Raw genomic sequence first — 57,671 nt, forward strand, 5'->3', positions numbered from 1 at the left:
ACTCAAATCCAGCGCGGCCGACTTCCACCCGATCATCGACTCTTCGGATCAGCCACTTCCCGGACCCGCTGACCCGACGCTACGCCGCCCCAGCTCACCCAACGAGCCCCAACACGAACGGGACCTGACGAACGCCGGTTGACAACAGAGGGGAGCCGAAGTGACGTGGATGACCCAGCCCGGCTGTTGTGCGATCTGCGATCTTGACACATGTGTTCGATAGGGCGTATGATCGAGTATGGGTGGTGGGGAAGTCTTCACGAGGGCAGCGCGGGAGGCGTTGGATGCCAGGGTGTGCCCGATCGATCTGTCGGAGTATCGGTCCTCGGCGGATGCGGGAGTGTTGGCCGGCCCGGGGTGCAGTGGCACCGGCGAGGGGGACGCCGTGCCTCCGGGGGTCGGCCCGGAGGCGGCCGAACAGGTGACGCACCTTGCCCCCGCGGTGATGAGAGTCGCAGGAGCGGCCTACCAGTTGGGTGATGGGCAGCTGACCGGCACGATGGGTGACCTGTTGCAGGTCGCCGAGTCCGCGGAGCGGGCGCAGGTGTTCGTCCTCGCGGATGCGATCACCCGCGGGGTGATCGACGCGTCGGATGCGGGGTCTCCGGTGCAGTGGTTGACGGATATGGCGCCCTGTCTGGAGCCGGGTCAGGCGTCCCGGGTGGTGCAGGTCGCGCGGATCATCACGGATCCGGCCAACGCGTGCCTGCGGGGGATCCTGGTGGCGGGTCGGGTCACGGTGCGTGGCGTGCACGCCAGCGTGCGGGAGGCCAGGCGGGTGCGTGCCGTGTTGCCGGACGCGTCGTGGGAACAGCTGCTCGGGTATTACCTGGCGTTGGCGGACCACTGCCCGACGGGCGTGTTGCGGGACTTGTCGAAGGAGATCATCGCCGCCTACGGCGGGGACCAGGCCCCCACCGATGAGGTGGCGGCCCGCAAACACGAGTCGCTGTCCTGGGTCGAGCTGCCCGGGGGATGACCCGGGTGAGAGCGGACTTGTCACCCGGTGATGCGGCGGTCTTCGCGCACGCGATCGAAGCGCTGGCGAAACCACGACCGGGCACCACCAGTGACGGAGATGTGGTGCCGGAGGACGCCACGACGGTGGATGGGAAGCCGGCTCGCACGCACGGGGTGGATCAGCGGTCGCCGGGTAAGCGCCGCGCGGACGCCCTGGGTGGGGGTACCGCCCGCACGCAGCGAAGCGAGGCGGGGGAGATCGGCGACACCAACGTCGTGTGGGACCTGGTGCCCGGGCGGATGCTCACCCGACCGCTGCCCCCGGATGACCTACGGGCCCGGGTCCCCACCGGACCACGCACAAAGCGCCTGATCCTCCCAAGGGGGAGGTGCGCCTATCACCAGGTCGACGAGCCATGATTCGTTGTGTGTCACCGGGTTTCGACGCGCTTCGCGCTTCGCGCTCGCCGGCTCAACCAGCGGCCAGCGGGATGGTCGTCCGCTGGACCGCCCAGCCCTTGGATTGAGTAGGGCGAGCTTGGGAGCCTGTACCGAAATCACTGGCGGGTGGCCGTTTGCGCGTCGAGCCTGCGAGCCCGTATCGAATCAGCGTTAGTCAGGTGACTGTAATCACGGCTCACATTGCGTCGTGGACGACCTGGCCGCCGACCAGGGTGGCACGCACCTTGAGCGACCCGAGCTGTGCCGATGGCACGGCATACGGATCCTGGTCCAGCAGCACGAGATCGGCCAGGCTCCCGGGCCGCAGGGTGCCCGTGCAGTCATCCAGCCGGTTCGCGTAGGCAGCGCCCTGCGTGTAGCCGTGCAGTGCAGTGGCGAGGTCGATCGACTCGGAGGCAAGCAGCGGCACGTGCTGGGCATGGTCGTCGTGAGCATGCGGGTCGCCCGCGGGCGCCGTCCGATTGACTGCCGTGTGAATGCCCCACAGCGGATCGGGACTCGACACGGGCCAGTCCGATCCGAGGGCGATGCGCACCCCGGCGCCGTGCAGGCTGCGGAAAGCGAAATGGCGACCCTGCTGGTCCTCGCTGAGATAGGGCAGCTTGGTCTCGACCAGGACCCTGTCCTCCCTGGCCCACAGCGGCTGCAGGTTCGCGATGACACCGAGCTCGCGCATCCGCATGACGTCGTCACGGCGGATCAGGTCGATGTGCGCGATCTGGTGGCGTGGGTCCCACGCAGCCGGGCCCCCGGCTGCACCGTCGCGCGACGCGGTCGCGTCGAGGCACTCGTGCACCGCGCGGTCGCCGACCGCGTGCAGATGCAGGTCGAACCGCTCGGCGTCCAGTCGCCGCACGATCGTGGCGAGCTCATCGGGCTCGATGAAGCTGAGCCCGTGCTCGTGCTCATGCCCTTGGTAGGCCTGGAAGACCGCGGCCGTGAGGTTTTCACAGACCCCGTCCTGCATGATCTTGACCGCCGTCGCCCGGAAGTTCCCGGTGCACGCCGCGGCACGTCGCTCGCGCAGGAAGTCGACCTGATCCATGCCGGCCACACGATCCCACCACAGCGCGCCGGTCACTCGGGCAGTCAGCCGGCCGGTCGCGGCGGCCGTCCGGTAGGTCTCAAAGGTGTCCGGGATGGCGAGCGCCGCGCCGACGGCGGCATCCTGCCACGCGGTGATCCCCAGCCCGTGCAGGTAGCGCTGTGCCTCCAAGAGCGCGGCGGTCAGCTGCGCCTCGTCCGGCTCGGGGAGGAACTCGGTGACCAGATCGGCGGCACTCTCGATCAGCATTCCGGTCGGTTCACCGGCTGCGTCGCGCACAATGCGGCCACCGTCGGGGTCGGGAGTATGCCGGTTGATGCCGGCACGCCGCAACGCCTCCGAGCTCGCCCATGCACCGTGGGCGTCGTGGCTGACGATCACCATCGCGCGCCCAGGGGCGATCTGATCGAGCTCCTTCCGGTGCGGGTAGCCACCCTCGAACACATCGCCGTACCAACCGGCTCCCGCGAGCCACTCGTCGTCGGGATGCTGCTGCGCATGGGCTGCGATCAGGGAGCGGTAGTCGTCCAGGGAATGGACGTCCTCCAGGTTGCAGCCGAGTCGCTGGAGGCCACCGGCCACGGCGTGGATGTGCGCATCCTGGAAGCCGGGCAGCAACGCGCCACCAGCCAGATCGATCAGCTCGGTGTGCGCTCCCTTGAGGGCAACCGCGTCGTCACCAAGTGCCACGATCCGGTCATCTCGCACCGCGAGGGCATCGGTGGCCGACAGCGCCGGATCGATCGGATGGACCACTCCATTATGAAAGACCAGATCGGCGGTGGTCATCGCTGGACCTCCTGCACACGAGTGTCCTTCGGGGTGGGCGTCGGCTCAGGGTGCAGCCGGACCAGTGCCGGACGCAGCCGGGCGATCGCGAGATAGGCGAGCGCGCTGAAGGCAAGACCGACGAGCCACGCGAGGTCGACGCCGCCCATCGCCGAGGCGATCGGGCCCACATACAAGCTGGTGTCCATGAACGGCAGCTGCACGAGCACCCCGACCACGAAGACGATGAGGGCACCCGGGTTGTAGCGCCCGTAGCGCCCGCCATCGGCAGCGAAGAAGTCGTCTACGGCGTAGTCCGCGTGACGGACCAGGTAGTAGTCGACCAGATTGATCGCGGACCACGGAATGAGCACGTAGAGAAGGATGCTGAGGAAGTTGAAGTAGGACGTCGCAAAGCTGCTGGCCGCGATGAGCGCGATGCCCAAGCCGAGCACGTGCATGATCACGGTGGCCACCAGCCGTGCCCGGGTGCGCGGCTGCCATCCCTTGTGGAACGTCTCAAGCAGGGTCAGCACGCACAGCACGCTGCAGTAGGCGTTCACCGAGTTGCCGGTTGCCGCGGCGATCGCGAACCCGGCCAGCACGATGATGCCGAGGACCGTGCCCAGCAGTCCCCGCAGCCCGCCCATGGTGTCGGAGTCCGTGCTCGCGAGCCCGACCACCGCACCCAGGATCATCAGCAGACCGCTGCTGACGACACAGCCGAGGTACGAGCCCCAGAACGCGCCGGACGTGCCCGAGTTCGCGGGGAGATATCGCGAGTAGTCCGACACGTAGGGCGCATAGGTCAGCTGCCACACCACCCCGATGGCGACCATGGCGGCGAAGCCGGACAGCGTGAAGCCGCCCCTGCTCAGCTGGGAGAAGACGTCCCCCTTGAGGAGAAGCGTGACGAAGGAGACGATGACGAGCCCGCCCACGACATACGTGCTCCACGCCGTGAAGGCGCGGATCAGCCGATACCCGAACGCGGCCACGACCAGGCTGAAGACGGTGGCCAGGACGAGCACGACGTCGCCGTTGGCCCCCTTGGCGATGCCGTGCACCGACTGTTGCGCGACGAGCAGGTTGGACGAGAAGTAGCCGACGAACATCACGGCCGCCACGACCACGATGATGGCCGCACCATAGCTGCCGAACTGACCTCGCGCCTGCAGCATCTGGGGCACACCGAGCTGCGGGCCCTGCGCGGAGTGCAGCGCCATGCCGATGCCGCCGACAGCACGGCCGATCACGACGGCGACGAGCGACCACCAGAGGGACAGGCCCAGTGACGTGGTGGCAAGAGCACCAGTGACCCCGTGAGCGGCGTCATGTTCATGCCGAACCAGATCGCGAACAGCTCCTTCGGTCTCCCATGCCGCTGGTCTTGCGGGATGGCGCCGATGGTCTCGCGTTCGATGGCGAAGAGGGGGGGCGCAGAGTGTGGCATGGGGACCTCCAGGTATGCGGTGTAGATCACACTGTGGGGTACGGCACCGCCAGGCGGAAGGGCCTGGTGCGTGCGATAAACCGAAGGGGGTCATCGATTGAGCAGATCCCGGACCGTCGGACCGCGGGCGCGAATTCGGTCATCAACTAAATAGATGCAACCCTTCGCAAACCTCTGTTAGCCAGATGGTCGCGGCGACGGCATAGTGGTCTGGGTGGCACGTGCCACCGGCAGAACCATCGGCTGCGAGCGACAGGCAGGGTCACAGTATGACGATCACGGACACCCCGGTCGACTGGCACACTCGGGCGAAGCAACTGGTGTTTCGCACGCATGCTTTCATCGACGGACAGGCCACGCCATCGGCGGATGGACAGACACGGGCGACCGTCAATCCGGCCACCGGGCAGGAGCTGGCGCAGATCGCCGATTGCGATGAGCGCGACGTCGACCGTGCAGTCGCGGCCGCACGGCGCGCCTTTGAGGACGGCCGGTGGTCCAGGCGATCCCCGGCGGAGCGCAAGGTGGTGCTGCAGCGGTGGGCCGCCCTGATCCTCGAGCATGCGGACGAGCTTGCGCTGCTGGACAGCCTCGACGCCGGCAAGCTGATCACCGACACCACGACCGGGGACGTGCCCGGCAGCGCGGCGATCGTGCGGTGGTATGCCGAGGCGATCGACAAGGTCTACGGCGAGATCGCCCCAACCGGCCCGGATGCCCTGGCGCTGGTCACCCGCGTGCCGCTCGGCGTCGTCGGCGCGGTCGTGCCGTGGAACTTCCCCCTGGAGATGGCGATCTGGAAGCTCGCGCCGGCGCTCGCGACCGGCAACAGCGTCGTCCTCAAGCCGGCCGAGGAGTCACCGCTGTCCGCGCTGCGGGTCGCCGAGCTGGCCGTGGAGGCGGGTCTGCCGGATGGGGTGCTGAACGTCGTACCAGGCGACGGACCGGTGGCCGGACGGGCGCTCGGTCTGCACCAGGACGTGGACGTGCTGACGTTCACCGGCTCGACCGCCGTCGGCAAGCTCTTTCTCGGCTACGCCGCGGAGTCGAACATGAAGCAGGTCTGGCTCGAGTGCGGCGGAAAGAGCGCGAATCTCGTCTTTGCCGACACCGCCGACCTCGACGCCGCGGCCGAGGGGGTCTGCGCGGGGATCTTCAGCAATCAGGGGCAGGTCTGCTCGGCGAACTCCCGCCTGGTCGTCCAGCGGTCCATCAAGGACGAGCTGTTGGACAAGGTGGTCGAGCGTGCTCGCGGGATCGTCCTCGGTGATCCGCTCGACCCGGCGTCAACGATGGGGCCGCTGGTCAGCGACCAGCAGGCGTCCCGGGTGCTCGAGCTCTTGGCGGACGGCGCGCGCACGTCGCGCACCCTGATCGGAGGCGGCCGCGCACCCGGCACACCCTCGCCCTGCTTCCTGCAGCCGACCATCTTCGACGACGTCCCACGTGATGCGCGGATCGCGCAGGAGGAGATCTTCGGACCGGTGCTGGCCGTCTTCGGCTTCGACGACGAGCGGGAGGCGCTCGCGATCGCCGACGACACGGCATACGGTCTGGCGGCATCGGTGTGGTCGGACAGCGTCGCTCGCACGCACCGCGTGGCTGACCGGTTGCACGCGGGCACGGTATCGATCAACACCGTCGACATGCTCGACGTGCTGACGCCCTTCGGCGGCTTCGGGCAGTCCGGCTTCGGGCGCGACCTGTCCCTGCACGCGCTCGACAAATTCACCGGACTGAAGACCACCTGGTACCACCACGGCTGACAGTCGGCCAGAACCCGGTATCGCAAGACCTCTGCTGGACCCGAGAAAGGAAGGTCGACAAGATGAAGACCTGGATCGGAAGTGAATCATGAGTGACTCCATCGTCGTCGGCGGGCACACCCGCATCCGACCGTTCAACACCGCGGACACCTATCCGGAGCAGGACCTGTCCAACGACCTGTGCCAGGCGGTCGTCGCCGGCAACACGGTCTACGTGCGTGGCCAGGTGGCCCAGGACCTGGACAGCCGCGAGAACGCCGCCGTCGGTGACATCGACGGGCAGGCGCGCAAGGTCGCGGACAATATCCTGCTCCTGTTGCAGGAGTCCGGGGCGGCGCCCGAGCACCTGGTCAGCGCCACGATCTACCTGACCGACATTCGTTACCGCGAGGCCGTATACCGCGAGCTCGGCGAACGCTTCAAGGGCGTGTACTACGTATCCACGGGGCTGGTCGTGACAGCTCTCGCCCGGCCGGAGTGGCTGGTGGAGGTCGCGGTCACGGCGGTGATCCCGTGACCTTCTCCGTCGCCGCCCGATGCGCGCACACCGGCATGCTCGGCGTCGTCGTCTCCTCGTCCAGCCCGGCCGTCGCGGCGCGGTGCGCGTATGTGCGGGCGGGTGTCGGGGCGGCGTGCAGTCAGAACATCACCGACCCGACCCTCGGCCCGGCCCTGCTCGACGCCCTCGATGACGGGCTTGACGCACCAGCCGCGCTGGACCGAGTGGTGGCCGGCGCGGCGCACGCGGACTTTCGGCAGCTCACCGTCATCGGCGCCGACGGCGACGGGGCTGCCTACTCCGGTCGACAGGTGCTCGGCCGGCACTCCAGCGCTCGAGGCGAGGGGATCGTGGCCGCCGGCAACCTACTCGCATCCGATCGGGTGCCAGCAGCGATGGTGGAGGCCTTCACCGCGGTGCCGGACCAGCACCTGGGGGACCGGTTGCTCGCTGCGTTGCACGCCGCGGTGGACGCCGGCGGCGAGGAAGGGCCGGTCCGCTCCTGCGGCATGCTGATCGTCGACACGGTGTCCTGGCCGGTCACCGACCTGCGAGTCGACTGGAGTGATGACCCGATCGGTGACCTCGCGCGGGTCTGGCAGGTGTGGAAGCCGCAGGCGGACGACTACGTGACCCGCGCGCTGCACCCGGATGGCGCGCCGTCCTACGGGGTGCCCGGTGACAACTGACCTGAAGGCGGAAGCGGGCTCGGTGGTGCAGGACCGGTCGACCGACCTGATCGGGCTGGCCGCGGCGCTGCACGCCGACCCCGAGACGGCCTGGCAGGAGCACCGCTCGTGCGCGCTGGTGTCGGGCTTCCTGCGTGATTCCGGATTCGCCGTGATCGAGCGCTATCTCGGCCTTGACACGGCCTTCCACGCGACCTTCGGCACCGGCGCGGTCCGGGTCGGGCTGTGCGCCGAGTATGACGCCCTGCCGGGGCTCGGGCACGCGTGCGGACACAACCTGATCTCGGCGATGTCGGTCGGCGCAGCCATCGCGTTGGCGCGGGTCGCAGCACGGCTCGACCTGACCGTCGAGGTCTACGGTACCCCGGCCGAGGAGGGCGGTGGCGGCAAGATCGAGCTGCTGGACCGAGGCGCGTTCACCGGGCTGGACCTGGCGATGATGGCGCATCCCGCACCGGTCGACATCGCCGAGGCACGCCCCTTTGCGGTCTCCCACTCGCGAGTGACCTTCCAGGGCAAGGCCGCTCATGCCGCCGCCTACCCGGAGCACGGCGTCAATGCCGCCGATGCCTTCACGATCGCGGAGGTCGCGATCGGCCTGCTGCGCCAGCAGCTGCCGCCGTCGGTGCGGGTGCACGGCGTGGTGACCCGGGCAGGCGAGGCTCCCAACGCCATACCGGAGCGCACCGAGGGCCGGTGGTATGTGCGAGCGGAGACCATGGCGCAGCTTGAGGAGACCGAGCAGCGCGTGTGGCGCTGCTTCGAGGCCGGTGCGCAGGCCACCGGTTGCACCCTGAGCATCGAGCCGGAGAGCAAGCCCTACTGCGACTTCCGCACCGACGAGGGGACGCTGGACCTCTACCGAAAGAATGCGAAGGCGCTCGGTAGGACTTTTGCCACGGGGGATGACGCGGCCAGGATGAACCGCTCGTCGACGGACATGGCGAACGTGTCGCAGGTCGTGCCCGCCATCCATCCCTTCATCGGCATCGGCTCGCTGCCCGCGCTCAACCACCAGCGTGAGTTCGCCGACCACTGCGTGGGCCCGGACGCGGACCGTGCGGTCCTCGATGGGTCGACCGCACTGGCATGGACGGCAATCGACCGATTCGCACACCAGGTTCCCCCCGCCCTCCCGAAGGAGACACCATGACCACGCGTGAGCCGCGCTACGACATTCTCTTCGAACCGGTCAAGATCGGGCCGCTCACCACGAAGAACCGGTTCTATCAGGTGCCGCACTGCAACGGCATGGGATACCGCGATCCGAGCGCCCAGGCGGCAATGCGCAAGGTCAAGGCTGAAGGCGGCTGGTCGGTCGTCTGCACCGAGCAGGTCGAGATCCACCCGACCTCCGACATCACCCCGTTCATCGAGCTGCGGATCTGGGACGACCAGGATCTGCCCGCGCTGGCACGCATCGCCGATGCCATCCACGAGGGTGGTGCGATCGCCGGGATCGAGCTGGCACACAACGGGATGAACGCCCCGAACCTCTACAGTCGCGAGATCCCCATGGGGCCGTCGCACCTGCCGGTGGCCCCCGACTCCATCGACCCGGTCCAGGCGCGCGCGATGACCAAGCAGGACATCGTCGACCTGCGGCGCTGGCACCGCAACGCCGTTCGCCGGTCGTTGCAGGCCGGCTACGACCTGGTCTATGTGTATGCGGCGCACGGCTACAGCGTGATCAACCACTTCCTGTCGCCGAAGTACAACACCCGCACCGACGAATACGGCGGCTCGGTGCAGAACCGGATGCGGCTGCTGCGGGAGATCCTCGAGGACACCGTCGACGAAGTGGGCGGGCGGGGCGCGGTCGCGTGCCGCATCGCTGTCGACGAGGACTACGGTCCCGCCGGCATCGGCCGGGACGACATCCAGGAGGTGCTCGGGTCACTGGGCGAGCTCCCCGACCTGTGGGACTTTGCCATGGGCTCGTGGGAGAGTGACTCGCTCACCTCGCGATTCGGCCCGGAGGGGAGCCAGGAGGAGCACGTCGCCGGGTTGAAGGCGCTGACCAGCAAGCCGGTGGTGGGTGTCGGCCGATTCACCTCGCCGGACGCCATGGTGCGTCAGATCAAGAGCGGCGTCCTCGACCTGATCGGCGCGGCCCGGCCGTCCATTGCGGATCCATTCTTGCCCAACAAGATCCGCGACGGGCAGCTGGAGAAGATCCGCGAGTGCATCGGCTGCAACATCTGCGTGTCCGGCGACCAGACGATGTCGATCATCCGCTGCACCCAGAACCCGAGCATGGGCGAGGAGTTCCGCAGAGGCTGGCACCCGGAGGACATCCGAAAGCGGGAGTCCGACGCGAAGATTCTCGTCGTGGGCGCGGGCCCTGCCGGCCTGGAGGCGACCCGCGCGCTCGGCGTGCGCGGATATGAGGTCTCGCTGATCGAGGCCACTCGGAACCTGGGTGGGCGAGTCACCTCCGAGTCGGCACTGCCCGGGCTGTCCGCCTGGAACCGGGTGCGGGACTACCGCGAGCTGGCGATCGAGTCCATGCCGAACGTCGAGGTGTTCCGGGAGAGCCCGATGACTGCCGAGGACATTCTGGAGTTCGGCTTCGAGCACGTGCTGGTGGCCACCGGGTCCCAGTGGCGAAATGACGGGGTCGGCCGGTGGCACACCACACCGATCCCGATCGCGGCGGACGCGCAGGTGCTGACCCCGGAGGACCTCTTCGCGGGGCGCCGCCCGACCGGTCGGAAGGTCGTGGTCTACGACGACGACCACTACTATCTGGGCGGTGTCGTGGCCGAGCAGCTGGCCGCCGACGGGTATGACGTGTCGATCGTGACCCCGGCCGCGCAGGTCTCGTCGTGGACCTCGCACACCTTCGAGGTGACCAAGATCCAGCGGCGACTCATCGAGAAGGGCATCACCCGCCGCACCGAGACGGTCCTCATGTCGGCCGGCGCCGGCAGTGTCGAGCTCGCCAGCGCCTACACGGGTGAGACGTCCAGCGTTGACGCCGATGCACTGGTGCTCGTGACGGCACGGCTGCCGAAGGACTCGTTGCTGCAGGAGCTCACCGGGGCGCAGCAGGCTGGTCGGCTGACGAGCGTGCGCGGCATCGGCGACTGCTGGGCTCCCGGCGCGATTGCGGCCGCGGTCTGGTCCGGCCGCCGGGCCGCCGAGGAGTTCGATCAGGTGCTCCCGCCGAATGATGAGGTGCCATTCCCTCGTGAGACAACGCAATTGATCGATCTGGAGGTTCTTCGAGGCTGACCGGATCGGACACACGGCCCGGCGCCACGGCATACGCCTGCCGCGGTGTCGGGCCGTTGTCGTCTCGTTCTCTCTGCATCGGCAAAGTGGATGTAGCAGTCCAATAACGTGCGCTTTACCGGTGACGTGACCTGCGGCACAGTGTGACTGCTACTACTCCATCGAGGAGAGATCCCATGACCTCAGATATCGAACAAGCCTCGCCTGCAAGGATTCCGGACACTCCGACCGGGCCGGAAGGCGCCTCCGACGGAGTGGGGGATCGACTGCACCGGAGCCTCGGCCGAGTTGACATCATCCTGCTCACCGTCGCAGCCACTATCTCGATCGACACCATCGGTCAGATCGCCTCGTCCGGTGGGGCTCAGGCCTTCACCTGGACTGCGGTGATCGTGCTGACGTTCATGATCCCGTACGGCCTGATCATGTCCGAGCTCGGCAGCTCGTTCCCCCAGGAGGGTGGTCCTTATGTGTGGGTTCGCCTGGCGTTCGGGCGGTTCTGGGCCTCGCTGTCGACGATGTTCTACTGGGTGACGAACCCGATCTGGCTGGGCGGGTCGCTGACCTTCCTCGCGGCCGCCACGTGGAGCACCTTCATCGTGCACATGCCCGGTGGCGGGGTCGGCGACTATGCGTTCAAGCTGACCTTCATCTGGCTCGCGATCCTGTCGGCTGTGTCCAGCCTGCGCTATGGCAAGTGGTTGCTCAATGTCGGCGCCGTCCTGAAGGTCCTGATGGTGCTCGTCTTCGTGGTGACGGTCGTCATCTATGCGGCGCAGCACGGCATACACGGGTATGGGGCCGGCGACTTCTCGCCGACGACCGCCGGATTCTTGTCGGCGGCACCGATCATCCTGTTCGCAGTCGTCGGCTTTGAGGCACAGAACGGCGCCGCCGAGGAGATGCGCAACCCCGCCAAGGACGTGCCGATCTCGGTCCTCACGTCGGGCACGATCTCCGCCTTCTGCTACCTGGTGCCGGTCTTCGGGATCCTGGCCGTGCTGCCGACCTCGAAGATCTCCGGCGCGGCCGGATTCATGGACGCGATCCGGACCGTCTTCGGGGTCTACGGGTCGGCTGCCGGGCCCATGGTCAAGATCGCCGCGGCGCTGTTCATCTTCGTGCTGCTCAACCAGGGCAGCGCCTGGATGATCGCCTCCGACCGGGTGCAGGCCATCGCCGGCGCCGACGGGACCTTCCCTCGATACTTCGGCGTCTTCCACCCGACGCTCGGGACGCCGGTGCGCGTCAACATGCTGTCCGGCATCGTCGCCACGGCATTCACGGTCGCCGCGACGGTCCTGGTCAAGGGCACCACGGCCGCAATCTTCAGCGTCGTGCTGTCGATGGCGGTGAGCACGTTGCTGCTCAGCTATCTCGTCATCTTTCCCGCCGTGCTGCGGCTGCGCTCCCGCTTCCCGGGGACGCCGCGCCCGTATCGTGTGCCCGGTGGCCAGAAGACCTTGTGGGGCTGCACCGTGCTCATCTACGCCTGGGTGCTGGTCGGGTCCTGGACCACGGTCTTTCCCGGCACCATCGAGTCCGCCCTGGGGTTCCACTACGACTTCCGCAGCCAGTGGTCGGTGAGTCGCGAGACCTTCGAGACCTTCACCCTGGGCACCCTGGGGATCATCACTCTGTGCTGCGTGGCCGGCTATGTGTGGGCGCGGCGGCGGGACGACGCCGGGCAGGATTTTACGGCGACGATCGAGCGAGACCTGCTGCGCCACCAAGCCGCCGTGGCGCCGTCAGGGGTTGCTGACTGACCCTGAACGCAGCAGCGCTATCGGCTGAAGCCCGGCCAGGAGTCCCTCCGGCCGGGCTTCGGCACGTCGAGATCCGGAAATTCCTGAACCCTTGACATCAACAATTTATACGGCCATTATCAACTCAGTTGGCCGTACAATTGAGATCAACCTCACGTTAGGAGCGCGATGAAGCGCCCACTCATGACTCCCGACCACGAGACGTTCCGGACCTCATTCGACCGGTTTCTGGACGCCAAGGTGCTCCCTCGGTGGGACGAGTTCGAGCGCGACGGGATCGTCGACCGGTCGGTCTGGAAAGAGGCAGGCAGCGCAGGCTTTCTGGCCCTGGAGGTGCCCGAGGAGTTCGGCGGCGCCGAGTCCACGGATTTCTGCTTCAATGCCGTGCTCGGCGAGCAGATCAACGCGCGCGTCATGCGTGGGTTCGGTCTCACGCTGCACAACGACATCGTCGTGCCCTACCTGATGCGGCTGGGCACGCGCGAGCAGCAGCGACGTTGGCTGCCCGGCATGGTGACCGGCGACATCATCGCGGCGATCGCGATGACCGAGCCCGGTGCCGGGTCGGACCTGTCGGGAATCTCGACCCGCGCGCGACGCACAACGACTGGCTACGTGGTGAACGGTCAGAAGACGTTTATCACGAACGGCCAGAACGCCGACATCATCGTGACCGCGGTGCGGACCGATGACGACCCGTACGGCGGACTCTCGCTGCTCGTCATCGAACGTGGCATGCCCGGTTTCGACCGCGGACGCAACCTCGACAAGCTGGGCATGCACGCCCAGGACACCAGTGAGCTCTTCTTCGACAACGTCGAGGTCCCCGCCGAGAACCTCCTGGGGCAGGAGAACAAGGCGTTTGGGCACCTCGTGGACAATCTTCCGCGCGAGCGGCTATCGATCGCCGTCGGCGCCGTGGCGGCGGCCGAGCGGGCGATCGCCCTGACGATCGAGTATGTCCGTGACCGTGCTGCGTTCCGCAAGCACTTGTCCGATCTGCAGAACACCAGATTCGTTCTTGCGGACCTGGCAACGCAGACCCGGATGGCTCGAGTGTTCGTCGATGACTGCATCACCCGGCACAACGCGGGTGAGCTGGGCGTGGACGAGGCGGCGATGGTCAAGCTGGCCTGCACGGAGAACCAGGTCCATGTGGTCGATCGATGCCTGCAGCTTCATGGCGGATTCGGATACATGGCCGAGACGCAGATCGGTCAGCTGTGGCGCGACAGTCGCCCGCAGACGATCTACGGCGGTGCCAGTGAAGTGATGAAGCACATCATCGGCAAGTCACTCGTCAGCACAACTCCCGCGGAAGGTAAGTCGTGACGTCATTCCCCGACCTGATCCCCTTGGTGGATCCGCGATCCGTTGCCATCATCGGCGCTTCTCCCAACCATGCCAAGAGTCCCGGACGCATCGCTTCGCATCTACTGGATGGGAAGTTCGACGGTGAGCTGTACCTGGTCAACCCCAAGTACGACGAGATCGACGGACGTCGCTGCTACGCGAGCGTGGCCGACCTACCGCAGAGTGTGGACCTTGCCGTCGTCATGATCCCTGCCGACTCGGTGCTTGCGGCGGCCCGCGCCTGCGCCGCGCAAGGCGTCAAGTATCTGATCATCATGTCCTCCGGATTCAGTGAGATGGGGGACGCCGGGGAGGCCGCCCAGCAGGAGCTGACTGCCATCGCACGGGAATCCGGCATGCGGATCTACGGCCCGAACTGTCCGGGTTATCTGGTCATGCACCAGCGACGTGCCATCTCGTTCTCCCCCCGGCTGGACATCGAGTCGTGGTCGCCCGATGGTCGAACGGCGCTGATCACCCAAGGCGGCGCCATGGGTCGCGCCGTCATCGACGCGATGGAGTCGCACGGCTCCCCGGGTCTCAACTACTGGTTCTCCACCGGCAACGAGGCGGACCTGCAGGCGGCTGACTTCCTCGGCTGGTTGGCCGACGAGCCGTCGACCGACACGATCGTCATGGTGCTGGAAAGTATCCGGGACGGTCGACGCTTCATGGAGGCCGCGGCCCTTGCCCGCGACCACGGCAAGCAGATCATCGTCCTCAAGGTCGGTCGCTCGGCCGCCGGCCGGCAGGCGACCGCTACGCACACCGCAGCGCTGGCAGGGCGGGACGCCGTGGTCGATGCGGCCCTGCGCCAGTGCGGGATCATCCGTGTCGACGACATCGACGAACTGGTTGACCTGGCCCGAATCCTGGACAGGTACCCCGTTCGGGAGGTGGCCAATGTCGGCGTCTGCAGTCTCTCCGGAGGCTCTGCCGCCCACCTGGCGGACCTGTGCGGCACCTACGGGTTCAATGTCGAGTCGCCCACCACTGCGACCCTGCAGAAGCTGCAGGACCTGCTGCCGCCGCTGGCCGCGGTGGGCAACCCGGTCGACCTGACCACCGGAATCTTCAGCTCGCCCGAACTGGTGGGTGAGGCCCTCAAGGTGTTCATCTCGGATGAGCGGATCGACGCTCTCGTGATGCCCTTTCCCTATCAGCTCGGGCACATCAATCACGTCATGGCCGAAAAGCTGGCCGAGGTCTCGCGGCTCTTCGACAAGCCGATCATCGCGGTTGCCATCTCGGAGAGCATGTTTGAAGACCCAGCCGCCGACACTCTACGCGCCGTGCGCGTCCCGTATATCCCGTCGGCAACCAAGGCGGTGCTCGCGCTCAAGCGCTACGCCTCGATCCCATCACTGCGGCGGACCGGGACCTGGCGGCCGACGCCGACACCCACGAACGTGGCTCCGCTCGCCGGCACCGGGACACTGTCCGAGGAGTCGTCCGAGGCGGCGTTGACGGAGTACGGTATCTCCTTCCCCCCGAGCAAGGTGGCGAGCAGCGTCGCCCACGCGGTCGCAACCGCCGAACGGCTCGGCTACCCCGTTGTCCTCAAGGCTGCCGGTGACGGCCTGGCCCACAAGAGCGACGCCGGGCTGGTGCGCGTGGGCATCGCCGATCGAGCGGCCCTCGAGGTCGCCTACCACGAGGTATGCGCCGCGCACGGCTCGCTGGTGGGCGGCACGCGCACGACGGTCAAGGTGGTCCGAATGGTGACCGATGGCCTGGAGACGCTGTGCGGCATCGCTGTTGACCCATCCTTCGGCGCCATCGTCAGCTTCGGGCTCGGCGGGATCTACGCCGAAGTGCTGGGAGACATCGCGCTTCGCGTGTGCCCGCTCACCGACGACGAGGCCCGCGAACTCATCGCGGAGACGAAGGCCTTCCCGCTTCTCGAGGGTGCCCGAGGTGGTGCGAGGCTCGACGTGGATGCTGCGGCTGAGGCAGTCGCCGCGCTCAGCCGCTTCGGCTACGAGCACGCCGATCAACTCGCCGGAGTCGACGTCAACCCACTCAAGGTCCAGACATCGGGGGCGCTCGGCCTCGACGCGCTGGTGGTTCTCGCCGAGCAGGAGGAACTCTGATGGGCAAGTACTACGAGGATTTCGAGCTCGGGCAGGAGTTCGTCACTCCCGCGCGCACGATCGGAGAGTATGACGTCGCGGCGTTTGCCGGGCTTTCCGGTGACTTCAACCCCGTGCACACCGACCGCGAGTTCGCGGCCGGCACTCCGTTCGGGCAGCCGCTTGCCCACGGCGCGCTGGGGCTCTCGGTGGCCACCGGGCTGATCGCCCGGACCGGACTCTTTGACGGAACTGCCATCGCCTTCCTCGGCATCGATGGATGGCGGTTCAGCAAGCCGATTTTTCTGGGAGACACGATCCACGTCGAGTTCACCGTCTCGACGATGCGAGAGACCAAGAATCCGGCGGCGGGCATCCTGACGCGCACAGTGCGCATCGTCAATCAGCACGGCGACACGGTCCAGTCCGGCGACATGACACTAATGGTCCAACGCCGGGTCGACAGTTGAGTCGCCGGTCGACCCGGCAGCCAGAGCAATCCCAGCATCACTTCAACGTTCAGCGAAAGGCATCAAACGACATGGTCAACATGGACGGCAGGGTCTGTCTCATCACCGGCGCCGGCAACGGCCTCGGGTTCGAGTACGCGAAGAGCATGGCCGCGCTCGGCGCCCACGTCATCATCAACGACCTGGGCGGTGCCAGCGACGGCACCGGGTCCGACACCTCGGCCGCTCACCAGGCCGCCAAGAAGCTCCAGGCAGAAGGCTGGAAGGCATCCGCAAACACGGCGGACGTCGCCGATGAGACGCAGGCCGAGGCCATGATCGCCGAGGCCTTCGAGCTCACCGGGCATCTGGACGTCCTCGTGTGCAACGCGGGGATCCTGCGCGACCGAATGGTCTTCAACATGTCTCCGCAGGACTGGGACCTGGTCCAGCGGGTGCACCTGCGCGGTCACTTCCTGCCGCTGCACTTTGCCGCCAAACGGTGGCGGGCGACGTTCAAGAGCACCGGTGAGGCCAAGCCGGCAAGTGTGGTCCTGACCAGCTCGCGCTCCGGGCTCTACTCCAGCGCAGGGCAGATCAACTATGCCGCTGCCAAGGCGGGCATCGCGTCCATGGCCACGGTGGCCTCCAGAGAGCTTGAGCGGTATGGCGTACGCGTCAATGCCATCGCACCAATGGCCAAGACGCGCATGACCGAGGGATCGTTCGGCGAGATCAAGGCGACCCGCTGGGGGCCGTCCAACGTGGCGCCGATCGTCACCTACCTCGCCAGCGACGAGTCCGCGGATGTCAGCGGCCAGACCTTCATCGCCGGCGGCGGGCGCATCGAGTGGATGCGGACCTGGACACCTCAGGGTGCGATCGAGGCTCCGTCGGAAGCCGCGCTCACTCTCGAGGACGTCATCGCCGGTCGCGACCAGCTCTTCGGCGGCCGGCCGACCACACCCGCTGCGTTCCCCACGGCGACCTGGGACTGACCTCCTCCTCCGTCAATCCGCTTCAACGAAAGGACACACCCATGGCACGCCCGCGCAATCCCATCACCTCCCAGATGGGCTGGAGCACCAAAGATCGCATCGTGGTGCGAGGACATGACCTGCCCAGTGAGCTACTGGGGCACGTCGGCTTCGGCGACATGGCATACCTGGAGGTGATGGGCAGACTCCCCGACGAGCACGAGTCGGTGGTGTTCAACTCGCTCCTCGTCACTCTGGTCGAGCACGGGATGACTCCGAGTGCAATCGCCGCTCGGCTGACCTATCTCGGGGCACCTGAGTCGCTCCAGAGTGCCGTTGCCGCCGGAATTCTCGGCGTGGGAAGCGTTTTCGTCGGCACGACGGAAGGCGCCGCGAACTTCCTCTCCGTCGCAATCACACCCGACACGAATAGTGCCGACGTGCCGGCACTTGCGAAGAGCATCGTCACCGAGGCGCGGGAGTCGAAGAAGCCGATCGCGGGCATCGGCCATCCGGTGCACAAGCCGGTCGATCCGAGAGTGCCGCGTCTCTTCGAGATCGCCGAGGCCCATGGATTCCGCGGCCTTTATGTCGCGCTCTTGGAGGCCGTGGCTGAGGAGGCGTCCGCGCAGTACGACCGAGTCCTGCCGATCAACGCCACTGGAGCGATCGGCGCGCTGCTGTGCGAGCTCGGCTTCGACACGCGAGTGGCGCGGGGCCTCGGCACGATGGCACGCGCCGTCGGTCTGGTCGGTCACCTTGCTGAGGAGATGGACAATCCGATGGCACGCGAGCTGTGGTTCCGCGTGGAGGACGAAGTTGTCGAGGCATCAGGCGGGGCCTCATGATCTTTCGTTCCGGCGAGCTGGTCCTGATCAAGTGACCGAGGCGACGACGATGAACGAGGCGCCGGAGAGCGCGGCGGTCGGCACCGGATACAGCACGGTCGCCATCAAGGATGTCGGACCCGTTCGGCTCGTCCTCCTCGACCGGCTGCAGGTGCGCAACTGCCTCGACCTGGTGCTGCGCCGCGAGCTCGCAGCGGCAATCCGTGAAGCCGATGCCGATCCCGGTTGTCGAGCCATCCTGTTGGCCGGAAACGGCGCGGTCTTCTGCGCTGGCGGCGACATCAAAACGCTCAATGCCGACCCGGTTGCCGGACGGCACCGACTGGCACTTGCCGGGGACATCACCCGGGCCATCCTCGGCTGCGAGACCCCGCTGGTCGCCGCTGTAGAGGGCGGCGCCTGGGGAGCCGGCCTGGCACTGGCTGCGGCCTGCGATGTCGTCGTGGTCGGACGGCGCGCGCGTCTGGCCGCTTCCTTCGGCCGCTTCGGACTGGTTGGTGACACCGGCGCGTTCTACGTGCTACGACAGCGCGTCGGAGCGGCGCGCGCAAAGGAGATGCTGTTGCTCAACACGACACTGAATGGGGATCAGGCGGTCGCCGAGGGTCTGGCGACGTACGTGGCCGATGACGGCGACGCGCGTCGTGTCGCGCGAGACCTCGCCTTAAGGCTCGCCGGGGCGGGGGAGGGGGCCAACACGTGGACCAAGCGAATCATCCACCAGGATCAGCAGGACTTCGAGTCGGTGCTCGAGGCAGAGATCGGGGCACAGCTCGACCTGCTCGGCGGATCGTCGTTCGCGGAGGGGCAACGCGCTTTCATCGAGAAGCGAGACCCCTGCTGGTGGGACGACCTCGGCGCAGAACCGGTCACAGCACAACTGGAGCGCACGATCGGCGGTGACGTGCAGTGAGCGGCATGGGGCCATTGGCCGGGATCCGAGTGCTCGAGCTGGGCGGCAAGGGGCCCGTGCCGATGTGCGGAATGCTCCTGGGAGATCTCGGAGCCGACGTCATCCGGATCGACCGACCCGAGGAGGTGCCGAACCCGGTCCTCAATCGTAACCGCCGGTCGATCAGTCTCAACCTCAAGTCGCCCGAAGACATTCAGGCCGCCCTCGACGTGGCAGCAACTTGCGATGCGGTTCTGGAAGGCTTCCGGCCCGGCGTCACCGAACGGCTCGGGCTCGGGCCGCAGCGCCTGCTGGAAGCTCAACCGCGGATCGTCGTGGGGCGCATGACCGGCTGGGGCCAGGACGGTCCATGGGCTCAGTCTCCTGGACACGACATCAACTACATCTCCTCCTCGGGAGTTCTGCACGCGATCGGCACGGATCAAGACCCGGTGGTCCCGCTGAACCTCGTGGCCGACATGGGCGGTGGAGGAATGCTGCTGGCCGTGGGCGTCCTGGCCGCGATCCTCGAGGCACGCTCGAGTGGTCAGGGACAGGTGATCGACGCCGCCATGGTTGACGGCTCGGCTTCCCTCATGGCGATGATGTATGGGGTTCTGGCTGCGGGGAACTGGTCCGATCAGCGGGCCGCCAACAGACTCGATGGGGCCGCTCCCTATTACGGCGTCTATCGCTGCGCCGATGGCCATGTGGCCGTGGGTTGCGTCGAGCCGAAGTTCTGGGCCGACTTCATCGAGCGGATGGGTGTCGCCTCCGAGGACCTCTTCGCCGACCAGGACGACCGCTCTCGCTGGCCGCAGATGAAGTCGCGCCTCGCGGAAGTCTTCGCCGCGCACAGCCGCGAACACTGGGTGGACACGTTCCCCGAGGGCCGCGCCTGTGTGACTCCGGTGCTGTCGATGACAGAGTCGATCAACGCTCCGGAGAACGTCGCACGCGCTACCTTCGCACCGATGCCCGGAGGTGGCCACTGGCCCGCCCCCGCCCCACGGTTCTCCCGAACACCACTGGGGTCGCCGTCTCCGGCGCCCACCCCTGGAGAGCACACGGCCAACGTGCTCGCAGAGATCGCCGGGTCGAACTCCACGCCGACGAGGCGGCTGTCATGACGGCTTCTGCGACGAGTGGGTGGTCGAACGGCAGGAGATAAGTACGATCAGATGCATGTCGCCTCATTCCCCGACCGGGTCCAACGGAAGCAAGACTGACGGGATGCGGGAGCCTCGTGCCGGTGAAAGTCGTTACCGTGTGCTGACGCAGCTGTTGCGTGAGCGGATTTTTCGCGGGGAGTTCGAGAATCGGGCACTGCCCACGGAGATCTCGTTGGCAGGGGACTACGGCCTCAGTCGGCAGACCGTGCGGCGCGCGTATCAGGAGCTCGTGAGCGAGGGTCTGGTCTACCGGATCCGGGGAAGCGGCACCTACGTGCGGCCCAGAGAGACCCGCTACAACCGCTCATTCGGATCGGTCGACGACCTGCTGCAGCTCCAGCTCGACACCACCTTCGAGCTCACCGAGCCGATGCACCGAGTTACGGACGCGGAGATCGCGAGCCGGCTACGACAGGATTTCGCCGAGCTCTGGGCCCTCATCTTCCGGCGGCGCCACCAGGACAAGGCGTTCTGCCTCACCCGGGTGTACCTGCCACTTCGCATTGGCGCGGCGCTGGCCGAAGTGCCCGAGTTGAACGACCCCGCGCTGGTCACCGGCATCACCGTGATCAGCCTGATCCAGAGCCATGGCTTCGATATCGCCGAGGCCGAGCAGGTCATCACCGCTACCGCTGCCGGCGTCGACGAATCTCGACTGTTGAGCGTGCCGACGGCGTCACCGTTGCTGCACGTCGAGCGCAACTATCTCGACCGCCAGGGTCGCGCCCTCGAGCTCGCGGTGAGCGACTTCCTGCCCGACGAATACCAGCACCGGACGCAACTTGGGCGGCAGCTGGCGCCCATGGACTTCACGTCCGACCACGCTTGGCGCAAGGACTCCGGATCGCCCTCCCAGCATTGATGATCGCCGTCCCGTAACGGGATTGGCCGATCTTGCGCGCGTCATCGCGGCAGACCATCAACGAATATGGCTGAACGAGAACGAATCCGGGTCTTCTAGCAGGATCTGAGCGCTCCGGGCAGCCTTGTCGCGGAGCGCGGCCACCCCAGTGTCAGTTCGACCCTGGAAACTCTTGACACCTCATAATTTGGCCTGCCATTATGAACGAGTTGACCGTACATATTTTACTGGCCGCAGAAGGGAGAATGCAGTGGATCAGTCGCTGACGACCTGTGGTCAGTTCGTGCGGATTGGGGGGTCGGCCCGCAATCGGACTCGCGGGCAGTGCTGTGCGCGAGTCCGATTGGTCGTGAAGTAGCAGGTTTCTTGGTTCACATTCGGCTGTATTCGCCAGACCCCTTGAGGAGTGCCATGGTAATGCCCGACGAGTTGTCCCCAACTCAAACCACACTGGAATGCGGAGATCGTCCTGTGTCGGCGTCTACCGTAACCGGCCGACCACTGATCATTCTGACCGCAATTGTGCTCCTGGCCTACACCTTCGTGAGCCTGGACAACGCCATGCTGGGCCTGGCGCTGCCCACGATCTTGAAGGACACCGGTTGGAGCGTCGCCGCGATCGGCTACGTCACCACCGGTGGCTTCGCCGCGGCCGTCGTCGCCGGCCTGGTCGTCGGACCGCTGGCCGACAGATACGGGCGCCGTCGGGCGATCCAAGGTGTCATGCTCTTCACGGGCGTGTTCTCCGGCCTCACCGCGGTAGTGCAGTCGTTTACGCAGTTCGCGGCCGTTCGCGTCCTGGCCGGCACTGCACTGGCAGAAGGTCCGCTCGGTGACGCGCTGCTGTCCGAGGAGGCTCCACCTCGACGTCGCGGACTGCTGGTCGGCATTGCCCAGGCCGGCAACCCGCTCGGCAACGCGCTGGCAGGAGTCATCGCGGCCTTCATGTTGCCCTCAGGCTGGCGAGCCCTGTTCCTGATCGCCTTCCTGCCGGCGGTGTTCGGTGTCATCGCATTTCAGTATGTTCGAGACTCTGCCCGGTTCCGCGAGCAGGCACCGGCTACGCGCGTTGGCTCCTTCGGTTCGTACCGCCAGCTGTTGACACGGGTGAACGGTCCTCGCTTCGGGTGGATGTGCCTGTTCATGTTCCTCGCGATCGGCACGTACGGCATCCTGCTGATCTTCGGCCCGCTCTACATGACCGAGAACGGCGGCTTCACGGCATCTCGTGCGGCTGCGGTGTTTGCGGCGGCGCAGTGGGCCGCGCTGATCTCGCAGGTGGGTTTCGGCTGGCTTTCGGACCACGTCTCACCGAAGTGGACCATGGTCTTCTGCGTGGGAATGGGCGCACTGTGCATGGTCGTCATCGCGACCAGCGCCGGAAGCTCTGCGGCGCTCGTCACGGGTGTTATCGCGGCAACCTTCTTTGTCCAAGGAACCTACGGCGTCGTTCCGAGGTATTTGGCCGAAAGCTTCCCGACGGCGATCCGGGCGACGGTGATATCCGTGGGATTCGGGCTGGCGAATCTTGCGCTCGTGCTCATTCCAACTCTCGGCGGGCTGCTTTTCGCGGCGGGCCACTCGGTGTCACTGATGTACATCGGTGCGGCATTCGTTGGACTGGCCGCTGTCATCATGGCCTTCGCGCGCAACGTGACACCAGGTGGAATTCTCACGTGAACCGGTGAGACGCGAGTCCGGAAGAGCGCACCATGGAACTGTCGGCATTAGGCGAATGGCCCGCGGGCCGAGAAGGAGAAACTGTGCTTCCCCTGGAGGGCATCACCGTTGTCAGCGTCGAGCAGGCCGTCGCGGCGCCGTTCGCGACCCGTCAGCTCGCCGACCTGGGCGCCCGCGTCATCAAGGTGGAGCGGCCGGGTGCGGGCGACTTTGCCCGCGGGTACGACGAGACGGTGCATGGACAGTCCAGCCATTTCGTCTGGCTGAACCGTTCCAAGGAGTCGATCGCCCTTGATCTCAAGGACGCCGACGACCTGGCAGTGCTGCACCAGCTGCTGGACGGCGCGGATGTCTTCGTGCAGAACCTCGCACCGGGTGCGGCCGACCGGCTGGGCCTGTCGGCGACACAGCTGCGCGCCGACAACCCGCGGCTCATCCACGCCAGCATCTCCGGATACGGCGACGGCGGACCCTTCACCACCAAGAAGGCCTACGACCTGCTGATCCAGTGCGAGTCCGGCCTGGTCTCGATCACCGGCACCCCCGATAACCCCTCCAAGGTCGGCATCTCAGCGGCCGACATCGCCGCCGGGATGTATTGCTACAGCGGCATTCTCACGGCACTACTCCACCGCGAACGCACCGGCGAGGGCGCCGAGCTGACGATCTCCATGCTGGAGTCGCTGGGCGAGTGGATGGGGTTCCCGATGAACTACGCGATGTATGGCGGGACCCCACCACCGCGCACCGGTGCCTCGCACGCGGCAATCGCCCCCTACGGGCCGTTCCACTGCGCGCAAGGGCCTTCCCCCGCAGGCGGGAGGTGCCCCCAGGTCTTCCTCGGCATTCAAAACGAGCGAGAGTGGGCGACGTTCTGTCACAAGGTTCTTGACAATCCGCAGCTGGCAACCGACGAGCGGTTCTCGTCCAACAGCCGGCGCGTGGAGAACCGAGCCGAACTCACTGCCGCCATCGAGCGAGGATTCGCGGACCGGAGCGTCGAGCAGGTCGTGCAGCGACTGGAGGAGGCCGGCATCGCCAATGCGCAGCTGCGTGACGTGCAGGAGTTCGCCGAGCACCCACAGCTGGCCGCGCGGGACCGGTGGCGTCAGGTGCAGACGCCGGCCGGCCAGATCCGTGCGCTGGTGCCGCCCGCGACGGTCGCCGGGCAGGAGCCGGTGATGGGCCCGGTGCCCGCTCTCGGAGAGCACACCGAGTCGATCCTGGCTGAGCTCGCGACCCGAGCGGATCAGGCCGCGACAGCTGCCGGGAGCCGGCGATGATCGCCGTCGACCTCGCCCACTGGGCCGTCGACCTGGGGGCACCTCCCGCTCGCGGGGGAACGCCGACCGCGGCCGACTTGGCGCTGGCGGACCGGTCGTTGCAGGACACTCTCGCCTGCGCGATTGCCGCCCGACAAGAGCCGATCATCGCCAGGTCCCGGTCACTCGGAGAGGCCGGACGCTGGGCCGTCGCCAGTCACATCGTGGACTTCGACGACCTGCACATGCCGTCGACCACCCACATCAGCACCGTCTGCGTGCCCGCAACGCTGGCGACTGGCGGCGGACCACGGGATTACCTCGCCGGCGCGGGCGTCATGGCCCGGATCGGAACGGCCCTCGGCTGGTCGCACTACTCCGCCGGCTGGCACGCGACCACGACCTCGGGAGCCATGGGCGCCGCGGCCTGTGCGGCGAGCGCTCTCGGCCTGGATGCTGCACAGACCGCGACGGCGCTCGCTCTCGCTGTGCCGGCCTCCGGCGGGGTGCGGCGAGCGTTCGGCACGGATGCCAAGTCGCTGCAGGTGGGCTTCGCCGTGGATGCCGGTCTGCGCGCGGCCGCGCTGGCGGCCGACGGCGCCAGCGCCGATCCGCGAGCGGTGGACGAGTGGCTGCGACTGGTCGGTGGCGAGACCGATGTCGCCGCCGACCTGGAGACGGGCGCTCCCGCGGTGCCGGACGGACTCGCGATCAAGGTCTACCCCTGCTGCTACGCCCTGCAACGACCGATCGCTGCAATCGGTGAGATTCGCTCGCAGATCGACGTAGCCGATGTGCAACGTATCGTGGTGCGGACGCCGGACTGCACTGTCACGCCGCTGGTCCACCATCGCCCACAGACCGGGCTAGAGGGCAAGTTCAGCCTGGAGTATGCCGTGGCCGCCGCCCTGCTCGACGACTACTGCGGCTTCGCCACCTTCACCGACGACGCCGTGCAGCGACCCGAGGCGAGGCGGCTGATCCCGATGGTTGAGATCGAGCTCGGATCGGGCTCCGGTGGTCTGCTCGCCGGCCACGTCGAGCTCGACGTGCACGTCGACGGAGGGGTGCTGCACTCCACCCGACTCGAGTTGCCGCCCGGTGCGCCGACGCGGCCGCCCACTTCGGCGCAGCTGGACCGCAAGATCGAGGACTGCCTGGCCGGATCGGGCGTATCGGCACGTGAACTCAGCTGGCCGCTCGCGGCCGACGTCCTACGTCACACGCTCGCCGATGCCACGGCATTCCAGACCACTGTCGGCGCGAACGCGCGCTGACCACACTCGAAGGAGACAGACGTGGAAGGCCTTACCGCCGCCGAGGTGTCGATCGTCAAGCTGGTGCGCGACTGGGTCACGCACGAGGTGAAGCCGGTCGTCCAGGAGCTCGAGCACGCCAACACCTATCCCGAGAAGCTCATCGACCAGATGAAGGAGATGGGCATCTTCGGGCTCGGAATTGGCGAACCATGGGGCGAGACGAAGGTCAGCCTGCCGTGCTACGTGCTCGTGACCGAGGAGCTGGCCCGGGGCTGGATGAGCCTGGCCGGCGCCATGGGCGGCCACACCGTTGTCGCCAAGCTGATCCAGGACTACGGCACGCAGGAGCAGAAGGACCGCTATCTGCCGCGCATGGCGACCGGCGAGCTGCGCGCGACCATGGCCCTGACCGAGCCCGGCGGCGGCTCGGACCTGCAGGCGATGCGCACGACCGCCACCAAGAGCGGCGACCACTACGCGGTCAACGGGTCCAAGATGTGGATCACCAACGCGCGTCGTTCCGGCCTCGTCGCAGTGCTGTGCAAGACCGACCCGCAGGCCAGCCCCGCACACAAAGGCATCAGCATCCTGTTGTGCGAGAAGGGACCCGGATTCGAGGTGTCCCGTGATCTCTCGAAGCTCGGCTACAAGGGGGTCGAGACGTGTGAGCTGTCCTTCGACGGATTCCAGGTGCCCGCCGAGCAGCTGCTCGGTGGCGAGGAGGGCCGCGGGTTCGCCCAGATGATGCGAGGGCTCGAGGTCGGCCGGCTCCAGGTAGCGGCCCGCGCACTCGGTGTCGGACGGGCCGCGCTGGAGGACGCGCTGGCCTACGCCCAGGAGCGCGAGACCTTCGGCAAGCCGATCTGGAAGCACCAGTCGATCGGCAACTATCTCGCCGACATGGGCACCAAGCTCGAGGCCGCCCGCCAGCTAACGCAGCACGCCGCGCGGCGGGCCGAGTCGGCGGAGCGCGCTGACATGGAGGCGGGCATGGCCAAGCTCTTCGCGTCCGAGACCGCAATGGAGATCGCCCTCAACGCGATCCGCATCCACGGGGGTTACGGCTACTCCACCGAGTTCGACGTCGAGCGCTACTTCCGGGACGCCCCGCTGATGATCGTCGGCGAAGGCACCAACGAGATCCAGCGCAACGTGATCGCCGCACAAATGGTCAAGCGCGGCACGGTGGCCCCCGAGTGAATAACACGCACGGCGACCTGGCGACTGCGTGCACGCTGCTGTTCGTCCCCGGTGACCGGCCAGAGCGGTTCGACAAGGCAGTCGCGGCCGGGCCCGACGTGGTCGTCATCGACCTCGAGGATGCGGTGGCGCCCGGGCACAAGCTGGTTGCGCGCGAGCACGTCACGCGGTGGCTGACCGATGGCGGCCGGGCAGCAGTCCGCGTGAACTCCGCCGGTTCCCAGTGGTATGCCGATGATGTCGCTGCGCTCGCGACCTTGGGTCAGAGGACGGGTCTGGTGGGGGTCGTGCTGCCGATGGCCGATGATCCCCAGGCTGCGACGCGGCTGCACCAGGGCACGAACGTGCCGGTGCTTGCCCTGATCGAGACCGCTCGCGGTGTGTTACGAGCTTCCAAAATTGCGGAAGCGGACGGAGTTGTCCGGTTGGCGTTCGGCGCGCTGGACTTCGCGGCCGATGCCGGCACGGACGATCCGACCACTCTCGCGGTGGCCCGTGCGCAGCTGGTGCTCGCCTCGCGTGCGGCGGGCCTCGAGGGGCCGCTCGACTCGGTCACGACCGATGTCAGCAGTGGAGGAGCGGCAGGCGCCGACGCACGATCGGCCGAGGCCGTCGGCATGGCGGGCAAGCTGTGTGTCCATCCGTGCCAGGTCGGTCCAGTGGCAGCGGCCTTTGCGCCGTCACCGGACCAGGTCGAATGGGCGCGACGGGTGCTCAGCGCGGGATCAGCGGGTGGAGTCACCGTCATGGACGACGCCATGGTGGACGAGCCGGTCCTGTTGCGGGCCAGGCGCATCCTGCAGCGCGCCGTCGGAAAGGACCAGTCATGAGTGCTCTGACGGATGAGAAGGCCAGTCGATGCGAGGTGATCGCTGCCGAGCCGACACTGGCGATGGCGGGGCTGCTCGACATCGACCCGCCGATCGACGACCGGGTGCCCGAGCTGTGGCACTGGCTGTATCTGCTCGACCGCAGGCCGACCCGCGAGCTCGGAGAGGACGGCCACCCGACCTCCGGCATACCCGCACCTCCCGGCCCCGGCCGGCGGCGGATGTTCGCCGGCGGACGGGTCGACACGTTGCAGCGGCTGCGGATCGGCGTGGAGGCGACCCGCACATCTTGGGTGACGGACACGACCGAGAAGCAGGGGCGCAGCGGACCGTTGACCTTTGTCACCGTGCGGCACGAGATCGTGCAGGGCGGAGACCTCGTGATCGCCGAGGAGCAGGACATCGTCTACCGGGCTCCGGGCACCGCCGCGCTTGTCGTCGATGAGACGGACGAATCACCGCAGGGGCGCGAGGCAGAGCTGGTGCTCTCGGTCGACGAGGCGCTGCTCTTCCGATTCTCGGCGCTGACCTACAACGCGCATCGCATCCACTACGACCGCCGCTGGGTCGCGCACGAGGGTTACGCCGACCTGGTCGTGCACGGTCCGCTGCAGGCACTGATGATGGGCGAGCTTGCTCGACGGTGCGGAATTGCGTTGACCGGCAGTCGCTTTGCCTACCGGCTCGTCTCCCCGATGGTGGGCCCGCAACCGATCCATGTGTATGCCGCCGAGTCCGGTCTGCGCGACGGCGCGCAAGTGTGCACGGCCGGCGGACGACCCACAGCGATCGGCACCATCTCGTCGCTCGACGACTGACGAGCCTCAGCCGGTGGGGCGACGCACGAGCACCAGTGCCACGGCCGCGAGCAGGGCCACCACGGCCGCAAAGACGATGCCCGCACTCACCAGTCCGAAGGCGCTCGCCAGCGCCCCGTCACCGATGACCGGCACGGAGATGCCCACGTAGAGCATCACGAAGAAGGTCGAAGTCACCTCGCCCCGCTGGTCCGCCGGGGTGGCCGCGGCGACCGAGCCGAGCCCGGCCCGGAAGCTCATGCCCTGGCCGAATCCGGCGACGATGCCGCCGACGATCAGCAACGCCAACGAGTGCAGCGGCAGGCTGATGCCCACCAGGACGGCACCGGCGATGAGGATGCCGCAGCCGAGCTCCAGGGCGCGGTCAAGGTCCACCCGGCTCGACAGGCCCTGACCGGCCACCGACGCGGCAAACACCACGAGCACGATGACACCGACCAGGGCGCGGTTGCGGTGGTGTAACACGGTGCCCAGGAAGGCCGGCGACACCGCAGTGAACAGACCAAGCACGGCGAACCCGGCAAACCCGGCGATGGCCGCCCGGGTGAACAGGGCACGGATCTGAGGCGGCACCCGCAGCGGCCGGGGGCGTAGCCGCAGGGTCGCCACCCGAGACACGGGGTCACGCACGACAAGGACGCACAGGGCGCCGATCGCGACCAGCACGAGGTCGACGATGAAGGACAGCTGCAGCGGCAGCGGTGCGTATTCGGACAGGACGCCGGCGAGTAGCGGTCCCAGACCGAGACCACCCATGTTGACGGCTGCGGCGAGCAGACTCGCGCGCGCCTTCTCGTGTGCCGGCGCCAGGTCGATGATCGTGGCCGTGGCCGTCCCGGTGAAGATCCCGGCCGACAGGCCGGACAGCATTCGCCCGACGAACAGCCAGCCCAGCTCACCCGGCAGCAGGTAGGCGATCGCCGACAGAGCCGACAGGCCCAGTCCGGCGAGCAGCAGCGGACGACGGCCGATCTGGTCCGACCAGTGCCCGAACAGCAGCAGACCGGCCGTCACGCCCACCGCATACGTGGCGAACACCACGGTCGTCACCAGCTCGCCGAAACCGAACTTGGTCGCATAGAGCGGGTAGAGCGGGGTGGGCAGGGTCGTCCCGAGCATCGTGATCGCGAACGCGGCGCCGATGAGCACGACACCCGGCCACCCGGCGGAGGTCCGCCGGGTGGCCGTGCCGAGTGGGGCGGTCACGCCTAGTCGTCGACGGCGTCCGTGAGCTCGGTGACCTGCTCGTCGCTCAGCTGCAGGCCGGCCGCGCCGAGGTTCTCCTCGAGGTGGTCGACGCTCGACGTGCCAGGGATGGGCAGGACGACCTTCGACCGGGCGAGCAGCCAGGCCAGCGCGATCTGCGCCGGAGGCGCCCCGGTCGCCTTCGCGATGTGGTCGACGAGCCCGCCGCGCTCGGCGAGCTTGCCGGCGTTGATCGGAAACCACGGAATGAAGCCGATGCCCTCGCGGTCGCAGTAGTCGAGGACCGCCTCGGACTTGCGGGTGCTCAGGTTGTAGAGGTTCTGGACGGTGCTGATGGGCACGATCTTGCGGGCGGCGTCGATCTGGTCGACGCCGACCTCAGACAGCCCGACGGCGCCGATCTTGCCCTCGTCCTGCAGGTCCTTGAGCAGACCGATCTGTTCCTCGAACGGGACGTGCTCGTCGATGCGGTGCAGCTGGAACAGGTCGAGACGCTCCACGCCGAGCCGGCGCAGGCTCGTCTCTGCCTGCTGACGCAGGTACTCGGGGCGCCCCACCGGGTGCCACTCGTCGGGGCCGGTGCGCACCAGGCCGGCCTTGGTCGCGACCAGAACCTGCTCCGGGTAGGGGTGCAGCGCCTCCCGGATGATCTCCTCGCTGACGTGCGGGCCGTACGAGTCCGCGGTGTCGATGAAGTCAACGCCGAGCTCGACGGCACGGCGCACGACTCGCACGCACTCCGTCCGATCGGCGGGGTCACCCCAGATGCCCTTGCCGGTCAGGCGCATCGCGCCGAATCCGAGCCGGTGAACCGTCCGGTCGCCGATGGTGAAGGTGCCGGAGGCGTGGTTCTGCGTGGCGGTGTCGGCCATGGGTGGTGACTCCTCGCGATGGGGTGCGGATGACTACGTGGTCAACGGGCGTGCACCCCACGGCATTCCCCGACGACAGTGCGCGGTGCGTCCTGCCGTCGGGCGCGGGTCGGCTCGGTCGTCAGGTGCTGGCCGGCTCGGGGGGCCGCGTTCGCGCCGCTTCGAGCATCTTGTCGTCGTCGGCCATCAGCGCTCCGGCGAGCCGCCTGACGCGCTCGACCAGGTCAGGGTTGTCCTCCGGGCTCCAGTCGCCCAGCAGCTCTTCCAGGCGGTCTCGCCGAGCCTGCAACAGGCGGGCGATCGCGCCGTGTCCCGACGTGCTGAGTGCCAGGCGATGGCCGGGGCGGTCATGGTCTTCGACCAGTAGGCCCTTGGTGTGGAGGTTCTCAGCGAGTTGGGTTAGGCGGTCGACCGGTCGATTGACGACCGCCGAGATCTCGGCGAGGGTCGACTCAGGGTGGTCGTCGAACCGATAGAGCAGCCAGCACTCCCGCGGCCCGAGGTCCAGATCCGCGCGCCGGGCCAGATCGGCATAGAGGTCGTGGCGGTTCTCACGGGAGTCGAGCACCGTGATGGCCCGCTCGACCTCTTCCAGCGAGCTGCGCTCGACCGGCATCGCAAAGGTCTCTCCCGCGTCAACCGCCCCCGTGGTGGCACGCAGCTCGATCTCCGGCAGGATCCACGTCAGCAGGAAGGCGACGATGCCGATCGGCACGGCGACCAGGAAGACGGTCTGCAGCGATCCGGCATACGCGTCGATGACACCGGACTTGATGTGGGCGGGCAGCTTGGCGAGTATCTCGGGGCTGATGCCCGAACCACCCGCGCCACCAGGCAGCTTGACGTTGCCGAGGGCATCGCGCAGGTGGCCGGTGATGACGCCCGCGAAGATCGCTCCGAAGACCGCGGTGCCGAAGGAGCCACCGATGGATCGGAAGAAGGTCGCGCCTGCGGTCGCCACGCCCAGGTCCTTGTAGTCCACCGCGCTCTGCACGACGATCACCAGGACCTGCATGACGCAGCCGAGGCCGACGCCGAGCACGAACATGAAGACCGAGGTCATGAAGATGCTGGTGCCCACGCCCATGTGTGACAGAAGGAACATGCCGAGCGTCATGATCGCGGTGCCCATGACCGGGAAGACCTTGTAACGACCCCACTTGGAGATCAGGATGCCCGAGCCGATCGAGGTCATCAGCAGCCCGGCCATCATCGGCAGCATGCGGACGCCCGAGATCGTCGGGTTGACGCCCTGGACCACCTGCAGGAAGAGCGGGAGATAGGTGATGGCGCCGAACATCGCGAAACCCACCACGAAACCGATCGCGGAGGCGGCGGCAAAAACCTTGTTGGTGAACAGGTTCAACGGGAGCACCGGCTCGGCGGCGCGGCGTTCGGCGAGGATGAAGCCCGCCAGCAGCACCACACCGAGCACCGCCATGAAATAGATCGGGAAGGAGTTCCAGGCATAGGTCGTGCCGCCCAGGCTGGTCAACAGGACCAGGTCGGTGGCGGTCGCGGCGATCAGGATCGTGCCGAGGTAGTCGATCGTGTGACGCACCTTGCTCAAGGTGCCGGGCAGCACGATGGCGGTGACGACCAGGGCGATCGCGCCCACCGGCACGTTGATGTAGAACACCCAGCGCCATCCGGGGCCGTCGACCAGCAGACCGCCCAGGAGCGGGCCGACGACACTGGTGACACCGAATACGGCGCCGAACAGGCCCTGGTACTTGCCGCGTTCGCGCGGCGAGACGACGTCACCGATGATCGCCTGCGCACCGATCATCAGGCCGCCGCCACCCAGGCCCTGCAGGGCGCGGAAGAGGATCAGTTCGAGCATTGACTGGCTGAGGCCCGAGAGGATGGAGCCGATCAGGAAGATGACGATGGCGGCCTGGAAGAACTGCTTCCGGCCGTACATGTCGCCGAGCTTGCCCCACAGGGGGGTCGAGGCGGTGACTGCCAGCAGGTAGGCCGTGACGATCCAGGACAGGTGGTTGGCGCCGCCGAGGTCGCCGACGATTGTCGGCAGCGCGGTGGCCACAATCGTCTGGTCGAGAGCCGCCAGCAGCATGCCGAGCAGCAGGGCGCCGATGATGGCGTACAGGCGACGCTTGGGAATAGTGGAGGCAACGGGCGTCGTCTCAGTCGCAGAGGACACGGAATCTCCTTGCAGCGGGTGGTTTCAGGCTGGATGAGGCAGGTGCGCGGAAGGTCGTTACGGCGCCGGCGGATGTAGGCCGGACGCCAGGAGGTCGACCGCCTCGGTGACGAGAGCCGGCAGGTCGGCCGCCGGGCCGGACTTCCAGCGGCGGATCGCCACCCGGTTGGCCATGGCGACCGCGGATGCGACGAGGGTCGGATACAGGTCCCGATCCGCGTCCAGCCCGGTGCGGGTGGCGATGGCCTCGGCCAGCGCGGTCTCCATGCTGGACCAGGCGGTCAGGTGAGCGGCGAGCAGTTCCGGGTTGTCCTTGATCGCCTGCAGGCGGTCGCCCCAGTCGCTGCTGTCGACGCTGATCTGACCGGCGTGCTCGAGAAGGACCGCCCGCAGCGCCGCGACCGGCTCCTCGCCGGCCGGACGCGCGATGACGGCGTCGCGGATGCGCGCCGGCTGCTCCGGGTCGAACCCGACGACGGCCTCCTCCTTGGTGGAGAAGTAGTTGAAGAACGTCCGCACCGAGACATTCGCGGCGGCGGCGATCTCCTCCACGGTGACCGCCCGTAGGCCACGTTCCAGGGTGGCTTCCAGGGCCACCGTGCGTAGCGCGTCCCGGGTCGCGCGCTTCTTGCGCTCGCGAAGGCCCTCGGTCGGCTCGGCTGTCTCAGTCACAGCGATCAGAGTACTCCTAATGTGCACTAACTGCAAAATTGCAGAGTAGGCATACGTGCACACGGTGTAACCGTCTTCTCGTACCTGTCTTCTCGTAACCACCTTCTCCCACCACGCCCAACCCCGCCTCGAGGGGGTCAGTTGGTCAGGCGGCGGTGCGCAGCTCGGTGATGCTGGTGCTGCGCGGCAGAAAGACCAGCGAGACTGCCGTGACCAGCACTGCTGCCGCCACAGTGCCACCGGCCAACAGTCCGAGTGATCCCCAGGGCACCGGCACGACGTGCATCGCATTGGACGTGCCACTGGAGCTTCTGACGGAAGTACCCATGAGGCCGCGGGCGCCGAGGAGGCCGGCGGTCGTGGCCAGCGCGATGGTCGGCACCAGTGGCAGCACGGTCTCCCAGAGGGTCGCCGCGGCCAGTGTGCGCCGCGGTGTGCCGCCTGCCTTGAGCGCGGCAAGGGTGCGGCGGCGAGTCACCACTCCCTCGGTCGCGGTCACGAGCAGACCGGCCGTCGCGAGGGCGATGGCGACGACAAGCATCAGGTTGAGCAGGTCGAAGGTGTCGACGTAGAAGGACTCATCGTTGTCCTGTGTGATGACCAGGATGGCTGCCCGGATGCCTTCCACGCCTGAGCCGAGAAGGACCGCGAAGGTCACGACCGTCGTCGCGCGACTGGCAGTGAAGGGTGCGTCGATCATGCGTCGTGCGGCGATCAGCAGCGAGGCGCGGCTGGTTCTGGGTGCGATGGCGCGACCGAGATGGTAGGCAACAGAGGCTGATCCGTAGATCAGGCCGGTCAGGGTCAGGACGAGGAGGAGAATGGTCGACACGGGCAGCAGCCACACGGAGTTGTCAACGGAGCCCGGTAGGAGCGCGTAGATCCCCTGCCATGCGGCGAGTCCGACGGTGCCGATCAGGAAGAGCGCCGCAGGAGTGGCGCTGGGCGGTCGATGAGCCTCCCGGTGGATGACTCCGAAGGGAGTGATCGCGGTCCGACGCAGCGCGACCACCGAGCCGACCGTGGCGAGCACTGGCACCAGCAGCAGCGCGATGACGATGAGCCAGAGGTGTGGCATGACATCGGTCGGTAGGAGGCGACCGTTCGGAGCGCTGCTGACAATCGTCCCGTCCCCGCTGGCGGCCATTCCCTGCGACGCCGTCCCGGCGAGTTGGCGCGTGATCAGATAGCCGAGCCCGCCGACGAGTGCCCCGATAAGGGAGGCGAGCCCGGCCTCCATGGCGACGATGCGGCGTACCTCCGAGGGTGTGCCGCCGGCCATACGCAGAGCGGCCAGTCGCCGATCGCGGGCGGGCGCGCCGATCCGCGAGCACTGCGCAACGAAGTTCAGGATCGGGATGCACAGCAGCGCGAGGACGACGATGACGCCCGGCCGCAGGCCGGACTGTTGCAGGATGTCCAGCCGATAGGGACCGTTGCGCGGACCGATGGAAGCGACCGCGGATGCCAGTAGCAGCACGAATGACGCGGCCGCCGCGCCGACCACGGTCAGCCCGACGCGGATGCCGTCGACGCGGCTGCCTGCCGAGGCGAGCCGGATCAGCGTGCCCAGTCGCGGCCCGCGGCTGCTCATCCGAGGTCACCGTCGGGGCCGGACACCGAGGCGAGGTGTCGTGCCGGGTGGTGATCGAGCTGACCGTCTCTAATGCGGATCTCGCGATCACCGTAGGCCGAGACGCGGGCATCATGGGTGACCAGGAGGACCGTCGTGCCAGACTCCCGGGTCACTCGGATCAGCTGGGCCATCACCTGTTCGCCGGCCAGTGTGTCCAGCGCTCCGGTCGGCTCGTCGGCGAAGAGGACCTTTGGCTCGGCCACCATTGCGCGGGCGACGGCGACCCGCCCAGCCTGCCCGCCCGACATACTCGACGGCCGTGTCGAGGCGAGCCCGCCGACCTCGAACCGGTCCAGCCAGGTCAGCGCGGCAGTCATCGCCTCGGATCGGCGTCGTCCGCCGAGCAGCAAGGGGAGGGCGACGTTTTCGATGGCGGTGAGCTCGGGGACCAGTTGGCCGAACTGGAACAGCACGCCGAACTCCGTGCGGCGCAGCCGAGACCGCTGCCCCTCCCCTTCCGCGCTGATGCGGCGGTCACCGAACGTCACCTCGCCGGCATCGGGGGTCACCACGCCTGCCAGGCAGAGCAGCAGGGACGACTTGCCCGAGCCGGACGGGCCGGTCACGGCGACAATCTCCCCCTTGCCGATGGCCAGGCTGATGCCCTTGAGGGCGGGCGTATGTCCGTAGGACATCACCACGGATCTCGCGGTCAGCGCCGGCTGCTCGTCTTCGGTCGATTTCATGTGCGACCCCCTGATAGATGGTGGCGTGAGTGCGTTCATGTCGCGATCGCCTCGCCGAGGGCGGCGACGCGTTGAAGGGCCGACTCCATCCACTGCAGGTCGGCATCCAGGTGGGCGATGGCGTAGTCGGCCGCCAGCACCTCGTGAATCGGCAGCGACGGGTCCGTTTTTGCCCGGGTGTATCGGCGCATCGCGTCGAGGTGCGACGCGCGTTGCCGTTCCAGGCAGGTGGTGGCGTAGGCCGTGTCGGTCACCAGGAGCGCCACCGTCACCTTGGTGGCCAGGGGGTTCGCGACATGCACGAACGGCGTCTCGACCGTCTCGATCCAGTCGGTCAACTCGGCCCGCCCGGTGGCCGTGATGGCATACACCGTGCGGTCCGGCCCGTCGACGCGTTGCACCGCCACAGGTTCGACGAACCCCTGGCGGTGCAACCGCTCCAACGACGCGTAGACCTGTCCGTAGGCCATGGGCTTGGCCGCGGGGAACCGGTCGTCATGTGCGCGCTTGAGGTCATAGCCGTGCTGCTGCCCCCTGCTCAGCAGCCCCAAAAGCACGTGACCCGTTGACATGGCCCTATCTATTCACACAGTGAATAGATCTGTCAACGGGTCACCACCACCGCCACCATCCACCCGCTGGGCCAATACCGCCTGTGCCAATACCCGCTGTGTCAAGAGATACCCGCCCAGTTGTCGAGCGAAGAGCACAACTCGAGGGAGCCAGTGGGCGACCCGCGGGTCACCGCAGCGGGCGGTGAGTCCGGCGCCTCGAGGTCGGCCAGTAGCACAGCGCAAGGAGAGCCAGCAGCGGGGCGGCGTTCACATCGGTCGCGGTCCCGGTGGCGATCTCGCCGAAGTCCTGTGCGACGACCCAGATCACCAGGGACAGGGCGATGGCAAGGACCAGGCCCGGACGGGTCAGCGAGGGGACGAAGAGACACCCGGCGATGAGCAACAGGCAAACGGCAAGCACGATCGACGCTGCCAGCCCGCGACCGGCGAGCAGGTCGGCGCCCCAGGTATTGATGCTCCGGATCCAGTGCGGTTCGCCGTCGGCCATCCCGGCCACGGTGTCGTGCATTGCACCGGCCGCCCGGTTGGCGGGCAGCAGGGTTTCGATCGCGAACCACGCCCACAGGACCACCCACAGGCCGAGCGCGCCGAACCTGCCCAGTGGACTGTCCGTGGCCACGCTCCGCGGCGCCGAGCCCTCAGGCGCCGATCGGCGCGGCCAGAGCAGGACGGCGATCACGGCATACAGCAGGGCGCCGCCGGGCAGGCCGTCCAGCAGGGACACCGGGCCGATCAGGATGCCTCCGAGGCCCTCTCCCATCCACCAGACCGACAGGGCCCAGGCGATGGACACGACCAGCGCGGGCTTGCGAGTCCGGCGCCACAGCAGTCCCAGGGCGATCACCAACTGCAGCGAGGCGAACGCGGCGTTCAACAGCACGAGGTGATGCGACATCAGGGTCGCGGACCAGTCGATCGGGCCTCGCACCCAGCCCGGGTTGCCGGCCGCCGTGGGGCGAATGATGTCGTGCGGGAACGCCTTGGTGAACATGTAGGGCTGGTACTGCAACGCCGCATCGACCAGCCACGCCAGTCCGAGCAGGCAGGTCAGCCACCCTCGCCAACTGCCCGACGCGCGTATACGGCCCGACGCGCGTACACCGCCCGCCGCACCGGTGCTGTCCACGGTGCCACCCGGTGCCGAACGCGTCTGCTGCATCGTGACCAGCTCTTCTTGGAGATCGGAATGGAGTTGCCTGGAGGGCGACCTGTTATCGAATGTACTTCGAAGCCACGCCGCTTCCGGATGGGCGGCGCGGTCAGGCATGACCTCGGCGCCCGACGGCGACCTGGGCGCCGTGGTCCCGCAGCAGCCAGTCCCGGCCGTATGCCGTGTCGGGACCAAGGCGCGGATCGTCCTCACCGCCGCCGGATTCCAGTGCCCTCAGGTAGTCGCGATCAAGCGCGAGCCGGCGACGCAACTCCTGCGCATCGCCGGCGGCTCCGTGTCCGGGCACCACCAGCCGGGCGCCGGTCGAGGCGAGGTCGCTCAGGCGGTCGAGCCCCTCGGCATACGCGGCGACGGGATCGGGTGAATCGAGGTCGAGCAGCGGAATCTCGACGTCGGAGAGCATGTCGCCCGCGACGAGCACCCCGGCGCCCTCGACGAGCAGCGCCACGTGCCCGGGGGCGTGCGCCTGGTGCTCGACGAGGTGCACGCGCGGTCCCACCCACGGCAGCGTGCGGGGTCCGTCCGGCAGGGGAGTGAGGTCGCCGAGCAGGTCGAGCGGTGCGCCCGGTGCAAGGTCGCCGGCCTTGCCGCGTGCGTCCTCGAGATCGGTGTGGATGTGTTCGACGCAGGTCCGGGATGCGAATCTCGGTGCAGTGCCGAAGGCTTCGTGCCAGAGCACGTGATCCCAGTGTGGGTGGGTGGCGAACCCGGCGGCGACGACCAGGCCACGCGTATGCAGCTCGCTCGCCAGATCGGTGAGGTCGGCTCCGCTGATGCCGGGGTCGATCAGGAGGACGCCGTCGTCGCCGAGCACGATCACGGCATTACTGAGGCAGAACGCGCTCTGGCGCACGAGCACGCCGGGCGCAACTTCGCGGAGCATGGTCGTGACACTACGACAGCGGCGGAGCATACGGACGTGAAGGCGTCCGCCGCTGCTCGTACGACGACCGTCAGGACGTGCCCCGCGTCCGTCGGAGGATCCCGATCGCGAGCACGGCGAGGGTAACTGCGCCCGTCACGGCGACCAGACGCTCGAAAAGGCCGGTGTAGCCCGCGTCCTGCGTCAGCACGCTGGCCACCGCGAAGGCGGTGATCAGGACTGCGGTCCAGCGCGTCGGGCGCGCCCAGTTCTGCCAGCCGTGCGTGCGCCGCATCGCTGCGGCCAGGAAGAATGCGGCGATCACGAGCAGCAGGAGGCCGATCGAGCTGATGGCGTTGTCGAGCTGTCCGCCGGTGTTGGACAGTTGCTGGGTGGGGGTGCATCCCGGGTCGGCCATCCGGCAGGCCAGCCTCTCGGCAGGAGAGAGCAGGTCACCGAGCCCGACGATGGACAGGGTGAGCAGGACGGCACCCGTCGATGCTCTCCAGCCACCGGTGCGCAGCGTCGGCCACACCGAACGCAATGCGAAGCCCATCGTGGCGGCGCCGCACAACGTCAGGACCACGACCAGGAACTCGCCGTGCGGCGCGGTGACCGCGGACATGTCGCTGATGGTGTGGGCGAGCACGCTGTAGCGCGGTCCCTGCCAGGACGCCGCGACGAGCCAGCTCGCGAGGAAGACCGCCTGGGCGACCAGGCCGAGCCATGCCCATCGCCGCACCGCGGCGCGACTCCCGGTCGAAGCGGCCGTCAGGCCGGCGCTTTCTCTATCGAGTTTTCGCACGGAAGAATTGCTCATCTTTGACGCTCCATTGGTTGGTCGCCGGCCAGCTCGGCGATGAACTGCTCAAGGGTCCGGGGCGGCCGGCCCAGCAGGGTGCGCAGCACCACGTCGTTCCCGCCGTGGAAGCCGTGGGTGTCATAGTCGGTGAACATGGCGGCCAGGCCATCGCGCTGTGGCCCGGGCGGCATCGCGTCGACGGCCCGAAGCGGCGGGAGATCGACCGGCTCGACCGGCCGGCCGGCGTGGCGGCTCATCGCGACCGCGATCTGTTCGCGGGTGTAGGTGCCGGTGGCCAGCTCGAAGGTTCCCCCGACCAGGTCGTCACGGGCGAAGGCGTGGGCGGCCACCTCGGCCACGTCGCGAAAGTCGACGTAGGTCATGGCGGCGCGGCGCGACCAGGGCGCGGCGTAGATGCCGGTGTCCACCGCGGCCGGCCAGCTGCCGGTCAGCCCCTGAAGGTACATGGCCGGCTGCAGCACGGTGAACTCCATCCCGGAGTGGTAGAGCGCCTCCTCCACCGGGCGGGTGTCGGCGTGGTTCGCCAGTGACAGCGAGGGGTGGTAGACGCCGGAGTAGACGACGCGGCGTACACCGCGGGCGGCGGCCGTGGCGACGGCGCCGGTGCCGAGCGCGACAGTGTCCGGCGCGAAGGCCGGCAGGATGAGGAAGAGGCCGTCGACGCCGTCGAGGGCGGCGTCGAGACTGTCGGGGTCGCGCAGATCGGCGACCACGGTCTCGATCGCACCGCCGCGCAGGGCACGGTCGGTCTTGGCGGGGTCGTGCACGAGGGCGCGCACCTCGACGCCGTGCGCGGCGAGTGCGGGCACGATGTGGTGGGCGAAGTATCCGGTGGCTCCGGTGGCGAGGACCTTCATGGTCGTCATCCCTTTCGTGGATGTCCGATGAGCGTGTGGTGGTGTGGTCTAGGGGTGGTCAGCGAGGAAGGCCGCGCTGGAAGCGCAGCACCCGGCCGGGGTCGAGCGCCTCGGCAACAGCGGTGAGCCGGGCCAGCTCTGGTTCGCCGAACGCGGTGCCGGCGTCGGCCTGTCCCTCCCGGAAGGACGGCACGGACCGGCCGGGTGCGGTCGGTCCGATGGCGCCGGCAACCTCGGCGAGGACCTCGTCGACCCCGGCGCGAGCGGTGTCGTCGGGGGCGGCGGCCACCATGTGCACCAGGAATGGTGCCGGCGGCCGGCTGAGCACGCCCTCGCGGGCAGGGGCGGTGGTGGCGACGTGTCGCAGCTCGATCATGGTGAGACCGCGAGGCCGGCCGATCCGGGCGGCGTCGAACAGTGACCCGATCAGGTCGGCGGTGGGCATGTCGAGCCACCAGCCGTCGCCGCGAGCCGGGACACTGCTGGGTGGGTCGAGGTGAATCGCGGCCAGGGTCGCGGCGTCGGCTGGTCCGGTGGTGTCGATCACCGGCGATGCGACCGCGCGGACCGCGTCGCGCATCGCGGTTAGATCCTGCTCGCCGCCGGTAGTTGCGTAGCAGAGGTGAACGGCCACCTGATCGAGCAGCTCTGCCGGGAACGGTCCGGTCGGTGGGACGTGCAGCAGTGACAGGGTGCTGGTCAACGTGTCGGGGGCGCTGGTGAGGGCGTCGGTCCATGCCTGGGCCAGCCGGGGCAGGTCGCCGCCCGGCCACAGCAGGTATCCCGCCGACAGGTCACCGGGTGGGTGCAGGTCGATCTCCAGGGCGGTGGCGAGACCTACTGGGCCCCCTCCGCGGAAGGCCCACAGGGCCTCGCGGTCCGCCGGGTCTGCGGCGTCGTCGGCGGCGCGGCGCAGGGTCCCTTCGCCGTCGACGTACTCGACGGCCCGCAGCGAGCCTGACGCGAGTCCGTGAGGTCGGACCAGCCAGCCGACGCCGCCGGCGAAGGTGTAGCCGGAGACCCCCACGGTGGGCGACGTGCCGCTGAGGGCGAGCAGTTCGTGGGACTCGGCGGCCTGCTGGACCCGCGACCAGGTGGTGCCGGCTCCGACGCGGGCGGTGCGCTCGGCAGGGTTCACGACCACCTGGTCGAGCCGGGAGGTGTCGAGCAGTAGGAGGTCGTCGTTCAACGCGGTGCCCGAGCCGTGGCCGGTGGCCTGGACGACGACCCGGCGGCCCGCCTGTCGAGCCACGGCGACCGCGGCCGCGGCCTGCTCGGCCGTGTCAGGCTGCACGACGACTACCGGCCGCTGCAGGAAGCTGCTGTTGTGCGGTTGGGTAGCGGCCGCGTAGCCGGGGTCCGCGGGCTCGCGGACGAGGTCACTCGGCAGGGCACGGCGCAGCAGCCGAATCAGCTTGCTGGTGGCCAGAGCGTGCACGGGCATGGTTGTTCCTTCCGGGGCTCAGGGAACGCTTTCGGGTGAGCGCGGGGGCGACGACGTCGGATGTCGTGCTCTGTTACGTGGTGCCCCGTTGCTGTGCCTACAAGGCAACCAGAGCCGAGCGCCGCGCGGAAACAACTATTCGGCATCGCTGGCATCGACGCCATCGATGCCTGATCGCGGGTGCCCGAGTCAGGTGAGTCGCTGCGCTTCGGCGGTGATCCGGGTGCGCAGCCACCGGTGGGCGGAGTCTCCGGTTCGGCGCGGCGACCAGTACATCGCCTCCACGATGTCGCCGATGTCGACCGGTGAGGCGTACAAGGCGAGGTGGGCCGGCCCGGCGACGAGGCGGGCCAGGCGCTCGGGCACAAACGACACCAGCTCCGTGCCGGGCAGCAGCAGCGGCGCGGCCACGAACGCCTCGGTGGTCACGTCGACGCGCAGCTCGATCCCCTGCTCCTGCAGCTTGCGCTCCAGGACGAAGGGCAGCTCGCCGGCAAACATCACGAACGGCAACCGCTGCAGCAGCTCCTGGTCGATCGGGGTGCCCGGTGTGGTCGCATCGAGCTCGACCCGACCAGCCAGCGCCTGCTGGTCGCGGTCGGCCACCAGGACGAAACGTTCGCGGTAGAGCAACTGCCGCTCAAGGTCGAGCATCGTCGTCGCGAACTCGGTCGGCAGCAGCGCGAGGTCGACTGATCCTCGCCGCAACCCCTCGTCCAACCCGGCGCGGATCGGCACCAGCTGCAGCCGGACCCCTGGTGCTTCCCGCGCCAGATGGGTGAGCAGTGGACGAAGTAGGACGGTCGAGATGTAATCGCTCGCCGCCACCGTGAACGACCTTGCATCCGAGGCCGGCTCAAAGCCCTGCGGCGCCGAGACACAGCGCTCGACCGCAGCCATCGCCTCACGCACTGGTTCCACCAGCGCCTCGGCGAGGCTGCTCAAGTGATAGACCCGCCCCTCCCGGACCAGCAGCGGATCGTCGTAGTGACGTCGCAGCCGAGCCAAGGCAGCGCTCACCGCCGGCTGACCGAGCGACAGCCGTTCGGCCGCCCTGGTCACGTTGCGTTCCTCCAACAGCGCACTCAGCGTCGGCAGGAGGTTGAGATCAAACCCACCGATGCTCACATCGCAGGCCCATCGCCGGCGCCAGACATACGGCCCGACCAGGGAGGGCGATATGTGTCAGCCACCTCGGTGCCCTCGACTTCCTCTCACCCGGCGGGCGGCAGCTGATGCGATCTGCCCGGCAACACCCGCTTTGGCTCAACGCACGCGCTCCGCCAGGCCTTCAGCCTCCCATGAAAGAACGCGAAGTCCACCAGCGCCGATCAGTGTGGGGTGTCGGTGACGGCGTCCAGAAGGCTCGTGAAGTCGCCCTGGCAGGGTCCGCAGGCCTTCAGATGCGCGGCTACTCCGGGCATCCGCTCGGCGGCGTCGAGTCCGGTCGAGACTAGGTCGACGTAAACCTCCAGCACCCGCATCGCCTCGTCGCAGCCGACGTCCGTGGGGTCGGTACTCAGAAACTCGTTGAAGGCCGATTGCCAGTCAGTCATGGTGCTGTCCTTTCTGCGCGAGGTGCCCGGTCTCTGTGAGGTGCTTGCGGATCTTGCGTCGGGCGTCGAAGACGGCCTTGTAGACGGTGCCTCGGGTGATACCGAGCCGTGCGACGAGCGCGTCCAGCGGGATGCCCTCGACGACGACATGGACGAAAATCTCCCGCTGGTACTCGGTCAGGTGGTGCGCTACCGCGAACTGGACCTCTCCGACGATCTCGGCGGCGGCGAGCGTCTCCTCCGGTGAGGCTCCGAACGCTGCCGGCAGCTGCGTCCAGTCCGGTTCGTCCCAGGACGTCTCGGCTCGTTGCCAGAAGTGGCGGCCGATTTTCGAGGACACCTCGAGGATCACGAACTTGTAGGCCCAGGTGGTGAATCGGCTCTCACCGCGAAAGCTGTCGAGCCTGCGCAGGATGGACAGCAGAGCGTCGGACGCCGCCTGATGCGCGAGGTCGTCGAGCTCCGGCCCGCCCAGGCCGGTGCCCGCGGCGCGGCTGTGCGCGTGCCGCAGACCGACCCGCAGCAGCAGCCCGTGCAAGCGGGCCACCGCGTCGTCATGGGCCGGCCCGGACTCGCGCAGCGTCGCGAGCCATTGCGCGGAGTCGATGTCGGGTTCGGTGGCCACATCCCCCATCAGATCAGATCGGATCGACGGTGTCGTTCGAACCCGTGGCGCGGGGCCGTCGTCACGCCTCGCGAGGCATGCCGTCGACATACTCGATCAGCCCGACGACATCGGCCGGCACCAGACGTCCGATGGCGCCGGAGGAGTACACGCTCACCAGGATCCTGCCCGTGCGGTCCAGCACGAAACCCGTGGACTGCAGGTAGGCCGGATCGGGATTGACGAACGCGCCCGTTGCCTGAGCGATCTCGTGTGCGGAGGCGCCGAAGCCGATTGGGTAGCTGAGCTGGTGCTTGTCGGCCAGCTCCCGTGTGGTGTCCTCGTCATCGACGCTCAGCGCGACCACTTGCGCGCCGACCTTCTCCAACGAGGCCCGAGCGTGCTGGAACGCGCGGAGCTGGGCGTTGCAGTAGGGGCACCACGCGCCGCGGTAGAGGAGCACGACGCCGTACCGGCCGGCCAAGGCGTCCGGCAGCACCATGTCCCCGTGGGCGATCGTGTGAATCGGCAGCTGCGGAAAGACGGTTCCTGGCTCGAGCATGACGGTGGCTCGCTTTCGTGGCGACGGATGTTCCCGCTCTGTTGGTGGCGCGGCGCATGGACTTCTTACCTCGCCGAACCCCGGGAGCGCTCGCGGTCCCACAGGCGATTCCCAGGCGCTTCTCGACAAACTCAGTAGCGGGCGATTGGTAAGAGCGGGACAGGCGCCGACACCAAACTGGTGACCAACTCACCGGATAGCTAAGGACCCCGCCATGAAACCACTAGCTCGCACCGCCGCCCTGGCCACGTCGGCGCTCGCCGTCCTCGCCATCGGCGTCGGACCCGCGCACGCTGCCACCACCACCCAGGGTAGGCACGCCGACGCGCATCCCGTGTTCGTGCAGAACGACGCGCCGTCCGGCAACGAGATCGTGCAGTACGACCACACCGCATCCGGCGCCCTGCAGCAGACCGCGACCTACGCGACCGGCGGCACCGGGGGCCAGCTCGGCGGCTCGGTCGTCGATCACCTCGCCTCGCAGGGCTCGCTGACCTACGACGCGGGCACCCACACGCTCTACGCGGTCAACGCCGGAAGCAACAGCATCACGGTTTTCGCAGTCGTCGGCGACCGGCTCGTGCGGCGGCAGGTCATCGGCTCTGATGGGTCATTCCCGGTAAGCGTCGCGGCGCGGGATGGACGAGTCTTCGTGCTCAACGCCCGCGATGGTGGCTCGGTGCAGGGGTACCTGTCCCTGGGCGGCTACCTGCTGGCGATCCCGTCCTGGCATCGCGGTCTCGGACTCAACCCGGCGCAGACTCCGGAGTTCACCAGCACGCCCGGTCAGATCGGGTTCACCCCCAACGGGCGTCAGCTGCTGGTCAGCACCAAGAACGGCCAGAACAGCGTCGACGTATTCAATCTCGGCCTGTTCGGGCCGGCGCTAAAGCCGGTCGTCAACTACCTGCCGGGCACGGTGCCATTCGGATTCGACTTCGCGCCAGGCGGTGTCCTCGCGCTCACCGAGGCCGGTCCCAGCGCGGTCGCAACCTTCACGGTGGCGCCCAGCGGAAGGCTCACGGCGGGCAGCTCCGCGCTCACCGGCCAGGCGGCGACCTGCTGGCTCACCACCATCGGCTCGACCGCGTACGCCTCCAATGCCGGCAGTGGCAATCTCTCGTCATACCGGGTCAACCGCGGTGGTGGCCTATACTCGGTCGGGACCACTCCGGTCGCCGCCGGCACCGTCGACTCCGCGGCCTCATCGGATGGCCGGTACCTCTACGTGCAGGGCGGCGCCACCGGAACCGTCACCACGTTCGGCGTCGGCAAGCGGGGTGCGCTCACGAACCTGGGCACCGTCACCGTGCCCGACGCGGTCGGCGCGGAAGGCATCGCCGCCCTGTAGGTGACCCCATCTCAGGAGGCGACCTCGACACCCGCCGGGGACGTGAGCGGGGACTTCGGCGCCGACTCGAGCTCCGCGCGCCATACCGCGGGTCGGGGCACGGACCGGACGGTGCGACTGAGGGTGACCACCAGCGCGCAGGCGGCGGCCGACGTCGCGAGTCCTGCCATGGCGGCTGGTCCGCCGAGGCCGGAGAGCAGCGCTCCGCCCGCCAGTGGTGCAAGCGGCATGATCGCCATTGCCGCGAACTGGGACGCCGAGGCCACCCGGCCCTGCATCCGGTCCGGAGTGAGCGCCATCCGGTACGCGCCGATGCCGGCATTGCCGGCGGGGTTGAGGAAGAGAGAACAGCCGATCGCGAGTGCGACCACCAGCGGGTTGTTCCAGAAGATCATCGGCACGGTGAGCGGCACCATGCTCCACGCGACCATGACGGTGAGGCGGCCGGTGGCGAACGTGTCGATGATCCTGGGCGCAAGGACGGCCCCGACGATGCCGGCAACCCCGGCCGCGGCATCGACCAGGCCGATCGTGGCCGGGTGGAAGCCGGCCTGCAGCAGTCGCAGCACTGCAACGAAGAACAGCGCGTTGATCACCAGGTTGACCATGGCCGCCCAGGTCGTCAGGGTGCGCAGGAACCTGCTCGCCCAGACGAAGCGAAAGCCCTCCTTGAGGTCGTCCCGCACTCGCGGTCGAGCGCCGTCATGATGCGGCGCCGAGAGGTCGGTGCGGATGCGGCCGAGGGTCACGAACGACACGGCATACGAGATCGCATCGACGGCGAACGGCAGCCAGCGCACGAGTCCCATGAGTGCACCGCCGACCGGGCCACCGAGCAGCGAGGCGATGTGCTGGCGGGCCTGGTTCTGGCTCATCGCGGTGGGCAGCTGGTCGTTGGGCACCACGCTGCGCAGCGCGGACGTCTCGGCCGGTGCGAAGGTGCCGGCTCCCGCTCCGGCGAGTAGGCCGACGATGACCAGATGGGTGATCGTCAGGTGGTGGAGCGCGCCGGCGATGGCGAGCGAGGCATACAGCAGCACGCCGTTCCCGCTCGCGATGCGCATCAGATGGCCGCGGTGCATCCGGTCGGCAAGCACGCCGGCCGGCAGCATGGTCAGCAGCATTCCGAGCAGATAGGCGGTCTCGGCGATCGAGGCGACCAGCGCCGAGTGGCTCAGCTGGTAGGCCAGCAGCGGGAAGACGAACAGGCTCATCCGACTGCCCAGCTCGCTGACGGTCTCGCCCGCCCACAGGATCGTGAAGTCGCGGTTGTGGGAGAGCTCTCGGTACCCGGTCATATTGTGCAACATACAGTGCGCAATAGAAGGTGCGCAATAGTCCGTGCGGAATTTGTTAGGCTGCTGCTGTGCCAGAGGACGCCACCCCGATCAGCGACCCGCGAGTGCTGCGAGCGATCGCCCATCCAGTGCGGAACAGGGTGCTGCAGGAGGTGTATGTCGCGGGGCACAGCCGGGCCGCGGACATCGCGGAGGAGCTGGGCATCCCCGCGAATCAGGCGAGCTTCCACCTTCGTCAGCTCGCGAAGTACGGCCTCGTGGAGCCGGCCCCCGAGCATGCGCGGGATGGACGGGACCGGGTGTGGAAGCCGGTCCATGAGCACGGGCTGAACCTGAGCCTGCGGCAGCTTGAGCGCGAGTCCGGCGGAGCGGCAGCGGTCTCCGTCTTTCGACGGCAGTCCGCGGAGGATGCCAAGGCGATGGTGGATCGAGCGCTTCGCGCCGACGACTCGGACCCGAATGTGCACGTCATGGTCAACAACGCGGCACTGCGCCTCACCAAGGAGGAGGCCGAGCAATTCAGCAAGGAGCTGACTGACCTGTTCGGCACCTGGCGCAGACGAACGATGGGCTTCCACGACGGGCGGCGGACCTACCACCTGCTGGAGATCCTGCAGCCGATGCCGGATCTCCCCGAGTCCGAAACGCAGCCTCGGTAACCCCCCTCGGGATGTGCACTCTCGCTCCAAGGGCGCAGCAACAGCTGCGCCCTTGGAGCGTAAGTGCACATTTGGGCGGTGTGAGCGCGAAGTGCCGCGTGGCTGACCTCGACCCGAAGTAGTCTGTGCGCGTGAACTTCCGCATCAGCGAGGCCGCCGGGCTGCTCGGCGTAAGTGACGACACGGTGCGCCGGTGGGCGGACGCCGGGCGGTTCCGCACCACCCATGATCAAGGCGGCCGACTGGTCATCGAGGGCAAGGTGCTGGCCGAGTTCGCTCAGGAGCTGGCGCGCGAGCCGCAGGCCGAGCTCGTCCTGGGGGAGTCGTCCGCCCGGAACCGGCTGCAGGGGATCGTGACGAGGGTGGTGAGAGACACCGTGATGGCGCAGGTCGAGATCCAGGCCGGTCCCTATCGAGTCGTGTCGCTGATGAGCCGCGAGGCCGCCGACCAGCTGGAGCTGGAGCCCGGGGTGCTGGCAGTGGCCGCGATCAAGGCGACCAACGTCGTGGTGGAGCTCCCGCAGCACTGACCCGGTGGCGGATCCGCGCCTGCGTCTTGTTTACGACTATTTATCCGCAAATCATGAGGTACTTCCGAGTTTCCTGGAGTATTCTCGCCACCATGAAGTTGCCTGGAGCGGTGGAATTTCGTGGCCCGCGCGCAGTAGTCACGGCCGCAGCAGTGCTCGTGGCTGTGGCGCTTCCGCTCGCCGCCTGCGGATCGTCCGGCACCTCGTCGAGCAGCAGTGCGGCCTCTCCGGTCGCGGGGGGCAGCCCGCAGTCCTCCTCCGCCGGCGCAATGGGGTCCGGCCCGGTCAACGTGCTGTATGCCGGGTCGCTGGTGGACTTGATGCAGTCTCAGATCGGCCCGGGCCTGAAGAAGGCCAGCGGCTACGACGTCGAGGGATTCGCCGCGGGCTCCAATGCCCTCGCCACCCAGATCAAGGGCAAGGTCCACCAGGGCGACGTCTTCATCAGCGCCAACCCGAAGGTCAACACCACACTGCAAGGCGCCAAGAACGGCAACTGGGTGTCCTGGTACGCCACCTACTCCTCGTCGCCTGTGGTCATCGGGTTCGACCCGAAGAGCAAGTTCGCCAAGGAGTTGAGGACCAAGCCGTGGTATGACGTGGTCACGGAGCCCGGATTCCGGCTGGGGCGGACCGATCCGGTCAACGACCCGAAGGGAAAGCTGGCGAAGCAGGCCCTGACATCGCAGGCGAAGAAGACCCCGGCCCTGTCCAAGCTCGCGTCCTCCGACGCGGGCATCTACCCCGAGGAGACCCTGATCGGGCGCCTGCAGTCGGGCCAGCTCGATGCCGGGTTCTTCTACAACAGCGAAGCGGTCGCCGCCAAGATTCCGACCGTGCCGCTGACCGGCCAGGCTCTGAAGGCGGTCTACACCGTGACGGTCCTCAACCGCGCACCGCACCCGTCCGCGGCGATCGCGTTCGTGAAGTATTTGCTCGGTCCGAAGGGTGCGGCGGATCTGAAGAAGGACGGCTACAACCTGGTTGCGCCGCCGAAGGCGACAGGTAGTGGCATGCCTGCCGTCTTGAAGAGCGTCATTTCAGGTTCGTGACGGGCAGGGCACCGCGCGCGCCGCTCGGCTGGCTGGGCGCGCTGCTCGTTCTCTACCTGCTGATTCCGCTGGCCGCCTTCGCGATTCGGCTGGCGGGGTCGCACGACCGCGGGTTCGGCACCCCAGGGCTCTGGGATGCCGCCCGCATTTCCGCACTCAGCGCCACCATCTCCACCATGCTGATCGTCTCCTTCGGTGTGCCACTGGCCAGCTGGCTGGCCCGGTCCCGCGGCCGGCTGGGCACCGTGGTCGGCCTCATCGTCCAACTGCCCCTCGCGCTGCCACCGCTGATGAGCGGCATCATCCTCATCTACGTCGTCGGCCCCTACACCCGAGTGGGTCAGCTCTTCGACGGGCGACTGACCGACTCGATCGCCGGCATCGTGCTCGCGCAGAGCTTCGTCGCGGCGCCCTTCCTGGTGATCTCGGCGCGGTCGGCCTTCGAGTCGGTGGATCCCGCGCTCGACGATCTGGCCGCGACCCTCGGACATCGACCCCTGGCCCGCTTCACCCGGGTCGACATCCCGATCGCGTGGCCCGGCATACGCGCGGGGATGCTGCTCACCTGGTTGCGTGCCTTTGGAGAGTATGGCGCCACGGTTCTGCTGGCGTACCACCCGTATTCGCTGCCGGTGTACACCTACGTGCAGTTCTCCGGATATGGCATCCCGACGACTCAGGCGCCGACCGCGATCGCGCTCGGCATTGCCGTCGTAGTGGTGCTGATCAGTCGGATCCGCAGGTTCGGGCGGCGCCGACCGCAGGCTGTGCTGCCGGAGCCGATGGAGCCGAGACCGGCACCGCCGACACAGGTCACGTTCGATCTCGACTTGCACGTCGGTTCCTTCCACCTCGAGATTGCGCACGCTGCGCAGAGCCACCGGGTCGCGATTCTGGGGCCCTCGGGTGCCGGGAAGTCGATTGCGCTGCGGGCGATTGCCGGACTGCTCGGCTCACGAGCGGGCGCGGTGACGTATGCGGGGCAGGCCGTCGCCGACACGGCCACCGAAGCCCGGCAGGTTGGCTACCTGCCGCAGACCCACGGCCTCTTCCCCGGTCGAACCGTCTGGCAGCAGCTGCTCTTCGCGACGGAGGCCGACCCGAATGCCGCGAGCTGGTGGATCCACACGCTTCAGCTCGACGGCCTGCAGGACCGGCTGCCGGAGCAGCTTTCCGGCGGGCAGCGTCAGCGGGTCAGCCTGGCGCAGGCGCTCAGCCATCGACCTCGACTTGTCCTGCTCGACGAACCCTTTTCCGCACTCGATGCTCCGGTGCGCGACGAACTGCGCCGCGAGCTGCGCCGGTTGCAGCACGAGACCGGGCTGTCCACCCTTCTGGTGACACACGATCCGGAGGAGGCGGCACTCCTTGCCGACGAGATCATCGTGATCGACGAGGGCCGCATCTTGCAGGCCGGCCCGCGGGCGCAGGTCTACAACCGGCCGGCCTCCCCGCAGGTAGCCAGGTTGCTCGGGATCCAGAACCTGCACCCCGGCGTTGTCACCGCGGGCGGCGAGGTGCGCAGCGGTGCGGCGCCGGTCGCGGCATACACCGCGGGTATGCCGTCGGGCACGCACGTGCTGTGGAGCGTCCGCCCCGAGCACGTGCGCATCACGCCGGATGGTGCGTACCCCGCGACGATTGTGGACGTTGCCGACATCGGCACGTCGTATGCGTTGATCGTGCGGCTCGACGGCGGCCCGGAGTTGCGGGTGCGGACGATCGAGTCGATCGCGCTGCGCGCCGGTGACGCGTGCCACCTTGCCCTGGCACCGAACGATCTCACCGTGTGGCCTGCTCCGGACGAGCCGGCCGCCGGGTGAACCGTTTAGTTTTTATGAGAAACATTGTATAAACTGGTCCTATCGCCGCACACCAGGCCAACGGAAAGTGGTGCGTCATGGAGCTGATGACCAGGCAGGATGCCCCCGTCCACGCGACTCACGGGACGAACAGCCCGTCGATCGAGGTGCTCTTCGGCGGGAAGCGGGACAGCGAAGAGATCGGCCTGGTGCGCCTGACGGTGCCGGCGGGAGTGAGTATGCCGTCGCATCGTCACGCGGGATCGGACGTCATCCTGGCCGCGGTCGCAGGGAGTGTGCGCATCACCAAGGGTGACCAGATCGTCGACCTGGAGGTGGGTGACGCCCTGCTGATCTTCAAGTACGAGTCGGTGGCTCTGGCCAACCCACATCAGCAGACCGCAGAGGTGCTCGTGGCTGCCGGCCCCGCCGCATTCATCTCGACGGTGCGCCGCTGGCCGAAGCTGGACACGCGGGTGCCCTCGTCGGCCTGAGCCGGACACCGAGCCGCCACCGAGGTCCCGACAGACGTGTCCGACGCTCAGTCTGCGTGATGGAAAGCATGACTGTAGGCGACCAGTGCATGCAGCATGGGCTCGATCGTCGCGACCACCTCGTCGGTGCTACTGGCCGCTGTCAGGCCGTACGTGAGGTCATAGTCCGCGGTGGCGCGCGAGCCGACAATCTCGCGGAGCACGCGATGTTCGAGTCGTGAGACGGGGTAGTCCTGGTCCAGTGAGGCCAGCGCACGAGCGAGCTCCAGAGCCGGACGTTCGTCGAGGTGGTCGATCGCCTCACGAGCTGCCAACAGCCACCTGAGGTCCTGCTGGGTGGAGTCCTGCATGGCTTCGGCCACCTCGTCGAACAGCACCAGATGCACGTCCATGACTGCGGGGTGAGAACCCTCCTGCTCGTCCCAGGGGATGGCCGCCGCACGCCGGACGTATTCCTCGGCGCGTTCGTCGTCATGGTCCTGCAGCCGCTGGTAGGCCTTTTCCAGCAAATTTCCTGCAGCCTCCTGCAGCGCCAGACTGTGTCCTCTTCTGACGCGGCTCGAGGCGCGCTGCACATCACCGAGGGGAGATGCCGCCCGTTCCTCGTGGGCGTTGCCGCTGCGTCCGGAGGCATCACTCATGAGCACGACTCTAGCCAACGGACCTGATCTGACATTGTCTCGTCGTATGGCCGGAGCAGAGTGCGCTGTTTGTAGATGGCACGACGCCCAGAAAGGCTGACATTACGAGGAGTACGCGCACGTAGAGATCGCCACGCATGACCCTGGGTCACCGTTGTCTAGAGAATTGGTGAGCGTGCAGGCCCGAACTGGAGCATGATTGGGCCCTGTTCTCATCCGGATGACACCCATCTTGCCCAACCTCGCACGAGAGACATCCGGGGAACGGCGCAAGAGTCCTCACCGCGACCCCAGTGCGGCGGCACCCATACCCACACTTCGGAGGATCCCGATGGCAGACAACGGGATGCTTGGGCACGTGCTCGAGCGATTCGGCCTGACCCTGCTCACTGTCGAAGCCGGCACGATGGACCGGGACCGGCGCGTGTCCGACGTGGTGCTCTACGACCAGGTCGACCCGCCGGAAGTACAAGAGGGCTCGATCGTGCTCGGTGTGGGGGTGCATGGTGTCGATCAGATCGCTGAGCTGATGGACGAGCTCGGAGGCCATGATGCCTGCGCACTGATCGTGCGGGAACCGATCGTCGTGACATGCGCCATCAGAGCGATCGCCAAGGACCAAGACATCGCACTGCTCAGCCTGGTGCGCGGAGCATCCTGGATCCAGGTTGCCGGCATCCTGACACCGGCTCGTCACCTTGACAGTGAACAGCTCTGGCCGTCGAGCGTGCCGCCGCGCGACGGCCTCGACCTCTTCGAGGTGGCCAACTCGGTGTCGGCTCTCTTGGGCGCCCCGGTCACGATCGAGGATCTCTCCTCCCACATCCTGGCCTTCTCGGCCGACCAGAAGGAGTCGGATGAGGCGCGCAAGGCAAGCGTGCTGGGGCACCAGGTGCCGAAGGTCTACAACGACCCGATGATCAGCTGCGGTGTCTTCCGCAGACTCTACGCATCCGCCCGGCCGATCTACGTCGAGTCGATCGCCGAAGGGGTCCGCGCACGTGCGGCGATGCGGATCTGCGCGGGCGACGAGGTGCTCGGGTCGATCTGGGCGGTCGTGGACGATCCACTGGACCCCCAGCGCGAGCGAGCGATGATCGAGGCGGCCGGAGTCGCTGCAATCGCGATGTTGCGCACCCGAATCGCCACCGACACGTCGCGAAGGATGCGTACCGCGACCGTGGCGTCCCTCATCGAGGGCGGCGGCGCGGCGCGGGAGATCGCCGCCAAGATGCGCGGCCACGTGACCGGTGGGTGCGTCGTTGCCGCCAGCCTGCAGACGCGTGGAGTCGCCGACGATGCGGGAGCGTCGGCGGATCTGGAGCGGGCGGCCAGTGCCTTCCTCATGCTGATCCATGCCGAGATCCCCGCTGCGCTGACCGCGGTCGTCGATCACACGGTATACGCCGTCGTCCCGGCCTACGATGACACGCCGGTCGACCTCCGGCACGTGCGTCGTCTGGCGCAGGAGTTCGCGCGAAGGCTCGGCCGTGACTGCGACCGGATCGCGGTTGGCGTCGGCGAACCTGTCGACGACGTGGCGGAACTGGACAGGTCGCGCCGTGAGGCCGACCTGGTACTTCGAGTCCTGCGCACCGCGCCGGCCGGTCCACAGCGGGTCGCCGTGGCCGGTGAAGTGCAGGTGCAGTCGCTGCTTTTGCGGCTGTCGGATCTGATGGCCCGCGATCACCAGACCGTGACGGGGCCCATCGCCGCACTGCGGGAGTATGACGCGCAGCACCAGTCCAAACTGGAGGAGACGTTGCGCTCATGGCTCGACAGCTTCGGTGATGTCGGTGCGGCCGCCGCGGCCCTGCACGTGCACAAGAACACCTTCCGCTACCGCCTCAGCAGGGTCATCGAGGTAGCCTCGGTGGACCTGGGCGACCCTGAGGAGCGCTTCCGCCTGATGCTTCAGTTCCGTCTGACCGCGTAGCCGTTCGTCCGCACGGACGATCGAGGCGACGAACTTCGTCTGTCTGCATGAGGTAAGGGCCGGGCGGATCCTCGATGCTGAGCAGGTGACTCAGTTTCTCGGCGCTTGCAACAAGCGGCTTCCGGCGATGATCGATGACATCCGTCTGCTCGTCGAGTGCGAGTCGCCTTCGGATGATGCTGAGGCGCTTGCGCGCAGTGCAGACCTCGTCGCCAGGGTGGGTCGGGCTCGACTGGGCTCGGATCCGGACCGGGTGGCGTGCGATGGTCGAGACCACCTGGTGTGGCGGCTGGGTCGCGGCCCGCGGCGCGTGCTTCTGCTGGGCCATCACGACACTGTATGGCCTATGGGCACGTTGGAGCGGCTCCCGTTCTCGGCGGAGGGCGCTGTGCTTCGTGGACCTGGATGTTTCGACATGAAGACCGGAATCATTCAGATATTCCATGCCCTGCAGGTTCTGACCGACGCAGATGGCCCGCCGGCCGTCGACGGTGTGACGGTGCTCATCACGGCCGACGAGGAGATTGGCTCACCGTCATCCCGAGGTCTGATCGAGCAGGAGGCCGACGGTTGCTCGGCGGCGCTGGTGCTGGAGTCGGCAGGCCCAGGCGGAGCCTTGAAGGCCGAGCGAAAAGGTGTGTCGCTCTACCGTGTCCGGGTCACCGGGCGCGCAGCTCACGCCGGTCTCGAACCGGAGAACGGAGTGAACGCCGGAGTTGAACTGGCTCATCAGATCCTGGCGATCGCGGCCCTGAACGACCCGGTGAGTGGGACAACCGTGACTCCCACTGCGTCGCACGCAGGCACGACAACCAATACGGTCCCTGCCGAGGCGTACATCGCGGTCGACGTGCGAGCGTCCAGCGAGGCGGAGCAGCAGCGCGTCGACCGCGCACTGCGGGCTCTGCGGCCAACGCTCAAGGGTGCGTCTCTGAGCATCGCAGGAGGCCCGAACCGCCCTCCGTTGACCCATGTGCAGTCCGACGACCTGGCGGCCTTGGCGCGTTCTCTTGCACCGTTCTGCGGGATCCCCGCGCTGCGCACGGTCTCGGTCGGGGGCGGATCCGACGGGAACTTCACTGCAGGGATCGGTATCCCTACCCTGGACGGGTTGGGAGCGGTAGGGGATGGGGCGCACGCCGACCACGAACAGGTCCACACCGAGCATCTCGCTTCTCGCACGGCCCTGCTCGCGCTGATGACGCGCAGCCTGTTGCGCCCGTCGGCGGTAGCACCCGAGGAGATGCGAGATGCCCGTCCCTAGTGCCGCCCTCGACGTGGCAGACAGGGATGCCCGCGCTCGGGCACGCGCAGCGGGCGTGGAGATTCGCAAGCTCACCCCGGACGAGGCCCCGGATGCGTGCAGCCTGCTCGCCGACGTCTGGGACTCCGACCCACGCCATGGCCCGATGGAGGCAAGCCTTCTGATCGCGCTACTGCACTGTGACAACTACGTATCCGGTGCATTCGACCACGGCCGGATGGTCGGGGTGTGTGTGGGCTTCTTCGCCGCCCCGATCGGCACCGGCATGCACTCCCACATTGCCGGAGTGATCCGGCAGTACGCGGGACGGGGTGTGGGTACCGCACTCAAGCTGCATCAGCGCGCGTGGGCGCTGCATCGTGGAGTCACCTCAATCTCTTGGACCTATGACCCCCTGGTGGCACGCAACGCATTCTTCAATCTGCACCTGCTCGGCGCGAGGGTGACGCAGTATGTGCCGGACTTCTACGGCGAGATGAGTGACGGGATCAACGACGGTCAGGCTACGGACCGGCTTGTGGTGCACTGGGCCATCGTCAGCTCGACGCTGAATACTGCGGCTTCGGTGCCGCTCGATGCACGGGAGTTCGTCGTGCTGGAGATGGACCAGGCCCGTGAGCCCGTGCTTGCCAGCGGTCCGCCACCCGATGGATTTACCAGGTGCAGAGTCGCGATTCCCGATGACATCGCGCTGTTCCGGACCCGTGACCGCGGAGTCGCCGCCCGGTGGCGACTGGCCGCACGGGAGGCTCTCGTCGCATTGCTTGCGGACCGCTGGGTCGTCACCGACTTCGACCGTTCCGGGTACTACCGACTTGAGAGGAACTAGAGATGCAGATCAACGCCGTGCACCTGCATACGCTGCGGATGCCGCTGGTGGCACCCTTCACCACATCGTTCTCGACCCAGACCGAGCGGACGGTGATCCTGGTCGAGCTGACGGCCGATGTGGACGGTCAGGAGGTCACCGGCTGGGGCGAGTGCGTCGCACTGAACGAGCCGCTCTACTCCAGCGAGTATGTCGCCGAGGTGCTCGATGTTTCGTGCCGTTTTCTCCTGCCACAGCTGCTGACCTTCCAGCAACAGCGCCCCCTGACCGCGGAGATGGTGGCCACCTGCCTTGCGCCGATCGTTGGCCACCGGATGGCGAAAGCGGCATTGGAGATGGCGGTCCTCGATACTCAGCTACGCGCCGCCGGTGCCAGTTTCGCGGACTACCTGGGCGTCTCGCGGGACCGGATTCCCTCGGGCGTCTCGGTGGGGATCCACGACACCATCCCCGAGCTGGTCACGGCGGTCGAGGACTACCTGGCGGACGGTTATCGGCGGATCAAGCTGAAGATCAGGCCGGGATGGGACATCGCGCCGGTGCGAGCCATTCGTGAGGCCTTCGGAGACATCCCCCTCCAGGTCGACGCCAATGCGGCGTACACGCTGGTCGACGCACCGCAGCTGCGGCGTCTGGACGAGTTCGGCCTGCTGCTGATCGAGCAACCACTGGCTGAGGACGACCTGCGCCAGCACGCGCAGCTCGCCCGGCTGATGACGACACCCATGTGCCTGGATGAGTCCATCGTCTCCGCTGAGGCCGCGGCCGATGCGATCGCACTCGGTGCGGCGGCAGTGATCAACATCAAGCCGGGAAGGGTGGGTGGCTACCTCGAGGCCCGACGTATCCATGACATTGCGCGGGCGAGTGGTGTCGCCGTGTGGTGCGGTGGAATGCTCGAGACCGGGATCGGGCGCGCCGCGAACGCCGCACTTGCCGGCCTACCCGGCTTCACCCTGACCGGTGACGTTTCGGCGTCGAACCGCTTCTACGAAGAGGACATCACGCCGCCGATCGTCATGATGGACGGCTATATCGAGGTGCCGACAGTGGCTGGCCTGTGCGCGGAGCCCATCAGGTCCCGCATCGAGAAGTTCACGATCGAAACGATCGCCGCCTGCTGAGGCACGCGGCACCTCCGCCCAGCGCTGGACCACAAACAAGACATGCCTCTGGACCTGTCCAGGAGCATGGCTTCGCGACACACTGTACGGACGCACTCCACGGAGCTCAGGGAGGTCCGCCATGACGGAGGTGGCCGACGAAACCGAAGCGGCGGGCCTGAGCAAGGGCCTCAAGCAACGGCACATGACCATGATCGCCATCGGTGGGACGATCGGCGCCGGCCTCTTCGTCGGCAGCGGCACGATCATCCACGCGGCCGGGCCGGCGTCGCTGGTTTCCTTCCTGATCGCCGGCATCCTGATCACACTGGTCATGCGGATGCTCGGCGAGATGGCAGTCGCGAGACCCACGATCGGCTCCTTCTACGAGTACGCCCGCGAAGGTCTGGGCAACTGGGCCGGGTTCTCGATCGGCTGGCTCTATTGGTACTACTGGGTCATCGTTGTCGCCATCGAGGCGGTCGCCGGAGCCGCCGTGCTGGGAAAGTGGCTCCCCAGCGCCCCGGTATGGCTGACCAGTCTGGTCCTGCTCGCGCTGATGACTGCCACCAACCTGATCTCGGTGGCCGCCTTCGGCGAGTTCGAGTACTGGTTCTCCTCGATCAAGGTCGCGGCGATCATCGTGTTCCTCCTCCTGGGCATCCTCTGGATCACCGGTGCCCTGCCGAACAGCCACGCGGGC

The 57,671-nt window shown here is 67.8% G+C and carries 53 protein-coding genes (1 of these 53 running past the window's edge); 33 read left to right on the forward strand and 20 right to left on the reverse strand.

Annotated elements, in window-relative coordinates; translation table 11 throughout:
- Positions 1-238: 238 nt before the first annotated feature.
- Both FGL98_RS15370 and FGL98_RS15375 read left to right on the forward strand, forming a co-directional pair.
- Complete coding sequence (locus FGL98_RS15370; protein WP_146318015.1) at positions 239-979, forward strand: alpha-E domain-containing protein; 741 nt, start codon at positions 239-241, stop codon at positions 977-979.
- A gap of 5 nt (positions 980-984) precedes the next feature.
- A complete protein-coding gene (locus FGL98_RS15375) occupies positions 985-1,380 on the forward strand; it encodes a hypothetical protein (protein WP_146318017.1) in 396 nt (131 codons plus the stop codon).
- A gap of 217 nt (positions 1,381-1,597) precedes the next feature.
- On the opposite strand, the gene FGL98_RS15380 is transcribed toward FGL98_RS15375, so the two are convergent.
- Positions 1,598-3,256 (reverse strand): amidohydrolase, encoded by a 1,659-nt coding sequence (locus tag FGL98_RS15380; RefSeq protein ID WP_146318019.1) that lies wholly within the window; start codon positions 3,254-3,256, stop codon positions 1,598-1,600.
- The gene (locus FGL98_RS15385) at positions 3,253-4,782 is read right to left on the reverse strand and encodes a purine-cytosine permease family protein (protein ID WP_246136576.1); all 1,530 of its coding nucleotides are present in this window, start codon (positions 4,780-4,782) and stop codon (positions 3,253-3,255) included. Before FGL98_RS15385 ends, FGL98_RS15380 begins: the two co-directional genes overlap by 4 nt.
- 175 nt (positions 4,783-4,957) lie before the next feature.
- Here FGL98_RS15385 and FGL98_RS15390 point away from each other — a divergent pair, with 175 nt between their 5' ends.
- The 20 genes from FGL98_RS15390 to FGL98_RS15485 all read left to right on the forward strand — a co-directional run bounded on the left by FGL98_RS15390 (position 4,958) and on the right by FGL98_RS15485 (position 28,319).
- On the forward strand, positions 4,958-6,454 hold the full coding sequence (locus tag FGL98_RS15390) for an aldehyde dehydrogenase (RefSeq protein WP_146318021.1): 1,497 nt from the start codon (positions 4,958-4,960) through the stop codon (positions 6,452-6,454).
- Between the two features lie 88 nt (positions 6,455-6,542).
- Complete coding sequence (locus FGL98_RS15395; RefSeq protein ID WP_146318024.1) at positions 6,543-6,971, forward strand: RidA family protein; 429 nt, start codon at positions 6,543-6,545, stop codon at positions 6,969-6,971.
- On the forward strand, positions 6,968-7,642 hold the full coding sequence (locus FGL98_RS15400; protein ID WP_146318026.1) for a DUF1028 domain-containing protein: 675 nt from the start codon (positions 6,968-6,970) through the stop codon (positions 7,640-7,642). Before FGL98_RS15395 ends, FGL98_RS15400 begins: the two co-directional genes overlap by 4 nt.
- Positions 7,632-8,795: a M20 family metallopeptidase gene (locus FGL98_RS15405; protein ID WP_246136577.1), complete on the forward strand. Its 1,164-nt coding sequence runs from the start codon at positions 7,632-7,634 to the stop codon at positions 8,793-8,795. Before FGL98_RS15400 ends, FGL98_RS15405 begins: the two co-directional genes overlap by 11 nt.
- The gene (locus FGL98_RS15410; protein WP_146318030.1) at positions 8,792-10,879 is read left to right on the forward strand and encodes an oxidoreductase; all 2,088 of its coding nucleotides are present in this window, start codon (positions 8,792-8,794) and stop codon (positions 10,877-10,879) included. The genes FGL98_RS15405 and FGL98_RS15410 overlap by 4 nt, the downstream gene beginning before the upstream one ends.
- A 176-nt stretch (positions 10,880-11,055) precedes the next feature.
- Entirely contained in the window at positions 11,056-12,645 is a 1,590-nt protein-coding gene (locus tag FGL98_RS15415) for an APC family permease (protein ID WP_146318032.1), read from the forward strand.
- Positions 12,646-12,813: 168 nt separating this feature from the next.
- Entirely contained in the window at positions 12,814-13,977 is a 1,164-nt protein-coding gene (locus tag FGL98_RS15420; RefSeq protein ID WP_146318034.1) for an acyl-CoA dehydrogenase family protein, read from the forward strand.
- Entirely contained in the window at positions 13,974-16,091 is a 2,118-nt protein-coding gene (locus tag FGL98_RS15425; RefSeq protein WP_146318036.1) for an acetate--CoA ligase family protein, read from the forward strand. The genes FGL98_RS15420 and FGL98_RS15425 overlap by 4 nt, the downstream gene beginning before the upstream one ends.
- Positions 16,091-16,540, forward strand: coding sequence for a MaoC/PaaZ C-terminal domain-containing protein (locus FGL98_RS15430; protein WP_146318038.1), 450 nt, complete (start codon positions 16,091-16,093; stop codon positions 16,538-16,540). The genes FGL98_RS15425 and FGL98_RS15430 overlap by 1 nt, the downstream gene beginning before the upstream one ends.
- 71 nt (positions 16,541-16,611) lie before the next feature.
- Entirely contained in the window at positions 16,612-17,517 is a 906-nt protein-coding gene (locus FGL98_RS15435) for an SDR family NAD(P)-dependent oxidoreductase (RefSeq protein ID WP_146318040.1), read from the forward strand.
- A gap of 41 nt (positions 17,518-17,558) precedes the next feature.
- Positions 17,559-18,344, forward strand: a complete 786-nt coding sequence (locus FGL98_RS15440; protein ID WP_146318042.1) for a citryl-CoA lyase — start codon at positions 17,559-17,561, stop codon at positions 18,342-18,344.
- A 49-nt stretch (positions 18,345-18,393) separates the two neighbouring features.
- Entirely contained in the window at positions 18,394-19,257 is an 864-nt protein-coding gene (locus tag FGL98_RS15445) for an enoyl-CoA hydratase/isomerase family protein (protein WP_222432204.1), read from the forward strand.
- 5 nt (positions 19,258-19,262) lie between these two features.
- On the forward strand, positions 19,263-20,366 hold the full coding sequence (locus FGL98_RS15450) for a CaiB/BaiF CoA transferase family protein (RefSeq protein WP_146318170.1): 1,104 nt from the start codon (positions 19,263-19,265) through the stop codon (positions 20,364-20,366).
- 55 nt (positions 20,367-20,421) lie between these two features.
- Complete coding sequence (locus tag FGL98_RS15455; protein ID WP_146318046.1) at positions 20,422-21,270, forward strand: GntR family transcriptional regulator; 849 nt, start codon at positions 20,422-20,424, stop codon at positions 21,268-21,270.
- 471 nt (positions 21,271-21,741) lie between these two features.
- Positions 21,742-22,950 carry an MFS transporter gene (locus FGL98_RS15460; protein WP_186526193.1) on the forward strand — a complete coding sequence of 403 codons (1,209 nt, stop codon included), beginning with the start codon at positions 21,742-21,744 and terminating at the stop codon, positions 22,948-22,950.
- Positions 22,951-23,033: 83 nt separating this feature from the next.
- A complete protein-coding gene (locus FGL98_RS15465) occupies positions 23,034-24,233 on the forward strand; it encodes a CaiB/BaiF CoA transferase family protein (RefSeq protein WP_146318050.1) in 1,200 nt (399 codons plus the stop codon).
- Positions 24,230-25,489 carry an MmgE/PrpD family protein gene (locus tag FGL98_RS15470; RefSeq protein ID WP_146318052.1) on the forward strand — a complete coding sequence of 420 codons (1,260 nt, stop codon included), beginning with the start codon at positions 24,230-24,232 and terminating at the stop codon, positions 25,487-25,489. Before FGL98_RS15465 ends, FGL98_RS15470 begins: the two co-directional genes overlap by 4 nt.
- Before the next feature lie 21 nt (positions 25,490-25,510).
- Positions 25,511-26,671 (forward strand): acyl-CoA dehydrogenase family protein, encoded by a 1,161-nt coding sequence (locus FGL98_RS15475; protein WP_146318054.1) that lies wholly within the window; start codon positions 25,511-25,513, stop codon positions 26,669-26,671.
- Positions 26,668-27,501, forward strand: coding sequence for an HpcH/HpaI aldolase/citrate lyase family protein (locus FGL98_RS15480; RefSeq protein ID WP_222432206.1), 834 nt, complete (start codon positions 26,668-26,670; stop codon positions 27,499-27,501). Before FGL98_RS15475 ends, FGL98_RS15480 begins: the two co-directional genes overlap by 4 nt.
- A complete protein-coding gene (locus tag FGL98_RS15485) occupies positions 27,498-28,319 on the forward strand; it encodes an HTD2 family dehydratase (RefSeq protein ID WP_146318056.1) in 822 nt (273 codons plus the stop codon). Before FGL98_RS15480 ends, FGL98_RS15485 begins: the two co-directional genes overlap by 4 nt.
- A gap of 6 nt (positions 28,320-28,325) precedes the next feature.
- Here the strand turns inward: FGL98_RS15485 and FGL98_RS15490 are convergent, their stop codons facing one another.
- The 16 genes from FGL98_RS15490 to FGL98_RS15565 all read right to left on the reverse strand — a co-directional run bounded on the left by FGL98_RS15490 (position 28,326) and on the right by FGL98_RS15565 (position 44,009).
- Positions 28,326-29,525 (reverse strand): MFS transporter, encoded by a 1,200-nt coding sequence (locus FGL98_RS15490; protein ID WP_222432207.1) that lies wholly within the window; start codon positions 29,523-29,525, stop codon positions 28,326-28,328.
- Between the two features lie 2 nt (positions 29,526-29,527).
- Positions 29,528-30,397: an aldo/keto reductase gene (locus FGL98_RS15495; protein ID WP_146318058.1), complete on the reverse strand. Its 870-nt coding sequence runs from the start codon at positions 30,395-30,397 to the stop codon at positions 29,528-29,530.
- A gap of 121 nt (positions 30,398-30,518) precedes the next feature.
- On the reverse strand, positions 30,519-32,561 hold the full coding sequence (locus FGL98_RS15500; protein WP_146318060.1) for an MFS transporter: 2,043 nt from the start codon (positions 32,559-32,561) through the stop codon (positions 30,519-30,521).
- Positions 32,562-32,618: 57 nt separating this feature from the next.
- Positions 32,619-33,233: a TetR/AcrR family transcriptional regulator gene (locus FGL98_RS15505; protein WP_222432208.1), complete on the reverse strand. Its 615-nt coding sequence runs from the start codon at positions 33,231-33,233 to the stop codon at positions 32,619-32,621.
- Between the two features lie 145 nt (positions 33,234-33,378).
- Positions 33,379-34,827, reverse strand: coding sequence for an FtsX-like permease family protein (locus FGL98_RS25830; protein ID WP_146318062.1), 1,449 nt, complete (start codon positions 34,825-34,827; stop codon positions 33,379-33,381).
- Complete coding sequence (locus FGL98_RS15515; RefSeq protein WP_146318064.1) at positions 34,824-35,555, reverse strand: ABC transporter ATP-binding protein; 732 nt, start codon at positions 35,553-35,555, stop codon at positions 34,824-34,826. The genes FGL98_RS25830 and FGL98_RS15515 overlap by 4 nt, the downstream gene beginning before the upstream one ends.
- Positions 35,556-35,590: 35 nt before the next feature.
- Positions 35,591-36,127: a PadR family transcriptional regulator gene (locus tag FGL98_RS15520; protein ID WP_146318066.1), complete on the reverse strand. Its 537-nt coding sequence runs from the start codon at positions 36,125-36,127 to the stop codon at positions 35,591-35,593.
- A 169-nt stretch (positions 36,128-36,296) separates the two neighbouring features.
- On the reverse strand, positions 36,297-37,289 hold the full coding sequence (locus tag FGL98_RS15525; RefSeq protein WP_146318068.1) for a hypothetical protein: 993 nt from the start codon (positions 37,287-37,289) through the stop codon (positions 36,297-36,299).
- Between the two features lie 100 nt (positions 37,290-37,389).
- Positions 37,390-38,184: an MBL fold metallo-hydrolase gene (locus FGL98_RS15530; protein ID WP_146318070.1), complete on the reverse strand. Its 795-nt coding sequence runs from the start codon at positions 38,182-38,184 to the stop codon at positions 37,390-37,392.
- A 70-nt stretch (positions 38,185-38,254) separates the two neighbouring features.
- Positions 38,255-38,983 (reverse strand): DUF998 domain-containing protein, encoded by a 729-nt coding sequence (locus FGL98_RS15535; protein ID WP_222432209.1) that lies wholly within the window; start codon positions 38,981-38,983, stop codon positions 38,255-38,257.
- Positions 38,980-39,843, reverse strand: coding sequence for an NmrA family NAD(P)-binding protein (locus FGL98_RS15540; RefSeq protein WP_186526195.1), 864 nt, complete (start codon positions 39,841-39,843; stop codon positions 38,980-38,982). Before FGL98_RS15540 ends, FGL98_RS15535 begins: the two co-directional genes overlap by 4 nt.
- A gap of 58 nt (positions 39,844-39,901) precedes the next feature.
- Positions 39,902-41,287, reverse strand: a complete 1,386-nt coding sequence (locus FGL98_RS15545) for an FAD-binding oxidoreductase (RefSeq protein ID WP_146318074.1) — start codon at positions 41,285-41,287, stop codon at positions 39,902-39,904.
- Positions 41,288-41,476: 189 nt separating this feature from the next.
- The gene (locus tag FGL98_RS15550; protein WP_146318076.1) at positions 41,477-42,415 is read right to left on the reverse strand and encodes a LysR family transcriptional regulator; all 939 of its coding nucleotides are present in this window, start codon (positions 42,413-42,415) and stop codon (positions 41,477-41,479) included.
- A 203-nt stretch (positions 42,416-42,618) separates the two neighbouring features.
- Complete coding sequence (locus FGL98_RS15555; RefSeq protein WP_146318078.1) at positions 42,619-42,843, reverse strand: hypothetical protein; 225 nt, start codon at positions 42,841-42,843, stop codon at positions 42,619-42,621.
- Complete coding sequence (locus FGL98_RS15560; RefSeq protein ID WP_222432210.1) at positions 42,836-43,468, reverse strand: RNA polymerase sigma factor; 633 nt, start codon at positions 43,466-43,468, stop codon at positions 42,836-42,838. Before FGL98_RS15560 ends, FGL98_RS15555 begins: the two co-directional genes overlap by 8 nt.
- Positions 43,469-43,529: 61 nt before the next feature.
- Positions 43,530-44,009: a redoxin domain-containing protein gene (locus FGL98_RS15565; protein WP_146318082.1), complete on the reverse strand. Its 480-nt coding sequence runs from the start codon at positions 44,007-44,009 to the stop codon at positions 43,530-43,532.
- 214 nt (positions 44,010-44,223) lie between these two features.
- Between FGL98_RS15565 and FGL98_RS15570 the strand changes: the two genes are divergently transcribed.
- On the forward strand, positions 44,224-45,360 hold the full coding sequence (locus tag FGL98_RS15570; protein WP_146318084.1) for a lactonase family protein: 1,137 nt from the start codon (positions 44,224-44,226) through the stop codon (positions 45,358-45,360).
- 11 nt (positions 45,361-45,371) lie between these two features.
- Here FGL98_RS15570 and FGL98_RS15575 read toward each other — a convergent pair whose 3' ends face one another.
- Entirely contained in the window at positions 45,372-46,658 is a 1,287-nt protein-coding gene (locus FGL98_RS15575) for an MFS transporter (protein ID WP_146318086.1), read from the reverse strand.
- Positions 46,659-46,726: 68 nt separating this feature from the next.
- Between FGL98_RS15575 and FGL98_RS15580 the strand changes: the two genes are divergently transcribed.
- The 5 genes from FGL98_RS15580 to FGL98_RS15600 all read left to right on the forward strand — a co-directional run bounded on the left by FGL98_RS15580 (position 46,727) and on the right by FGL98_RS15600 (position 51,195).
- Positions 46,727-47,317 carry a winged helix-turn-helix domain-containing protein gene (locus FGL98_RS15580; protein ID WP_222432211.1) on the forward strand — a complete coding sequence of 197 codons (591 nt, stop codon included), beginning with the start codon at positions 46,727-46,729 and terminating at the stop codon, positions 47,315-47,317.
- Between the two features lie 131 nt (positions 47,318-47,448).
- Positions 47,449-47,847 carry a TOBE domain-containing protein gene (locus FGL98_RS15585; protein WP_222432212.1) on the forward strand — a complete coding sequence of 133 codons (399 nt, stop codon included), beginning with the start codon at positions 47,449-47,451 and terminating at the stop codon, positions 47,845-47,847.
- Between the two features lie 92 nt (positions 47,848-47,939).
- Positions 47,940-48,899 carry a substrate-binding domain-containing protein gene (locus FGL98_RS15590; RefSeq protein WP_146318090.1) on the forward strand — a complete coding sequence of 320 codons (960 nt, stop codon included), beginning with the start codon at positions 47,940-47,942 and terminating at the stop codon, positions 48,897-48,899.
- Entirely contained in the window at positions 48,896-50,722 is a 1,827-nt protein-coding gene (locus FGL98_RS15595; protein ID WP_146318092.1) for an ABC transporter ATP-binding protein/permease, read from the forward strand. Before FGL98_RS15590 ends, FGL98_RS15595 begins: the two co-directional genes overlap by 4 nt.
- 77 nt (positions 50,723-50,799) lie before the next feature.
- Positions 50,800-51,195 (forward strand): cupin domain-containing protein, encoded by a 396-nt coding sequence (locus tag FGL98_RS15600; protein ID WP_146318094.1) that lies wholly within the window; start codon positions 50,800-50,802, stop codon positions 51,193-51,195.
- A gap of 47 nt (positions 51,196-51,242) precedes the next feature.
- On the opposite strand, the gene FGL98_RS15605 is transcribed toward FGL98_RS15600, so the two are convergent.
- Positions 51,243-51,836 carry a hypothetical protein gene (locus FGL98_RS15605; RefSeq protein WP_146318096.1) on the reverse strand — a complete coding sequence of 198 codons (594 nt, stop codon included), beginning with the start codon at positions 51,834-51,836 and terminating at the stop codon, positions 51,243-51,245.
- Positions 51,837-52,167: 331 nt separating this feature from the next.
- Here FGL98_RS15605 and FGL98_RS15610 point away from each other — a divergent pair, with 331 nt between their 5' ends.
- The 5 genes from FGL98_RS15610 to FGL98_RS15630 all read left to right on the forward strand — a co-directional run.
- Positions 52,168-53,772, forward strand: a complete 1,605-nt coding sequence (locus FGL98_RS15610) for a PucR family transcriptional regulator (RefSeq protein WP_186526196.1) — start codon at positions 52,168-52,170, stop codon at positions 53,770-53,772.
- Between the two features lie 85 nt (positions 53,773-53,857).
- A complete protein-coding gene (locus FGL98_RS15615) occupies positions 53,858-55,036 on the forward strand; it encodes a M20 family metallopeptidase (protein ID WP_246136578.1) in 1,179 nt (392 codons plus the stop codon).
- Positions 55,023-55,865, forward strand: coding sequence for a GNAT family N-acetyltransferase (locus FGL98_RS15620; RefSeq protein ID WP_146318100.1), 843 nt, complete (start codon positions 55,023-55,025; stop codon positions 55,863-55,865). The genes FGL98_RS15615 and FGL98_RS15620 overlap by 14 nt, the downstream gene beginning before the upstream one ends.
- 2 nt (positions 55,866-55,867) lie before the next feature.
- Positions 55,868-56,989 (forward strand): o-succinylbenzoate synthase, encoded by a 1,122-nt coding sequence (gene menC, locus FGL98_RS15625; protein WP_146318102.1) that lies wholly within the window; start codon positions 55,868-55,870, stop codon positions 56,987-56,989.
- Between the two features lie 121 nt (positions 56,990-57,110).
- Positions 57,111-57,671 carry the 5' portion of an amino acid permease gene (locus FGL98_RS15630; RefSeq protein WP_146318104.1) on the forward strand. The gene runs 870 nt beyond the window's last position, so only the first 561 of its 1,431 coding nucleotides appear in the window; its start codon is at positions 57,111-57,113; its stop codon lies off the right edge, out of view.

Origin of the sequence: Leekyejoonella antrihumi, from assembly GCF_007845645.1 — a bacterium.
In the GTDB taxonomy this organism is placed as follows: Bacteria; Actinomycetota; Actinomycetes; order Actinomycetales; family Dermatophilaceae; genus Leekyejoonella; species Leekyejoonella antrihumi.

Coding starts and splice junctions, on each gene's coding strand:
- FGL98_RS15420 (WP_146318034.1), top strand. CDS start 12,814: ATGAAGCGCCCACTCATGACTCCCGACCACGAGACGTTCCGGACCTCA.
- FGL98_RS15385 (WP_246136576.1), bottom strand. CDS start 4,782: ATGACCCCCTTCGGTTTATCGCACGCACCAGGCCCTTCCGCCTGGCGG.
- FGL98_RS15440 (WP_146318042.1), top strand. CDS start 17,559: ATGGCACGCCCGCGCAATCCCATCACCTCCCAGATGGGCTGGAGCACC.
- FGL98_RS15370 (WP_146318015.1), top strand. CDS start 239: ATGGGTGGTGGGGAAGTCTTCACGAGGGCAGCGCGGGAGGCGTTGGAT.
- FGL98_RS15620 (WP_146318100.1), top strand. CDS start 55,023: ATGCCCGTCCCTAGTGCCGCCCTCGACGTGGCAGACAGGGATGCCCGC.
- FGL98_RS15430 (WP_146318038.1), top strand. CDS start 16,091: ATGGGCAAGTACTACGAGGATTTCGAGCTCGGGCAGGAGTTCGTCACT.
- FGL98_RS15435 (WP_146318040.1), top strand. CDS start 16,612: ATGGTCAACATGGACGGCAGGGTCTGTCTCATCACCGGCGCCGGCAAC.
- FGL98_RS15600 (WP_146318094.1), top strand. CDS start 50,800: ATGGAGCTGATGACCAGGCAGGATGCCCCCGTCCACGCGACTCACGGG.
- FGL98_RS15520 (WP_146318066.1), bottom strand. CDS start 36,127: ATGTCAACGGGTCACGTGCTTTTGGGGCTGCTGAGCAGGGGGCAGCAG.
- FGL98_RS15485 (WP_146318056.1), top strand. CDS start 27,498: ATGAGTGCTCTGACGGATGAGAAGGCCAGTCGATGCGAGGTGATCGCT.
- FGL98_RS15565 (WP_146318082.1), bottom strand. CDS start 44,009: ATGCTCGAGCCAGGAACCGTCTTTCCGCAGCTGCCGATTCACACGATC.
- FGL98_RS15410 (WP_146318030.1), top strand. CDS start 8,792: ATGACCACGCGTGAGCCGCGCTACGACATTCTCTTCGAACCGGTCAAG.
- FGL98_RS15495 (WP_146318058.1), bottom strand. CDS start 30,397: ATGGCCGACACCGCCACGCAGAACCACGCCTCCGGCACCTTCACCATC.
- FGL98_RS15535 (WP_222432209.1), bottom strand. CDS start 38,983: ATGAGCAATTCTTCCGTGCGAAAACTCGATAGAGAAAGCGCCGGCCTG.
- FGL98_RS15525 (WP_146318068.1), bottom strand. CDS start 37,289: ATGCAGCAGACGCGTTCGGCACCGGGTGGCACCGTGGACAGCACCGGT.
- menC (WP_146318102.1), top strand. CDS start 55,868: ATGCAGATCAACGCCGTGCACCTGCATACGCTGCGGATGCCGCTGGTG.
- FGL98_RS15445 (WP_222432204.1), top strand. CDS start 18,394: ATGAACGAGGCGCCGGAGAGCGCGGCGGTCGGCACCGGATACAGCACG.
- FGL98_RS15610 (WP_186526196.1), top strand. CDS start 52,168: ATGGCAGACAACGGGATGCTTGGGCACGTGCTCGAGCGATTCGGCCTG.
- FGL98_RS15450 (WP_146318170.1), top strand. CDS start 19,263: ATGGGGCCATTGGCCGGGATCCGAGTGCTCGAGCTGGGCGGCAAGGGG.
- FGL98_RS15415 (WP_146318032.1), top strand. CDS start 11,056: ATGACCTCAGATATCGAACAAGCCTCGCCTGCAAGGATTCCGGACACT.
- FGL98_RS15515 (WP_146318064.1), bottom strand. CDS start 35,555: ATGAAATCGACCGAAGACGAGCAGCCGGCGCTGACCGCGAGATCCGTG.
- FGL98_RS15455 (WP_146318046.1), top strand. CDS start 20,422: ATGTCGCCTCATTCCCCGACCGGGTCCAACGGAAGCAAGACTGACGGG.
- FGL98_RS25830 (WP_146318062.1), bottom strand. CDS start 34,827: ATGAGCAGCCGCGGGCCGCGACTGGGCACGCTGATCCGGCTCGCCTCG.
- FGL98_RS15575 (WP_146318086.1), bottom strand. CDS start 46,658: ATGACCGGGTACCGAGAGCTCTCCCACAACCGCGACTTCACGATCCTG.
- FGL98_RS15390 (WP_146318021.1), top strand. CDS start 4,958: ATGACGATCACGGACACCCCGGTCGACTGGCACACTCGGGCGAAGCAA.
- FGL98_RS15540 (WP_186526195.1), bottom strand. CDS start 39,843: ATGAAGGTCCTCGCCACCGGAGCCACCGGATACTTCGCCCACCACATC.
- FGL98_RS15605 (WP_146318096.1), bottom strand. CDS start 51,836: ATGAGTGATGCCTCCGGACGCAGCGGCAACGCCCACGAGGAACGGGCG.
- FGL98_RS15395 (WP_146318024.1), top strand. CDS start 6,543: ATGAGTGACTCCATCGTCGTCGGCGGGCACACCCGCATCCGACCGTTC.
- FGL98_RS15530 (WP_146318070.1), bottom strand. CDS start 38,184: ATGCTCCGCGAAGTTGCGCCCGGCGTGCTCGTGCGCCAGAGCGCGTTC.
- FGL98_RS15555 (WP_146318078.1), bottom strand. CDS start 42,843: ATGACTGACTGGCAATCGGCCTTCAACGAGTTTCTGAGTACCGACCCC.
- FGL98_RS15570 (WP_146318084.1), top strand. CDS start 44,224: ATGAAACCACTAGCTCGCACCGCCGCCCTGGCCACGTCGGCGCTCGCC.
- FGL98_RS15590 (WP_146318090.1), top strand. CDS start 47,940: ATGAAGTTGCCTGGAGCGGTGGAATTTCGTGGCCCGCGCGCAGTAGTC.
- FGL98_RS15545 (WP_146318074.1), bottom strand. CDS start 41,287: ATGCCCGTGCACGCTCTGGCCACCAGCAAGCTGATTCGGCTGCTGCGC.
- FGL98_RS15380 (WP_146318019.1), bottom strand. CDS start 3,256: ATGACCACCGCCGATCTGGTCTTTCATAATGGAGTGGTCCATCCGATC.
- FGL98_RS15470 (WP_146318052.1), top strand. CDS start 24,230: ATGATCGCCGTCGACCTCGCCCACTGGGCCGTCGACCTGGGGGCACCT.